General features: G+C 71.7%; 56 protein-coding genes (2 of these 56 only partly in view). 21 read left to right on the plus strand and 35 right to left on the minus strand.

What is annotated here, in order from left to right; all coding sequences use genetic code 11:
• A protein-coding gene (locus BKI49_RS17315; protein WP_095935182.1) for an ArsR/SmtB family transcription factor crosses the window boundary here: on the minus strand, positions 1-283 show its start. It extends 722 nt beyond the left edge of the window; only the first 283 of its 1,005 coding nucleotides appear in the window; the start codon lies at positions 281-283; its stop codon lies off the left edge, out of view.
• A 67-nt stretch (positions 284-350) separates the two neighbouring features.
• Between BKI49_RS17315 and BKI49_RS17320 the strand changes: the two genes are divergently transcribed.
• The 5 genes from BKI49_RS17320 to BKI49_RS17340 all read left to right on the plus strand — a co-directional run bounded on the left by BKI49_RS17320 (position 351) and on the right by BKI49_RS17340 (position 5,300).
• Positions 351-1,571, plus strand: coding sequence for an MFS transporter (locus BKI49_RS17320; RefSeq protein WP_179332480.1), 1,221 nt, complete (start codon positions 351-353; stop codon positions 1,569-1,571).
• A 365-nt stretch (positions 1,572-1,936) separates the two neighbouring features.
• On the plus strand, positions 1,937-2,455 hold the full coding sequence (locus tag BKI49_RS17325; protein WP_095935183.1) for a toxin-antitoxin system HicB family antitoxin: 519 nt from the start codon (positions 1,937-1,939) through the stop codon (positions 2,453-2,455).
• A gap of 82 nt (positions 2,456-2,537) precedes the next feature.
• A complete protein-coding gene (locus BKI49_RS17330) occupies positions 2,538-3,380 on the plus strand; it encodes a DUF4097 family beta strand repeat-containing protein (protein WP_095935184.1) in 843 nt (280 codons plus the stop codon).
• Between the two features lie 130 nt (positions 3,381-3,510).
• Positions 3,511-4,512, plus strand: coding sequence for an ATP-binding cassette domain-containing protein (locus tag BKI49_RS17335; RefSeq protein ID WP_179332481.1), 1,002 nt, complete (start codon positions 3,511-3,513; stop codon positions 4,510-4,512).
• Positions 4,509-5,300, plus strand: coding sequence for an ABC transporter permease (locus tag BKI49_RS17340; protein WP_095935186.1), 792 nt, complete (start codon positions 4,509-4,511; stop codon positions 5,298-5,300). Before BKI49_RS17335 ends, BKI49_RS17340 begins: the two co-directional genes overlap by 4 nt.
• A gap of 130 nt (positions 5,301-5,430) precedes the next feature.
• On the opposite strand, the gene rox is transcribed toward BKI49_RS17340, so the two are convergent.
• From rox to BKI49_RS17355, 3 genes are all read right to left on the minus strand, one after another.
• Positions 5,431-6,858, minus strand: a complete 1,428-nt coding sequence (rox, locus tag BKI49_RS17345) for a rifampin monooxygenase (protein WP_095935285.1) — start codon at positions 6,856-6,858, stop codon at positions 5,431-5,433.
• Between the two features lie 256 nt (positions 6,859-7,114).
• A complete protein-coding gene (locus BKI49_RS17350; RefSeq protein ID WP_095935187.1) occupies positions 7,115-7,657 on the minus strand; it encodes a GNAT family N-acetyltransferase in 543 nt (180 codons plus the stop codon).
• A gap of 7 nt (positions 7,658-7,664) precedes the next feature.
• Entirely contained in the window at positions 7,665-8,510 is an 846-nt protein-coding gene (locus BKI49_RS17355) for an SDR family oxidoreductase (protein ID WP_095935188.1), read from the minus strand.
• Positions 8,511-8,616: 106 nt separating this feature from the next.
• Here BKI49_RS17355 and BKI49_RS17360 point away from each other — a divergent pair, with 106 nt between their 5' ends.
• From BKI49_RS17360 to BKI49_RS17370, 3 genes are all read left to right on the plus strand, one after another.
• Entirely contained in the window at positions 8,617-9,546 is a 930-nt protein-coding gene (locus BKI49_RS17360; protein ID WP_095935189.1) for a sigma-70 family RNA polymerase sigma factor, read from the plus strand.
• 460 nt (positions 9,547-10,006) lie between these two features.
• On the plus strand, positions 10,007-10,867 hold the full coding sequence (locus BKI49_RS17365) for a nitroreductase/quinone reductase family protein (protein WP_095935190.1): 861 nt from the start codon (positions 10,007-10,009) through the stop codon (positions 10,865-10,867).
• Entirely contained in the window at positions 10,864-11,541 is a 678-nt protein-coding gene (locus BKI49_RS17370) for an SDR family NAD(P)-dependent oxidoreductase (protein ID WP_095935191.1), read from the plus strand. Before BKI49_RS17365 ends, BKI49_RS17370 begins: the two co-directional genes overlap by 4 nt.
• Before the next feature lie 49 nt (positions 11,542-11,590).
• Here the strand turns inward: BKI49_RS17370 and BKI49_RS17375 are convergent, their stop codons facing one another.
• Together BKI49_RS17375 and BKI49_RS17380 are read right to left on the minus strand one after the other, a co-directional pair.
• Positions 11,591-13,651: a HelD family protein gene (locus BKI49_RS17375; protein WP_095935192.1), complete on the minus strand. Its 2,061-nt coding sequence runs from the start codon at positions 13,649-13,651 to the stop codon at positions 11,591-11,593.
• A gap of 36 nt (positions 13,652-13,687) precedes the next feature.
• The gene (locus BKI49_RS17380) at positions 13,688-14,323 is read right to left on the minus strand and encodes a TetR/AcrR family transcriptional regulator (RefSeq protein ID WP_095935286.1); all 636 of its coding nucleotides are present in this window, start codon (positions 14,321-14,323) and stop codon (positions 13,688-13,690) included.
• Positions 14,324-14,461: 138 nt separating this feature from the next.
• Between BKI49_RS17380 and BKI49_RS17385 the strand changes: the two genes are divergently transcribed.
• Entirely contained in the window at positions 14,462-15,433 is a 972-nt protein-coding gene (locus tag BKI49_RS17385) for a zinc-binding dehydrogenase (RefSeq protein ID WP_095935193.1), read from the plus strand.
• Between the two features lie 30 nt (positions 15,434-15,463).
• Here BKI49_RS17385 and BKI49_RS17390 read toward each other — a convergent pair whose 3' ends face one another.
• The 3 genes from BKI49_RS17390 to BKI49_RS17400 all read right to left on the minus strand — a co-directional run bounded on the left by BKI49_RS17390 (position 15,464) and on the right by BKI49_RS17400 (position 19,791).
• On the minus strand, positions 15,464-16,351 hold the full coding sequence (locus BKI49_RS17390; RefSeq protein WP_095935194.1) for a hypothetical protein: 888 nt from the start codon (positions 16,349-16,351) through the stop codon (positions 15,464-15,466).
• A gap of 62 nt (positions 16,352-16,413) precedes the next feature.
• A complete protein-coding gene (locus BKI49_RS17395; protein ID WP_373557558.1) occupies positions 16,414-18,648 on the minus strand; it encodes a phosphotransferase family protein in 2,235 nt (744 codons plus the stop codon).
• 240 nt (positions 18,649-18,888) lie between these two features.
• Positions 18,889-19,791, minus strand: a complete 903-nt coding sequence (locus BKI49_RS17400) for a winged helix-turn-helix domain-containing protein (RefSeq protein WP_095935195.1) — start codon at positions 19,789-19,791, stop codon at positions 18,889-18,891.
• Positions 19,792-19,984: 193 nt separating this feature from the next.
• Between BKI49_RS17400 and BKI49_RS17405 the strand changes: the two genes are divergently transcribed.
• Positions 19,985-20,209, plus strand: a complete 225-nt coding sequence (locus BKI49_RS17405; RefSeq protein ID WP_143658465.1) for a hypothetical protein — start codon at positions 19,985-19,987, stop codon at positions 20,207-20,209.
• A 67-nt stretch (positions 20,210-20,276) separates the two neighbouring features.
• Here the strand turns inward: BKI49_RS17405 and BKI49_RS17410 are convergent, their stop codons facing one another.
• Both BKI49_RS17410 and BKI49_RS17415 read right to left on the minus strand, forming a co-directional pair.
• Positions 20,277-21,065: an HAD family hydrolase gene (locus BKI49_RS17410; protein WP_095935197.1), complete on the minus strand. Its 789-nt coding sequence runs from the start codon at positions 21,063-21,065 to the stop codon at positions 20,277-20,279.
• Positions 21,014-21,892, minus strand: a complete 879-nt coding sequence (locus BKI49_RS17415) for a GntR family transcriptional regulator (protein ID WP_095935198.1) — start codon at positions 21,890-21,892, stop codon at positions 21,014-21,016. Before BKI49_RS17415 ends, BKI49_RS17410 begins: the two co-directional genes overlap by 52 nt.
• Positions 21,893-22,097: 205 nt before the next feature.
• Here BKI49_RS17415 and BKI49_RS17420 point away from each other — a divergent pair, with 205 nt between their 5' ends.
• Positions 22,098-22,286, plus strand: a complete 189-nt coding sequence (locus BKI49_RS17420) for a hypothetical protein (RefSeq protein ID WP_095935199.1) — start codon at positions 22,098-22,100, stop codon at positions 22,284-22,286.
• A 57-nt stretch (positions 22,287-22,343) separates the two neighbouring features.
• On the opposite strand, the gene BKI49_RS17425 is transcribed toward BKI49_RS17420, so the two are convergent.
• Positions 22,344-23,252 (minus strand): winged helix-turn-helix domain-containing protein, encoded by a 909-nt coding sequence (locus tag BKI49_RS17425; RefSeq protein ID WP_095935200.1) that lies wholly within the window; start codon positions 23,250-23,252, stop codon positions 22,344-22,346.
• Between the two features lie 216 nt (positions 23,253-23,468).
• Between BKI49_RS17425 and BKI49_RS17430 the strand changes: the two genes are divergently transcribed.
• Complete coding sequence (locus BKI49_RS17430; protein WP_028804356.1) at positions 23,469-23,654, plus strand: hypothetical protein; 186 nt, start codon at positions 23,469-23,471, stop codon at positions 23,652-23,654.
• Positions 23,655-23,859: 205 nt separating this feature from the next.
• On the opposite strand, the gene BKI49_RS17435 is transcribed toward BKI49_RS17430, so the two are convergent.
• The 3 genes from BKI49_RS17435 to BKI49_RS17445 form a co-directional block, all read right to left on the minus strand.
• Positions 23,860-25,116 carry a GNAT family N-acetyltransferase gene (locus tag BKI49_RS17435; protein WP_095935201.1) on the minus strand — a complete coding sequence of 419 codons (1,257 nt, stop codon included), beginning with the start codon at positions 25,114-25,116 and terminating at the stop codon, positions 23,860-23,862.
• A gap of 99 nt (positions 25,117-25,215) precedes the next feature.
• On the minus strand, positions 25,216-26,220 hold the full coding sequence (locus tag BKI49_RS17440; RefSeq protein ID WP_095935202.1) for an asparaginase: 1,005 nt from the start codon (positions 26,218-26,220) through the stop codon (positions 25,216-25,218).
• A 415-nt stretch (positions 26,221-26,635) separates the two neighbouring features.
• Complete coding sequence (locus BKI49_RS17445) at positions 26,636-27,289, minus strand: RsiG family protein (protein WP_095935203.1); 654 nt, start codon at positions 27,287-27,289, stop codon at positions 26,636-26,638.
• Between the two features lie 388 nt (positions 27,290-27,677).
• Between BKI49_RS17445 and dtd the strand changes: the two genes are divergently transcribed.
• Positions 27,678-28,103 carry a D-aminoacyl-tRNA deacylase gene (gene dtd, locus BKI49_RS17450; protein ID WP_095935288.1) on the plus strand — a complete coding sequence of 142 codons (426 nt, stop codon included), beginning with the start codon at positions 27,678-27,680 and terminating at the stop codon, positions 28,101-28,103.
• Between the two features lie 42 nt (positions 28,104-28,145).
• Here dtd and ygfZ read toward each other — a convergent pair whose 3' ends face one another.
• The 6 genes from ygfZ to BKI49_RS17485 form a co-directional block, all read right to left on the minus strand.
• Complete coding sequence (gene ygfZ / locus BKI49_RS17455; RefSeq protein ID WP_028804351.1) at positions 28,146-29,120, minus strand: CAF17-like 4Fe-4S cluster assembly/insertion protein YgfZ; 975 nt, start codon at positions 29,118-29,120, stop codon at positions 28,146-28,148.
• Positions 29,121-29,129: 9 nt separating this feature from the next.
• Positions 29,130-29,567 (minus strand): Fur family transcriptional regulator, encoded by a 438-nt coding sequence (locus BKI49_RS17460; RefSeq protein WP_028804350.1) that lies wholly within the window; start codon positions 29,565-29,567, stop codon positions 29,130-29,132.
• 35 nt (positions 29,568-29,602) lie between these two features.
• Positions 29,603-30,178 (minus strand): heme-binding beta-barrel domain-containing protein, encoded by a 576-nt coding sequence (locus BKI49_RS17465; protein ID WP_095935204.1) that lies wholly within the window; start codon positions 30,176-30,178, stop codon positions 29,603-29,605.
• Between the two features lie 249 nt (positions 30,179-30,427).
• Positions 30,428-31,462 (minus strand): hypothetical protein, encoded by a 1,035-nt coding sequence (locus tag BKI49_RS17475; protein WP_257004835.1) that lies wholly within the window; start codon positions 31,460-31,462, stop codon positions 30,428-30,430.
• Positions 31,459-32,400 (minus strand): hypothetical protein, encoded by a 942-nt coding sequence (locus BKI49_RS17480; protein ID WP_257004836.1) that lies wholly within the window; start codon positions 32,398-32,400, stop codon positions 31,459-31,461. Before BKI49_RS17480 ends, BKI49_RS17475 begins: the two co-directional genes overlap by 4 nt.
• Positions 32,397-33,122: a hypothetical protein gene (locus BKI49_RS17485; protein WP_257004837.1), complete on the minus strand. Its 726-nt coding sequence runs from the start codon at positions 33,120-33,122 to the stop codon at positions 32,397-32,399. The genes BKI49_RS17480 and BKI49_RS17485 overlap by 4 nt, the downstream gene beginning before the upstream one ends.
• 273 nt (positions 33,123-33,395) lie before the next feature.
• On the opposite strand from BKI49_RS17485, the gene BKI49_RS17490 reads away from it, so the two are divergent.
• Positions 33,396-33,758, plus strand: a complete 363-nt coding sequence (locus BKI49_RS17490) for a DsrE family protein (protein WP_095935207.1) — start codon at positions 33,396-33,398, stop codon at positions 33,756-33,758.
• 28 nt (positions 33,759-33,786) lie between these two features.
• Here the strand turns inward: BKI49_RS17490 and BKI49_RS17495 are convergent, their stop codons facing one another.
• The 8 genes from BKI49_RS17495 to BKI49_RS17530 form a co-directional block, all read right to left on the minus strand.
• Positions 33,787-34,047, minus strand: a complete 261-nt coding sequence (locus tag BKI49_RS17495; protein WP_028804344.1) for a DUF3099 domain-containing protein — start codon at positions 34,045-34,047, stop codon at positions 33,787-33,789.
• 134 nt (positions 34,048-34,181) lie between these two features.
• The gene (locus BKI49_RS17500; protein WP_028804343.1) at positions 34,182-34,469 is read right to left on the minus strand and encodes a DUF1416 domain-containing protein; all 288 of its coding nucleotides are present in this window, start codon (positions 34,467-34,469) and stop codon (positions 34,182-34,184) included.
• A 30-nt stretch (positions 34,470-34,499) separates the two neighbouring features.
• The gene (locus BKI49_RS17505) at positions 34,500-35,345 is read right to left on the minus strand and encodes a sulfurtransferase (protein WP_095935208.1); all 846 of its coding nucleotides are present in this window, start codon (positions 35,343-35,345) and stop codon (positions 34,500-34,502) included.
• Positions 35,346-35,487: 142 nt separating this feature from the next.
• Positions 35,488-35,568, minus strand: a complete 81-nt coding sequence (locus BKI49_RS36335) for a putative leader peptide (protein WP_350310325.1) — start codon at positions 35,566-35,568, stop codon at positions 35,488-35,490.
• A 277-nt stretch (positions 35,569-35,845) separates the two neighbouring features.
• Positions 35,846-36,589 (minus strand): LmeA family phospholipid-binding protein, encoded by a 744-nt coding sequence (locus tag BKI49_RS17515; protein ID WP_095935209.1) that lies wholly within the window; start codon positions 36,587-36,589, stop codon positions 35,846-35,848.
• A 150-nt stretch (positions 36,590-36,739) separates the two neighbouring features.
• Positions 36,740-38,158: a hypothetical protein gene (locus tag BKI49_RS17520; protein WP_095935290.1), complete on the minus strand. Its 1,419-nt coding sequence runs from the start codon at positions 38,156-38,158 to the stop codon at positions 36,740-36,742.
• An 8-nt stretch (positions 38,159-38,166) separates the two neighbouring features.
• The gene (locus tag BKI49_RS17525) at positions 38,167-38,421 is read right to left on the minus strand and encodes a MoaD/ThiS family protein (RefSeq protein WP_028804339.1); all 255 of its coding nucleotides are present in this window, start codon (positions 38,419-38,421) and stop codon (positions 38,167-38,169) included.
• Between the two features lie 57 nt (positions 38,422-38,478).
• The gene (locus BKI49_RS17530; RefSeq protein WP_095935210.1) at positions 38,479-39,381 is read right to left on the minus strand and encodes an alpha/beta hydrolase; all 903 of its coding nucleotides are present in this window, start codon (positions 39,379-39,381) and stop codon (positions 38,479-38,481) included.
• A gap of 250 nt (positions 39,382-39,631) precedes the next feature.
• Here BKI49_RS17530 and BKI49_RS17535 point away from each other — a divergent pair, with 250 nt between their 5' ends.
• Together BKI49_RS17535 and BKI49_RS17540 are read left to right on the plus strand one after the other, a co-directional pair.
• Positions 39,632-40,420, plus strand: coding sequence for a winged helix-turn-helix transcriptional regulator (locus BKI49_RS17535; protein ID WP_095935211.1), 789 nt, complete (start codon positions 39,632-39,634; stop codon positions 40,418-40,420).
• A 52-nt stretch (positions 40,421-40,472) separates the two neighbouring features.
• Positions 40,473-41,495, plus strand: a complete 1,023-nt coding sequence (locus BKI49_RS17540; protein ID WP_095935212.1) for a LacI family DNA-binding transcriptional regulator — start codon at positions 40,473-40,475, stop codon at positions 41,493-41,495.
• 85 nt (positions 41,496-41,580) lie between these two features.
• Here BKI49_RS17540 and BKI49_RS17545 read toward each other — a convergent pair whose 3' ends face one another.
• Positions 41,581-43,335, minus strand: coding sequence for a trypsin-like serine protease (locus BKI49_RS17545; protein WP_095935213.1), 1,755 nt, complete (start codon positions 43,333-43,335; stop codon positions 41,581-41,583).
• A gap of 345 nt (positions 43,336-43,680) precedes the next feature.
• Here BKI49_RS17545 and BKI49_RS17550 point away from each other — a divergent pair, with 345 nt between their 5' ends.
• From BKI49_RS17550 to BKI49_RS17565, 4 genes are all read left to right on the plus strand, one after another.
• The gene (locus BKI49_RS17550; RefSeq protein ID WP_095935214.1) at positions 43,681-44,880 is read left to right on the plus strand and encodes a S1C family serine protease; all 1,200 of its coding nucleotides are present in this window, start codon (positions 43,681-43,683) and stop codon (positions 44,878-44,880) included.
• A gap of 61 nt (positions 44,881-44,941) precedes the next feature.
• On the plus strand, positions 44,942-45,148 hold the full coding sequence (locus BKI49_RS17555) for a hypothetical protein (RefSeq protein WP_095935215.1): 207 nt from the start codon (positions 44,942-44,944) through the stop codon (positions 45,146-45,148).
• Between the two features lie 174 nt (positions 45,149-45,322).
• A complete protein-coding gene (locus BKI49_RS17560) occupies positions 45,323-46,054 on the plus strand; it encodes a response regulator transcription factor (protein ID WP_095935216.1) in 732 nt (243 codons plus the stop codon).
• A complete protein-coding gene (locus BKI49_RS17565) occupies positions 46,051-47,550 on the plus strand; it encodes a sensor histidine kinase (protein WP_095935217.1) in 1,500 nt (499 codons plus the stop codon). The genes BKI49_RS17560 and BKI49_RS17565 overlap by 4 nt, the downstream gene beginning before the upstream one ends.
• A 1,111-nt stretch (positions 47,551-48,661) precedes the next feature.
• Here the strand turns inward: BKI49_RS17565 and BKI49_RS17570 are convergent.
• From BKI49_RS17570 to BKI49_RS17575, 3 genes are all read right to left on the minus strand, one after another.
• Positions 48,662-50,401, minus strand: coding sequence for an ABC transporter ATP-binding protein (locus BKI49_RS17570; RefSeq protein ID WP_095935218.1), 1,740 nt, complete (start codon positions 50,399-50,401; stop codon positions 48,662-48,664).
• Between the two features lie 175 nt (positions 50,402-50,576).
• Positions 50,577-50,705 carry a hypothetical protein gene (locus BKI49_RS35865; protein ID WP_257004838.1) on the minus strand — a complete coding sequence of 43 codons (129 nt, stop codon included), beginning with the start codon at positions 50,703-50,705 and terminating at the stop codon, positions 50,577-50,579.
• Between the two features lie 256 nt (positions 50,706-50,961).
• A complete protein-coding gene (locus BKI49_RS17575) occupies positions 50,962-52,761 on the minus strand; it encodes a bifunctional metallophosphatase/5'-nucleotidase (protein ID WP_095935219.1) in 1,800 nt (599 codons plus the stop codon).
• 279 nt (positions 52,762-53,040) lie between these two features.
• Here BKI49_RS17575 and mshD point away from each other — a divergent pair, with 279 nt between their 5' ends.
• A complete protein-coding gene (mshD, locus tag BKI49_RS17580) occupies positions 53,041-53,967 on the plus strand; it encodes a mycothiol synthase (RefSeq protein ID WP_095935220.1) in 927 nt (308 codons plus the stop codon).
• Here mshD and BKI49_RS17585 read toward each other — a convergent pair.
• Together BKI49_RS17585 and BKI49_RS17590 are read right to left on the minus strand one after the other, a co-directional pair.
• Positions 53,945-54,589, minus strand: a complete 645-nt coding sequence (locus tag BKI49_RS17585; RefSeq protein ID WP_257004839.1) for an ABC transporter — start codon at positions 54,587-54,589, stop codon at positions 53,945-53,947. The two genes, mshD and BKI49_RS17585, sit on opposite strands and share 23 nt — an antisense overlap.
• A gap of 89 nt (positions 54,590-54,678) precedes the next feature.
• Positions 54,679-55,349 carry the 3' end of an ABC transporter permease gene (locus BKI49_RS17590; RefSeq protein ID WP_095935221.1) on the minus strand. 895 nt of this gene lie beyond the right edge of the window, so 671 of the gene's 1,566 nt are visible here — the last part of the coding sequence; its start codon lies beyond the right edge, outside the window — the gene reads right to left on this strand; the stop codon is at positions 54,679-54,681.

Below are 55,349 nucleotides of genomic sequence, written 5' to 3' on the forward strand. Positions count from 1 at the left end.
GGGTGACGGTCTCCTCGAAGCTCTCCCCCTCGCACGAGGTGGGGCAGAAGAAGTCGGCGATCCAGGAGGTGCCGAGTGCCGCCCGTACGAGCGGCGCGGCCACCGGGTCGGCCGCGAGGCGCGCGCGGTAGCCGGGCAGGTGCGCGCGCAGCCAGGCCTCCTCGCCCGGATGGCCACCCGTCTCCGCGTGCAGCAGCTTCAGGCTCGCGAAGGTCTCGGCGAACGGCGAGAGCACGAACCGGCTGCCGGCGAGGGTGTCGGTGTCGATCTGCCACAGGCCCATGCCCACGACCTTTCGCATCTCGGCGAAACAGTAAACAAGGCCCCGGGCCGCTCCGAGACTCTGTCGCATGCGCAGCTACCGAACCCTGTTCCGCGTACCGGAGTTCAGACCGTTCCTGCTCTCCTTCGCGGCTTTCGCCGCGGCCCAGACGGTCGGCGCGCTGGCCCTCGGCACGCTGGTCTTCCGGGCCACCGGCTCCCCGCTCCTGTCGGCGGTGAGCATGTTCGGCCCGCAGCTGGCGCAGCTCGTGGGGGGCACGTTCCTGCTCTCGGGTGCCGACCGCCTGCCCCCGCGCGCGATCCTGTCCGGCCTCGCCCTCGCCTTCGCGGCCGGCACGGCGGTGCTGGCGCTGCCCGGTCTCTCGGTCGGGGCGGTCTTCGCCGTCGTACTCCTGCAGGGCCTGGTCGCGTCGCTGGGCGGCGGTGTCCGCGGGGGGCTGCTGAACGAGATCCTGCCCAAGGACGGCTACGTCCTGGGCCGTTCGGTCTTCAACATGCTCTGGGGCCTGACGCAGGTGGCCGGTTTCGCGACGGGCGGCGCGCTGCTGGCGCTCCTGTCCCCGCGGACCTGTCTGCTCCTCGCGGCGGCGCTGTATCTGGCGTCGGCCGTCGTCACCCGCCTGGGCCTCACCGCCCGCCCGCCGCGCGCCTCCGGCCGCCCGTCCCTGTCGGCGACCTGGCGCACCAACGCCCTGCTGTGGTCCTCGCGCCCCCGCCGCCTCACGTACCTGGGCCTGTGGGTCCCCAACGGCCTGGTGGTCGGCAGCGATTCGCTCTACGTCTCCTACGCGCCCGCGGCCGCCGGCACACTGTACGCGTGCGGGGCCCTGGGCATGTTCGTGGGCGACATGGCGGTGGGCCGTCTGTTTCCACCCGCGGTGCGCCCCCGGCTCGCGACCCCGCTGCGCCTGCTGCTCGCGGCCCCCTACCTCTTCTTCGTCCTGCGGCCGGGAGTGGCGCTGTCGGCCGTGGCCTGCACCATCGCCTCCGTCGGCTTCGCCGCGAGCCTGGTCCTGCAGGAACGCCTGATGTCCCTCATCCCCGACGACCTCGCGGGCCAGGCCCTCGGCCTGCACGCCACCGGCATGGCCGCTCTCCAGGGCGCCGGCGCCGTCCTCGCGGGCACGCTGGCCCAACTGACCTCTCCGGCCGCGGCGATGACGCTGATGGCGGCCGGATCGGTCACCGTGACCCTGACCCTCGCGGCACTCGGCCGGCACGAGGAACGACAGCCGGCCGTCCCCGGTACGCGTCCGGGCGTCCCGTCGGAGCAGGCCGCCACGGACTAGCCGGGGCCGTGGGCGGACCGGGGCGACCACGGGTCATGGCGCGACCGCTCCGCACGAGCGAGCATGGTGGCACCACATGGCACCGCGTGGCACTGAGTGGCGCCATGCGACGTCGCGCGGCACCGCATGACATCGGGTGGCACCATGTGGCGTCGCTCGACACCACCCGGCGCCATTCGGTGCCACTCGGCGCCATCTGGCGCCATTCGATGCCCCCACGCGACACACGAGCCCGCCTGTCACCACAATGAATCAGGTCACCTGCTCCACGTTTTCGCAGGTCAAAGGCGCCCCCTCACCACCCGCCCCGGGGAGATGACGCTATGGGCTTGCGCATGGCACCACTATGGCGCCATGATGGCGTCATGGACCTCACCCCGTATGTCGACACCCTCCGCCGCGAACTCGCGGTGGCCGCCGAAGCCGGCGGGGACGAAGCCCGCGAGCTGGCCGAGCGGCTCACCGCTCCCCTGGAGTCGGCGACCCGGCTGACCCTGCTCAATGTGCTCTCCGCCGCGATGGACGAGATCACCCGCGAGCTCGCCCCCGGCTCGGTCGACGTACGGCTGCGCGGGCTGGACCCCGACTTCGTGGTGACACCGCCGCCCACCGACGGTCCCGCACCCGCGGAGCCCGTCGCACCCTTCGAACCGCTCAGGACCCCGGCCCCCGCCGAGGGCGACGAGGGCGCCACCGCCCGCGTCAATCTGCGTCTGCCGGCCCACCTCAAGGCACGCGCCGAGGAGGCCGCGAGCCGGGAGGGCCTGTCGGTCAACGCCTGGCTGGTGCGGGCCGTGTCGGCCGCGGTCGACAGCGGCGCCCGGCCGCGTACGACGGAGAAGACCCAGACCGTCGGCCAGAGCTTCACGGGCTGGGTGCGCTAGCCGCGCCGCCGCCCGCACCACCTCACCCACACCACGTCCCACCAGCGGGGACGACCTGAAGACCCAAGAGGACGGGACAGCCATGCCTTCTTTCGACACCCCCGAAGCGATTTCCGCCACGGCGCACGTGGAGGCCGGTTCCATCCAGTTCACCGCGGGCGACCGCCTCGACACGGTCGTCGAGGTGCGGCCCCGCGACCCGAAGAAGGACCTGGACGTACGGGCGGCCGACCAGACCGAGGTCACGTACGTGAGCGGCGCTCTGACCGTCAGGACGCCCAAGTCCAACCTGTTCGGCCGTACCGGCACCGTCGACGTCACGGTCGAACTGCCCACGGGCTCGCGCATCGACATGACCGGCGCCTGGGCCCAGGTGTTCGGCGAGGGCCGGCTCGGCGAGGTCCGTGTGAAGACCTCGTCCGGCGACGTCCGACTCGACACCACCGGCCCGCTGCACCTGAAGGCGTCGCACGGATCGATCACCGTGGACCGCGTCGAGGGCATGGCCGAGATCACCACCAGCTCCGGCAGCCTGCGCGTCGGCCTCGTCGACGGACCCGCCGTCCTGAAGAACTCGCACGGCACCACGACCGTCGGCGCCGCGACCGGCGAGCTGCGGGTGAGCGGCGCCAACGGCGACATCGAGATCCGGCGCGCCGAGAACTCGGTCACCGCCACCACCGCGCACGGCACCCTGCGCGTGGGCGAAGTGGCGCGTGGCACAGTCCAGTTGGAGACCAACTACGGGGCCATCGAGGTCGGTGTCCGCGAGGGCACGGCCGCCTGGCTCGACGTCAGCTCGGGCTCCGGCCAGGTCCGCAACACGCTCACCGCGTCCGAGACCCCGGAGCGGACCGAGGACACCGTCGAGGTCCGCGCCCGCACCCGGCACGGCAACATCGACGTCCGCCGCGCCAAGGCCTGAGCACCGCCTCGTCGACCGGCCCCGTCCTCCCCTGAACGCCACACCGTCGACCGGCCCCGTCCTCCCCTGAGCGCCACACCGTCGACCGACCCCACTCTCCGCCCACTTCAGCCTTCGAACGGAGGGCCCCATGCCTTCATCTGTCATGCCCACGCCCAGGCAGGGCGACGGTCCGCAGTCGCCCGCCGCCCTCTCCGCCATCGGTCTGCGCAAGTCGTACGGCGACAAGACCGTCCTCGACGGCATCGATCTGCGCGTCCCCGCCGGGTCCGTGTTCGCGCTGCTCGGGCCGAACGGTGCCGGCAAGACCACCACCGTGCAGATCCTGTCCACGCTCATCACCGCCGACAGCGGCCAGGCCCAGGTCGCCGGACACGACGTCGCCACGTCACCCGACGGAGTACGCGCCGCGATCGGTGTCACCGGCCAGTTCTCCGCCGTCGACGGGCTGATCACCGGCGAGGAGAACATGCTCCTCATGGCCGACCTGCACCACCTGTCCAAGCGGGAGGGACGACGGGTCACCGCCGAACTGCTGGAGCTCTTCGACCTCACCGACGCGGCGAAGAAGCCCGCCTCCACCTACTCCGGCGGCATGAAGCGCCGCCTCGACATCGCCATGACCCTGGTCGGCAGCCCGCGGATCATCTTCCTCGACGAGCCCACCACCGGCCTCGACCCCCGCTCACGCCACAACATGTGGCAGATCATCCGCGAACTGGTCACCGACGGCGTCACCGTCTTCCTCACCACCCAGTACCTGGACGAGGCCGACGAACTCGCCGACGGCATCGCCGTGCTCAACGACGGAAAGATCGTCGCCCACGGAACCGCCGAGGAACTGAAACGCCTGATCCCCGGCGGTCATGTCCGCCTCCGCTTCACCGATCCGGCCGCGTACCGGAGCGCCGCGACCGCGCTGCGCGAGATCACCGGGGACGACGAGGCACTGACGCTCCAGATCCCCAGCGACGGCACCCAGCGGGCGCTGCGCGCCCTGCTCGACCGGCTGGACGCGGCGGGTGTCGAGGCCGACGAGCTGACCGTGCACACCCCCGACCTCGACGACGTCTTCTTCGCCCTGACCGGCGGCACCGGCCGGACCGACAAGAAAGGCATGGCTGTCCGATGAGCTCCCTGTCCCTCGCCGTGCGCGACTCGACCACGATGCTGCGCCGCAATCTGCTGCACGTACGGCGCTACCCGTCCCTGACCCTGAACCTGCTGCTCACGCCGGTCATGCTGCTGTTGCTCTTCGTCTATGTCTTCGGCGACGTGATGAGCGCGGGCATCGGCAGCGGCGGTGCCGACCGCTCCGAGTACATCGCCTACCTCGTACCCGGCGTCCTGCTGATGACCGTCGGCGGCACCACGGTCGGCAGCGCGGTGTCCGTCTCCATGGACATGTCCGAGGGCATCATCGCCCGCTTCCGCACGATGGCGATCCACCGCGGCTCCGTGCTCGTCGGGCATGTCGTCGGCAGTGTGCTGCAGTGCGTGATGAGCGTGCTCCTCGTCGGGGCCGTCGCGGTGGCCATGGGGTTCCGGGCCACGGACGCCACGGCTCTGGAGTGGATCGCGGCGTTCGGGCTGCTCGTACTGTTCTCCCTGGCGCTCACCTGGATCGCGGTCGGGATGGGCATGGTCAGCCCGAACGCCGAGGCGGCCAGCAACAACGCGCTGCCGCTGATCTTCCTCCCGCTCATCTCCAGCGCCTTCGTCCCGGTCGACGCGATGCCGGGCTGGTTCCAGCCGATCGCCGAGTACCAGCCCTTCACCCCCGCCATCGAGACCCTGCGCGGGCTGCTGCTCGGCACCGGGATCGGGCACAACGGATGGCTCGCGGCCGGCTGGTGCGTGGCTCTGTGCGCACTCGGCTACTTCTGGTCGAAGGCGGTCTTCGACCGCGATCCGAAGTAGCCGCGGCGACCGCGCGGGCCACCTGTCGCGGCCCGCACCGCCCCAGGGCGGCGTACCCCGACTCCGCGTCGGCGTGCGCCGCCCCGTCCGTGTGCCCCGACTCCGCGTCGGCGCCGCCCTCTCGGCCTTCTCAGCCGGCGGCGGCGCCGAACCACTTCGGCAGGCGGCCGAGCAGATCCTGCTGGTCCTCACCGACCCACGCCACGTGGCCGTCCGGCCGGAGCAGCACCGCGGGCACGTCCAACTCCTCGCCGGCGTCGACGACATGGTCGACCCGATCCGCCCAGCCCGCGACCGAGAGCTGTCCGGTCCGGTCGAGCAGCAGTCCCCGGCCGCCGTGCATCAGCTCGTAGAGACGCCCCTGCTTCAGCTCCACGTCCCGCAGCCGCCGGCCGAGCAGTTCGTGACCCTCGCCGAAGTCGTAGCGGACCCCGACCGCGGTGATCAGGCCGGTCACGTACGCGTTCACCTCCTCGAAGTCCATCAGCTTCGAGAACAGCTCCCGCAGGGCGGTCGCACCCGGATCGGTCCCCAGCAGCGTGATCTGCGCGCGGGTGTTGTCCAGCACGGCGGCGCCCACCGGATGGCGTTCGGCGTGATAGCTGTCCAGCAGCCCCTCCGGCGCCCAGCCGTCCACCTCGGCGGCCAGCTTCCAGCCGAGGTTGAACGCGTCCTGCACGCCGAGGTTGAGCCCCTGCCCGCCGGTCGGCGGGTGGATGTGCGCCGCGTCGCCGGCCAGCAGCACCCGGCCGGCCCGGTAGCGCTCGGCCTGCCGGGTGGCATCCCCGAACCGGGACAGCCAGCGCGGCGAGTGCACACCGAAGTCGGTGCCCGCGACGGCCCGCATCCGCTGCTTGAACTCGTCGAAGGTCGGCGCGGTCGCCCGCTCCTCGGACACGTCGGCGGCGGGGACGACGACGCGGTACGTGCCGTCGTCGTTGGCGATGGTGCCGAACCGCAGCTGGGTCTTGCGGACCTCCGCCACGACGGCCTCGACCGTCGCCGGGTCCTCGGCCAACTCCATGTCGCCCAGCAGCGTCTCGACCGTGGCGGGCACGCCGGGGAAACCGACGCCGATCAGCTTGCGGACCACGCTGCGGCCGCCGTCGCAGCCGACGAGGTAGCGCGAACGCAGCCGCGTGCCGTCCGCCAGCTCGACGCTCACCCCGTCCTCGTCCTGGCTCAGCCCGACCACTTCGCAGCCGCGCCGGATCTCGGCACCGAGTTCGAGGGCCCGCTCGCGGAGCAGGCGCTCGGTGGTCGGCTGGAGGGTGGAGAGTCCGTACGGGTGCGCCGTGTCCAGCCGGTCCGGCCACGGCTTGACGATGCCGCCGAAGAGTCCGCCGACCTGGAACGTGTCGCTGACCGCGAGGAACCGGTCCAGCAGACCGCGCTGATCCATCACCTCGACGCTGCGCGCGTGCAGTCCGCGCCCGCGGGTCTCCTTGGTCGGCTCGGTCAGCCTCTCCAGCACCACCACGTTCACGTCGTGCAGCCGCAACTCGCCGGCCAGCATCAGGCCGGTCGGTCCGCCGCCGACCACGATCACGTCCATCATCAGCACGCCCATTCAACGAGATTGCGTAGGTGCAGGTCCTGGCCTCGGCGGACGATTGTGCGGCACTGACCGGGCCTTGCCGCAAGGCCCCCTGTGCGCTATACGTTGAGAGTGGCAAGGAGCAGGTACTCCTTGCCCTTCGTCGTCTCCGGACCCCTTCTCGTCCCAGGCACGTTCTCGTCCCGGGAACCGTTCCCGCCGCCGGGGCCGCCCCCGTCTTCCGGGCCGTGCCCGGCGGGTGTCCGCCGCCGGGCGGCTACGCCGTCCACTCCTCCTTCAGGAGTCCGAACAGCACCTCGTCGTGCCAGGTGTCGCCCACGCGTACGGCGGCCCTGCGACGGCCCTCCTCGACGAAACCGGCCGCGCGGAAGGCGCGGATGGCGCGCTCGTTGCCGCTCCAGGTCTCCAGGTCGACGCGGCGCAGGCGGCAGGCGCCGAAGAGGTGGCCCAGCAGCAGACGCAGCGCCTCGGAGCCGTAGCCGCCGCCCCAGCGGTCCCGTTCACCGATGGTGATGCCGACCGTCGCCCGGCCGGTGAACGGGTTGAGGTCGCGGTAGTCGGCCATGCCGATCGCACGGCCGTCGGCCAGGTCCTCCACGGTGAACGTGCACTCGGAACGCGGGTCGTCGCGGAGCCGGACCTCGTGGAAGGACGCCAGGGCCTCCCGTGTGACGGGGCCGAACTGCGGATTGCCGCCGGTGGCCCAGTGCACGACCTCGGGGTCGTTCCGCCAGCGCACGTGTGCGTCCAGGTCCTCGGCGCTCAGCGCTCGCAGTCGTACCGACTTGCCTTCGATCATGGGGTGATCATATGGACCGGCGGCCTGAGCCCGGGGCCGTCGGCGAGGCCGGAGAGCCGTCCCGGCCGACGTGCTCCGCCAGGAAGTCCTCCCACGTCCGCTTCCCGGTGTCCGCCCCGTCGAGCGTGAGGTTGTCGCCCGCCCGGTAGGCGCGGCCCGCCTTGCCGGGTATGCGGACCGGCATCGTCGGACGGCGCTTCCCGGACGCCTTCAGGTATCCGCGGGCCAGGTCGCCGAGGCCGTACACCTCGGGTCCCGCGAGGTCGGGCACCAGCCCGGAGGGTCCGCCGAGGGCGAGTTCCGCGATGCGGGCCGCCACGTCACGCGCGTCGACCGGCTGGAGGCGCAGCCCGCCCGGCACCGGGAAGACGGGCGACTTCGCCATCGCCCGCACCGTCTTCAGGGTCAGTTCGTGGAACTGGGCCGCCCGCAGCGTCGTCCACGGCAGCCCCGACTCGGCCACCGCCCGCTCGGCGGCCAGCTTCGACCTGAGCCAGGCCAGCGGCACCCGGTCCGCGCCGATGACCGAGATGAAGACGAAGTGCCCTACGTCCGCGGACCGCGCGGCCCGGACCAGGTTGCGGGTCGCGATGTCGTCGCCCTTGGGACCGCCCGCGAGGTGCACCACGGTGCCGACCCCTTCCAGCGCCGGCCCGATCCCCTCGCCGTCGAGCAGGTCCACGGCCACGTGGTCGACGCCCTCGGCGTCCGCACCTCCCGCTCCGCCGGTGGGCCGGCCGTGCCGGCTGAGCACCCGCACCTCGCGCCCCGCCTCGCGCAGCAGCGGGACGACGAGCCGTCCGAGCGTGCCCGTACCGCCCGTGACCAGGATGATCGACGTGTCGAAAGCCATTGCCACTCCTTGTTCCATGAGGGCCGGGACGATCGGATTCCGGTGCCCTCAACGGGTTTTCGGTGTTCTACTTCGCTGACACGCCGCGCGAAGGGAATGTGACACGGTGGGCGAGAGCGCATGGCCGGCCGAGTGGTTCGAGGGGCACCGGACGCATCTGCGGGCCGTCGCGTACCGGATGCTCGGGTCGGTGAGCGAGGCGGAGGACGCCGTCCAGGAGACCTGGTTGCGGGCCGACCGCGCCGGCACCGACGGCGTGGGGAACCCGGCAGGCTGGCTGACCACGATCGTGACGCGGGTGTGCCTCAACATGCTCCGCACCCGTAAGGCGCGGCGCGAGGAACCCCTCGGCCTCCGGGCGGTCGACGCACCCCTCCCGCCCGAGGACGGCGGCGACCCCGAGGAGGAGGCCGCGCTCGCCGACTCGGTCGGCGTCGCGATGCTCGTGGTCCTGGACACGCTCTCCCCGGCCGAGCGGCTCGCCTTCGTACTGCACGACATGTTCGCCGTGCCCTTCGACGAGATCGGCCCGATGCTGGAGAAGTCCCCCGCCGCGGTACGGCAGCTCGCCAGCCGCGCCCGGCGCCGGGTGAAAGGGGTCTCTCCCCTGCCGGACGCCGATCTGACGCGCCGTCGGCGGGTCGTCGAGGCCTTCCTGGCCGCCACCCGCGGCGGGAACTTCGACGCCCTGGTCGCCCTGCTCCACCCGGACGTGGTCCTGCACGCCGACGCGTCCGTCATCCCCACGCCCGCACCGGTCGTCGTCAGCGGTGCCGTCCCCGTCGCCGAGGGCGCGATGGCCGCCACCGGCCGCGCCCGCTTCACCGGCGTCGCCCTCCTCGACGGCACGGTCGGCCTGACCATGGCTCCCTTCGGCCGCCTCGCCCTGGTCCTCGCCTTCGACTTCGCGGACGACGGCCGCGTCACCGCGATCCGCGTCATCGCCGACCCGGACCGGCTGCGCGAGGTCGAGGTCGCGGTTCCGCAGGACCGCGCGCAGCCGGAGGACCCCACGGCTCGGGAGGAGACCTCGTGACCCGGGGAGGTGACGCAAGGAAATACCCCTCCAGGGAAAAGCAGGCCGGCCGGGCCGGAATGCCCTGGTGCTGAAATACGGCATTGCGTCGGCGCGGCACATTCCTTTAATGTGCTCCCATGACTGCCGGGTCGGCCTTGTGCCGTGAGCGAGTTGGTTGCCCGGCCTCCGAGTGAGGCCGGGGCGGGGTAGAGCCCCGCCCTCCCCTTCTTTTCCGTACGCCGTCCGCGTAGGCCCTCCGCCTGCGGCGGCATCCCCGTGCGACACCGTCCGACCGCGTCCTCGCAGGGCGTCCCCGGACCGTCGTGTCTCCGTACGGCCCTTCCGTACGTCTTCCACGCGCGCCCCTGCGCAGGGCTCCGTCCCCTTCGGCGCGCACCTTCACACGCATTTCCACAACCGCGTGCCCGAATGCGCCACGCGGCAATTCGACCTACCCGAAAAAGGGAGTGGGAAAAGAATGCCCAACGAGTTCAACCAGCGGATCGTCGAGGAATTCCGGGCCAACGGCGGACGGGTCGGCGGCCCTTTCGAGAAGGCCCGGCTGCTCCTGCTGACGACCACCGGTGCCCGGACGGGCGCCCCGCACACGACCCCCCTCGGCTACTACCCCGACGGGGGCGAGCAGGTCCTCGTCATCGCCTCGGCCGGCGGCGCGCCCCGCCACCCGGACTGGTACCGCAATCTCCTCGCGCACCCCCGCGTCACCGTCGAGGACGGCGTCTTCGTCTACGAGGCGGAGGCCCACGTGCTCGAACGCCCGGAACGCGACCGTGTCTTCGCGCGCGCGGTGGAGGCGGACCCGGGGTGGGCGGAGTACCAGGCGAAGACCGACCGGGTGATTCCCGTCGTCGCGCTCCGCGCGATTCCGAAGGACGGCCCGCCGCAGATGAACGCGGGTTCCATGGCCGAGGGGCTGAAGGTGGTCCACGACGCCTTCCGGCGCGAACTCGCCCTGATCCGGGAGGAGGTGACACGGCAGGGGGCGGCGCTGGGCGCCCAGCTGCGCGTCAACTGCCTCACCCTCTGCCAGGGTCTGCACAACCACCACACCGGTGAGGGCCTCGGCATCTTCCCGATGCTCGCCCACCGCCACCCCCGGCTCGCCCCCGTCCTGGACCGGCTGCGCCGGGAACACGAGCGGATCGCGGAGCTCCTCGAAGAGCTGCGCCGGGTCGTCGCGGCACCCGATACCGGGCCCGGCCGCGTACGCTCCGACGTGGAACGCCTCACGACCGCACTGGAAGCCCATCTGACCTACGAGGAGGAGCACTTGATTCCCCTCCTGGCCGCACCGGCCGCTCCGGGGGCGCCGCGGTGATCGCACTCGTCACCGGCGCCAACCGCGGGATCGGGCGCGAGGTCGCCCGGCAGCTCGCCGCCGCCGGGCACACCGTCCTCGTGACCGCCCGTTCGGCCGAATCAGCCGCCGAGGCGGCACGGGCCGTCGGCCCGGACGCCCGCCCCCTGCGCCTCGACGTCACCTCCGAGGCCGACATCACCGCCCTCGCCCGGGACCTCGACGCCCTCGGTGTCCTCGATGTCCTCGTCAACAACGCGGCGATCACGTACGACACCTGGCAGCGAGCGGCCACCGCCGACCTCGACGTCGTCCGGGAGGCCGCAGAGACGAACCTCTACGGTCCCTGGCGGCTGACCCAGGCGCTGCTCCCCCTGCTCCGCGCGAGCGCGCACCCGCGGATCGTGAACGTGTCCAGCGAGGCCGCGTCCCTCGCGGGCATGGGCGGGGGGACGCCCGCCTACTCCGCGTCCAAGGTGGCCCTCAACGCCCTCACCCGCATGCTCGCCGCCGAACTGCGCGGCGACGGCGTGCTGGTGAACGCCGTCTGCCCGGGCTGGGTGGCCACCGACATGGGCGGCCCGGGCGGGCGTCCCGTCGAGGAGGGCGCCGCGAGCGTCGTCTGGGCGGCCACCCTCCCCGACGACGGCCCGACCGGCGGCTTCTTCCGCGACGGCCGCCCCCTGCCCTGGTGAGCTGAACCGGCCACGCCTCCCCGGTGGCCGCCGCTCGCCGGCGGCGGGCTCACCAGGGCAGCGGCCGCGCGTGGACGACGTCCAGCCGTGACACGGCCCGGGTCAGCACCACGTACAGCCGGTGCAGCCCGCGGGCCTCGGCCTCCGCGACGGCGGCCGGTTCGACGGCCACGACGTGGTCGTACTCGAGTCCCTTGGCGAGGCCGGCCGGCACCACCGCGACGCGTGCGCCCAGCTCGTCGGGACCCGACGCCCCGATGCCCGCGGCGGTCAGCGCCTCCCGCACCCGTCCGGCGTCCTCGTCCGCGGCGATGACCCCGACGGAGCCCTCCAGCGCGAGCGCGGCGCGGACCGCGTCGACGGTCGCGGGCAGCACATCGGGCACGGGCCGGATCGTCACCGCGCCGTCGCGGCGCAGGGCCCGGGCGGGCGGCACCGCCACGTCGAGCCGGTCCAGCAGCCGGTTGGCGATCTCGACGACGGCGCCCGGCACCCGGAAGCCGGTCGTCAGCGGCACGACGGCGGCGCCCGACTTCCCCAGATGGGCGAGGAGTTCGCCCCAGTCGCGCGCCGCCCAGGGCGTGGTGCCCTGCGCGAGGTCCCCGAGCACGGTCAGCGATCCGAAGGCGGCCCGCCGCGCGATGGCCCGGCACTCCATGGGCGACAGGTCCTGCGCCTCGTCGATGACGACATGGCCGTACCCCTCGGGGTGTTCCACGAGTCCGGCGATCTCGTCGAGCAGGACGAGGTCGGCGGCGGACCAGCGTGCGGACTTGTGGGAGCGCGGCGGCTTCGCCCACAGGACCGCCTTCTGCTCGTCGGCGTCGAGGATCCCGTCGGCCGCCTCCGCCAGCGCGTCCGCGTCGGTGAGGATCCGGGTGAGCACCTCCTCCGGGCGCTGCCGGGGCCACACCGCGTCGACGTAGGCGGTGACCGGCCGGGCCCGCGCGATCTTCTGTGCCCACGCGTTGGTCTGCGGTCCGGAGCGCCGCTCGGCCTGTTCCCGCACATGACGCACGACCCGCGTCCGCACGCGCTCACGGCCGACGGCGTACGGCGGTTCCTCGGCCCGCACGTCGTCCACGATGCGCCGGAGCGCGCCGTCCGGGACGCGCCAGCGGTACGAGCCGTCGGGCACCGCCAGCGACTCGACGGGCCCGCCGACCGCGCCGTACAGGGCCCGGTGCAGCACCCGGGCCATCCGTGCGTCGTGCTTGACGACCGCGGCACGCTCGTCGTCCCGACCGGTCACCGGGTGCCGGGCGATCTCGTCCCCGACGGTCGACTGGCGCACCCCCGTCTCGCCGAGCGCGGGCAGCACCTCCGAGATGTACGAGAGGAAGGTGCGGTTGGGGCCGAGGATGAGCAGTCCGCCGCGGCGGATGCGCTGCGGATGCGTGTAGAGCAGGTACGCGGCCCGGTGCAGGCCGACGGCCGTCTTGCCGGTGCCGGGGGCGCCCTGCACACAGACCGAGTCGGTGAGGTCACCGCGTACGAGATCGTCCTGGTCGGGCTGGATGGTCGCGGCGATGTCGCGCATGGGGCCGATGCGGGGGCGCTCGATCTCGCCCGTGAGGATCCGGCTGTCGTGCGTCTGCCCCGCTCCGACGTGCTCGTCCTCCAGCCCCGTGAGGTCGGTGGAGTCGCCCCGGCTGCCGGGGGCCCAGCCGAAGCGGCGCCGGACCGCGACGCCCTGCGGGTCGTGGGCGCCCGCCTGGTAGAAGGCGCGGGAGACGGGCGCGCGCCAGTCGACGACGAGGGGCGGGGCGGCGGGGTGCTCGGTGATCCGCAGCCGTCCGATGTGGTAGCTCTGCCCGGCGTGTTCGCCGGCCTGCGCGCCGGTGCGCTCGAAGTCCAGCTTGCCGAAGAACAGCGGCCCGTGGGGCAGTTCGCGCATCTCCTTCGCCCGGCTGCGGAGCCGGTATCCGAGCACTTCGGCGTCGGCGCCGGAGGCGGAGACGTCCTCGCCGGTGAAGACCTGCTCCTGCGCGCCCTCGACCATGGCGGCGAGGGCGGCGCGGCAGGTGTCGTGGTAGGCGCGCTCGCGGTCGAGGGAGCCGCGGAGGGACGGGGCGCCGGGCTGTGCGGAGGCAGGGTCGGGTGGCGTCATTCCACCCAGGATAGCGGAATGCGTTACCGAGTTAAATTATTTACTTGGTTGTACAGGCTGGGCCAGCTCGGGCAGCCCTGCCGCCAGCCGCGCGAACGCCCGCTCGGCGGCGGCGACGGCATCCCCCCGCACCTGCGCCACCGTCTCCCCGTCCGCGATCCGCCGCCAGTTCTCCAGCGCGAGGATGCGCCGCACCGCGGTGATCTGCCCGGCCGCCAGCCGCGCGTCGAGGCCGCCGCCCAGGGCCTCGGCGAGCGCCCCCTCGGACCGCTCCAGGTACTCGTACAGCCGCGCCACCAGCGACGGCGTGCCGTAGAGCAGCCGGAGGTAGGCGAGAACGGCGGGGTGGTCGTTGAGCCCGGTGACGGGGTCGAGCCGCCCGAGCCCGTCCAGGAAGTGCGCACGCAGCGCGCCGATCACGGACTGCCCCTCCGGACGGCCGGCGACCACCTGCGCCGCCTCCGTCTCGTGGTCGGCGAACCGGTACAGCACGAGGTCCTCCTTGGACGGGAAGTACCGGAAGAGGGTCGGCTTGGAGATCTCGGCGGCGGCCGCCACCTCGGCCACCGAGACGGCGTCGAACCCCTTCTCCAGGAACATTCCGATCGCGATCTCGGAGACGTCCTCGTACATCCGCTGCCTTTTGCGCTCGCGCAGTCCGGTCTCACCCATGGTCATGAGCGTACGCACCACCGGGGCCGCCCAGGGACGACGCTTGACCTCAACCGGACTTGAGGTCGAAGACTGCGGGCAGTGATCGACGGCTCGTCCCGAGTCGACCCGACGGAAGATCCTGCTGAGGAGTGACCCATGCGAGCAGCTCAGGTGAAGGCGTTCGGCGGACCCGAGGTACTCGCCCCCGTGGATCTGCCCGACCCGGCGCCCGCGCCCGGCGAGGTCGTGATCGACGTCGCCTACGCGGACACGATCCATGTGGAGGCCCAGATACGGGCGGGCTGGGGCCGCGAGTTCTTCCCGGTGACACCCCCGTACGTTCCCGGGGGCGGTGTCTCCGGGGTCGTCGCCGCCCTCGGAGCGGACGTGCCGGACGAGTGGCTGGGCCGCCGCGTGGTGTCCTTCGTGCAGGGCAGCTACGCGGAGCGGGCCGTCGCCCCGGTGTCCGCCCTGACGGTCGTACCGGACTCCGTGGACCTGCTCCGGGCCGCGGCCCTGGTCCACGACGGCGTCACCGCCTCCGGCCTCCTCGAACGGACCGCCGTCAGGGCCGTCGACCGGGTCCTCGTCCTCGGCGCGTCCGGAGGCATGGGCACGCTCCTGATCCAGCTGGCCCGGGCCCGCGAGGCCCGCGTGGTCGCGGTGGCCCGGGGCGCCGCGAAGCTGGCCCTGGTACGGGAGTTGGGGGCGGACGCGGTGGTCGACGTGACCCGTCCGGACTGGGTGGCCGCCGCACGTGAGGCCCTCGGCGGCCCGGAGCCCGCCGCGGACGTCGTCCTCGACGGCGTCGGCGGACCACTCGGCGCCGCCGCCTTCCCGCTGACCGCCGACGGCGGCCGCTTCTCCGCCCACGGAGCGCCGACGGGCGCCTTCTCCCCCGTCGACCCGGCCGAGGCCGCCCGCCGCGGCATCACACTCTTCGGCATCGCGGACGTCCAGTTCTCCCCCGCCGACCTGCGCCGCTTCACCGCCGCCGCCCTGGAGGAAGCCGCGGCGGGACGCCTCCACCCGGTCGTCGGCGAGGTGTTCCCGCTGGACCGCGCGGCCGAGGCGCACGCGGCCATCGAGGACCGGCGGCTGGTGGGGAAGGCGCTGCTGAAGGTGTGACGACGGGCGCGGACCGGGCGGTGGCGGGGTTCAGCTTCCCGGCCCCCGCCGCCAGCCCGGCGCGAGCGACAGGTTCCACAGGTCGTCGAGATGCTTGTTCCACGTGGCGACCACCGCTTTGGCGTCGTCGCCGGCTCCCCGGGACCAGACGCTCAGGTCGGTGCGGTAGCCCTTGGGGTCGTAGAACTCGGGCCCCGCACTCCGCAGCATGGTGCGCGCCGCCACGTTGTAGAGGCCGTGCAGTACCACTTCCCGGTTGAAGATGCAGATCTTGTCCCGCGGTATGCCGGGATAGACGCGGTACTCGCACTCGGCGCTGACCCGGCCCAGGCCGTTCAGACGCTCCTCGATACCCGACAGCGTCTCGTCGTACTCCTTGCACTTCACCTCGATGCGTTTGCGGAAGTCGGGGTCGTCCACCGGCGCGCCGTCCTCGCCCACCCGCGCCGGAACGGTCATCCGCTGCCCGAAGTCCGGGATCAGCACCCTGACGGAGACGTGCCTGGTGGGCCCGGGGTCCTCCAGCAGCTTCTCCAGCCGGTGGAACATCTCGTTGCAGAGCGTCTCACCCGTGTAGCCGAGGAAGGTGATCTCCACCTCGCGCGCCCTGAAGGCATCGTTGACGAAGGTGCCCAGTTCGCGCGACTCGACCTGAACGCGCGGCGGCCTGCGGAGCGTCGCCGAGAGGTCCTTGACCGTGTCGTACAGGACGTAGCCGACCAGGCTGAGCAGGGCGCCACCGAGGAACGCCTTGTCCTCCAGGGCGTCTCCCACCGGTTTCACGAACTGTGCCGTCAGGCCGGTGACGAAGATCGTCAACAGCAGCATCCGCGTGAAGACCGGCTCGTAGCGTTCCTGGAACCGCCTCAGGTGCGCGCCCACGCCGCCGTCGGCCGCCCTGCTCCCCCCTCCGGACATGCGCCGGGCCTCCTCCCGTTCCGAAGGGTCCTGCGGCGCCTTCCGGCCCGACGGGCGGCCCGTCAGACGTCCGCGGAGACCTCAGCCGTCCGTAGGTCTCCATCGTTGCGGGACATCAACGCCCGGGCAAGGTAGGGGTTCGCCGGCGCCTTCCACTTCTTCGGGAGGCCCAGCGCGGCGGTGGCCGCGGCCAGGGTCATCGCGTAGGCGTCCACCGCGCGGCGGACGTTGGGGGCCTCCAGGCTGTCGCCGGTCACCAGACGGTCCAGGTCCACGTACGCCGACCGGACGACCTCCATCCACCGGTACACGCGCCAGTCCTGGTGCCAGCCCTTCGTGCAGTCCTCGGGCAGCGACCGGTACCAGCGGGAGAACAGTCGCTCCCGGATCTCGGCGCGGGTGGGGGTCAGATGCATGTGGCGCACCAGGTCGTACAGCGGGTCGCCGATCATCGCCATCTCCCAGTCGATGAGGGTCAGCCCCCCGTCGTCCCGGCGGACCAGGTTCCACGGGTTGAGGTCGCCGTGCAGCAGCACCGGCCGGCGGGGAACCACGGTATGGCGTTCGAGAATCTCCATCAGCCGGTAGCTGCTGGGCAGTCCCAGCTCGCGCGCCACCTCCGCGGTGGCCTTGGGCAGCGCGTTCACCATGCGGACCAGTTCGTACTGGAGCTCCCAGTAGAACTCCGACCCCCGCATGAAGGGGTCCAGCTCGGTGCAGTCGACGCGGGTCAGTGCGGCGAGCTGGTCCACCAGATCGTCCGCCTCGTGCGGCAGGAGCCCGCTCTCGGGATGGACCGGCGGCCCGAAGCCCTCGGCCGATCCTTCGTACGAGTGAATGGTGAATGGTTCTTTCAGACCGCTGGTGCCGAGAGCGAGCACGCGCGGGGCACGCACCGGCGTTCCGGACCGCTCGATGGCCCTGAGCACGGCGTGCTCGTCGAGAAACCGGCGCTCTCTGGGGTTGGCCGAGCCCACTTTCCGCCGGACCATGACCGGGAACGCGACTCCGGGGACGCGGACCGCCGTGTTCAGATGGGCCGTCCCCTTGAACACCCGGTCCGCGGAGGCCGCGCCCTCCTCGAACAGCGCGTTGTTCACCGCCGTCGCGGAGAACTCCGGATGCTCCGGTACCCGCGGGTCGGGATCCCAGACGATCTGGAAGACGGACCTCTCACGGCTGGCCTTGACCCCGTTGGACTCGTTCCACCGGAAGAGAATGCGTTCGATCTCCCCCTCGTCCGGCACCTTCTTGAGGCGCAACGGTTCCTCGGCGGCAAGCAGCGCCCGGTGCACCGCACCCGTCGCGGCGTCCAGGTCGCGCTGGTCGAAGGTGTCGCCGAGCAGGGTGGCGGCCCGCATCACATCCGGGTAGACCGACTGCGCCCGCTCGAACGCCAGATAGTGCTTCAGGTCCCGGTCGAGGCCGTCGACGGCGTTGCTGCGCCGGCTGCCCATGGCCTCACGCCATGCCTCGATCACCTCGGACCACTGGTGGTCGGGGTACTGCATCCGCACCAGATGGGTGGCGAGGTCGTGCAGCGGGTCCCCGAAGGACGCCAACTCCCAGTCGACGCAGATCAGGGGCGGGTCTCCGAGATACGAGACGATCACGTTGTCCCGGTGGAGGTCGGTGTGGAGCAGGCTGAAGGGCCGTCTGATCAGCGCGGGCACCCGCTCCGCGAACCGCACCAGCGCGTCGTCCGGGATGCCCAGCATCGCGAACAGGCCGCCGAATTCCCCCCAGTTCCGCTGCCGGATCTGCTCCTCCGCCGCATGTGCCAGAGCCAGTAGGAAGGCCCTGCTGTTCCGGCTGGAGCGGGGCCAGGACAGCGGCAATTCCGGCAGGTGCTGTCTGCGCACCTGCGTCATGTCGGCGAACAGCCCCGCCAGCGCCGCGATGAGATCGGCATCGACCGGTTTGCCGTTCGGGCAGATGCTGGAGAGCGGCACACCCTCCACATAGCTGAGGATGGTCATGTCCCCGCGCTTGACCAGGCAGCGCGGCACGTGCGGCAGGAAACGGCGGATCCTGTCGAGAACCTCCGCCTCGTCCTGCCAGGTCCTGATGACGACGGGCAGCGCGGAGGGGATCGGCTCCCGCACGGTGACGGCCGCGCCGTCCTCGCACTCCTTGAGAGCGGACTGGCCCCCGGACAGCGGGCGCACCATGTAGTTCAGATTGTGGTGCCCCCGGCCGAACGACCCCAGGGCCCGGGCATAGCGCACGAAGGCGTCGTACTCGGCGTCCGCCGCCCTTGCCGGAGCGGGCCTGAGAGGCAACGGCGGAACGCCCACGGGTCACTCCTGAATAACTGTGCGTCGCCATTGATGTTCATGCGCCGCGAGAGAGGTGAGCACACCTTAGTGCTCGACAGGGTTTACGGACGGTCGGACGACTGCATTCGATACCGACCTGAGAGAGATACCACCCGAGAGCCTCACGCCGTTCGAAGTCGGTCTGGTTCCGGATGCGTTTCAGGGTGTGCCGGCCCGCACTCGCGCGGGTCGGATCGCCCCATGGTGTGTCAGGTCGGTTCAGGGTGTCTCGGCGAGGAGGTTCCAGCAGGAGTTGAACCAGCCCTGCATGCTCTCCATGAAGACGGACCCCGGTGAGTCGGGATCGCCCTCGTCATTGACGTGGCGGGTCAGCGTCGAGCCCAGACCGAGGACGTCGAGCGCGTCGACCTCCGTGCCGTCGTCCAGCAGGATGGGGCGCTCCACCACCTCGTAGGGCCCGAACAGCGCCTCGACGCCGGGCCGCAGATACAGCTTGTACGTCGGGACCAGCGGCACGTAGCGGATCACGGCATCGGCGGACGGGACCAGCCCCTCCGCCTGGAGGTCGAGCAGCGCGACGCGCAGCGAGGTCGTGTGCCGGCGCGTGATGCCGCGCAGCCGCTCCTGCAACCGGTGCGGCCGGCCCTGCTCCTGGAGCTCTTCCTCCACGCCCGTCACCCGCGCCCGGGGGTAGGGGAGGTCGATCGACTCCGCGGGCAGCAGCATGCGCAGCTCGATGCGCTCGGGCCGGATCTCCCCGAGGCGGATGCGTTCGGCCTGGAGGCGGATGTGCGCGTCCAGCGACTCCGAGGTGAGGGTGAACACGTCCAATTGGACTACCGGTTGAGCGAAAGCCCGGGCGATGAAGGTGCCGAGCGCCGCGCGTACCCGCGGCGGCTCCTGGCTCGACGTACCCGCGTGCGTCGGCTTCTTCACGACCCGCGTGCCGCTGCCCTGGCGGGACCTGATCCATCCTTCGCTGTTGAGCTCCCGTATCACCCGTTGCACGGTGTCCCTCGACACATCGAACATCTCGGCGAGTTCGCGCTGCGGAGGGAGCTGGGAGTCGAGCGGGTAGGTGCCGTCGGCTATCCGGGTGCGCAGCGTTCCGAGGACACGGTCGAACTCCGTGCCGCCTCCGTCGCCGCGCTCTTCGCCCACATCGCGACCGTACCGCTCTCCACGCTCGGGCAAACCGCTTTCAGTCACATTGGTGGCCGGATGCGCCGGTCGGCATATCCGGCAGACGCCTGCCCGTTAAGCGATCAGTCAGGCAGGGCACACCAACTTCAGGGCAATCAGTCCAATTGGACAGGTAGTTGATCGATTCTCTGAAGCGGACGGGGTGGGGGACGTGGTCTTCTTTCAACTGGTGGGGACGATCATTCAATTCGAGATGGGGCAGGTGGTGCAGACACGGCTCGGAGCGGTCGGTGGCCTGGGACTGCTCCTGCTGGCCCTCGCGCCCCTGCTCGTACGACTCTCGCTCTCGGTGATCAGGCGGACGGTTCGCGAGCACCCGGGCTGGTGGGCGCTCGGGCTCCTCGTCTGTCTGCTGGCGATGAGCCTTCAGGCCTGATCCCGGCGACGGTCCGTCAGGTCCGATCCCGGCGGCGGTCCGTCAGGTCCGATCCCGCGCCGAGAGCTCAGCCCTGGTCGCGGACCAGCCGCAGCACCGGCTCCAGCGAATCCACCACATGCTCCGCACCCGCGTCCCGCAGCAGCTTCCCCTTGTCCTCGTTACGCGCGTAGCCGAGAAACGGAACGCCCGCCTGCCGGGCGGCGACGAGGTCCGAGGGGGCGTCGCCGATCATGAGGGCAGCCGACGGGGCGGCGCCCAAGGCGTTCAGGGCACGGTTGAGGCAGTGCGGATCGGGCTTGAGGCGGTGCAGATCGCGCGTACGCCCGTAGATGTTGGGCGCGAAACACTCGGTGAGCCCGCGGCTCGCGAGGTACCCGGCCGCCGTGCGGGGGGAGTTGTTGGTCGCGATCGCCAGCCGGACACCGACCGCGCTCCAGGTGCGTATGAGCGGGTCCGCGAAGGCGGTGGGCCAGGCGGAGGGCACCGCCTGGAGCTCCTGGTAGGTGAGCCGCTCCTCCAGCTCCGCCACCAGGTCGCTGCGCGGGTCCCGCCGGTTGACCGCGTACAGGACAGCCATCGGGTCGGGGTGGACACGCTCGTCCTCGGTCAGCAGCCCGAGCAGGCCGTGCTGCTCCAGCCACTCCACGAGGTCCTTCGCCACATCCTCCGCGGAGTGCCCCGCGAACAGCCGGCAGATGGGACCGTCGAAGTCGAAGAGGACATAGCGGGCGTGGGTGATCACTTCCCGTAGGTTCTCTGTCTCTGTTGCCACCGATTCAGTCTGCGCCGTATCAGAAGTCACTAGGAGAGTGTCAGGTCCGTGGTGATGGTTTCCCAGAGGGCGTCGAACCACTTCTGGGATTGCTCCACGAAGGCGGCGTCCCGCTGGCCGGCCCGCTTCTCGAAGGAGAAGAGGAGGGACGCGGAGCCGAGGGCGTCGTACATCTCCAGGATGCCGCTGTCCACGGCCTCCTCCCGCTTGGTGACCATGTAGTACGCGATCAGCGCCTCGGTCTCGTTGAGCAGGTAGAGCTTCACCGGCGGGGTGAAGGGCAGGGCGCGGAAGGTCACCCTGACATCGATGCCGTGCGAGGAGCGCAGGGACTGGAGGTTGTGGCGCAGGACGACGACCTGGGCGTTGCGCTGGTCCAGCCAGCGCTTGTGGACGGGGTCGTCCTCGCCCTGGGCCTCGACGGGGACCGGGAAGGCCAGGTTGATGTCCCGTGACGGCAGCAGGATCCGTACGTCGATCGAGGCCGGGCGGATCCTGCCCTCGTGGATCTGCCGGACCGGATCACCGAGGGCCAGCATCAGGGTCTCCGCGGTGAGACAGGCGGCGTCGACGCGTACGTGAGGCACGGAGAACGCCTCGGTGAGACGCGGCGCGAGGCCCACCATCGTCGGCTGCGGTTCGTCCCGCACCGGGGGGACCTCTGCGATCCGCGGCGGGCTGCCCTTGCTGACGTTGCTGAGGAGACCGTCCTCCTGGAGCGCGCGGAGGGCCTGGCGGACGGTGCCGCGCTCGACACCGAACTCCTCTGCCAACTCCGCCTGGGTGGGCAGGCGGTCGCCCGCCCTGAGGTCTCCGGCGCGGATGCGCTCGCGCAGCACGTCGGCGATCTCCTGGGGCGAGATCTTTCTGCTGCCGTTCACTGCCACGTTCTCCTGGGTCACGACCAGACGTTACAACTTGCGTCCATCTAACGGGAGTTGTTCGGAAGTTGTTTATGGACATCGACCAACTGGGGACAACCTATACATAGTTGGTAGCCAACTCGGCCAAGTTGGCGGAAGTTTTGCCTCCCCTCCCGGCCGTGCTCCCGTCGCCCCACCGGCCCCGCACCGGTCTTCCGTGAAAGAAGGACCTGAAGAAGGAGGAACCACCATGCCCGCCATCGCCCTCCTCTCCGCCGTCTTCGTCGTCGGCTTCGAACAGCTCGTCCAGTGGCAGTACGGTCCCATGGGCATCGTGGGACTGCTGCTGCTCACCATCGGGCTCAAGGCGAAGAGCCCCGCGTGCAGTTCCATCGGGGCCGTCGTGCTCGCCCTGATGGTCGCCGCCCCCGCCCTGTGAGCTGCGAGGACCGCCGACCCGACGTCCTCCGCCCGCAACACCTCCGCCCGGGAGACCTCAGCTCGTGAGCACCAGCTCCGAGCTGATGGTCTCCCACAGTGCGTTGAACCACAGGTGGGACTGCTCGACGAACGTGGTGTCCCGCAGCCCGGCACCCTGGGTGAACGGGAAGAGCATGGACTGGGTGCCCTGGACGTCGTACATCTCCAGATGTACATGGTCGATCTCCTCTTCACGCTTGACGAGGGTGTAGTACGCGAAGAGGGCCTCGGCGCCGTTGAGCAGATACAGCTTCACGGGCGGCGTGAAAGGGAGCGCGCGGAAGGTGACGTTGACGTCGATGCCGTGCGTGGAGCGAAGGGCGAGCAGGTTGTGCCGCAGCACCTGGCCCTGGGCGTTGCGGTTGGCCAGCCAGTTGCGCTGGAGCCGGCCGTCGGACGAGGCGTCGACGGGGGCCGGGAAGGCCAGGTCGATGTCGCTGCTCGGGAGCAGTACCCGGACATCCACCTTGGCCGGTTTGATACGCCCGGCATGGATCTGACGCAACGGCTCGCCCATGGCGAGGGTCAGCGAGATCGACGTCAGGCACAGCGCGTCTATCTCCACGTGAGGGGCGGCGAAGGCCGCCGTGATCCGCGCGCCGAGCGCCACCGTGGTGGGCTGCGGCCTGACCTCGGGGCCGGTCAGGGCCTTCTCCGGCTGGTCGGCGACGGTCGCCGGGCTCCCCTTGGACATGTTCACGAGCAGCCGCTCGGACTGCAGGATGCGCAGCGCCTGGCGCACGGCCGCGCGCTCCACGCCGAACTCGTCGGCCAGCTTGGCCTGTGTGGGCATGCGCTGACCTGCTCGCAGCTGACCGGACCTGATCCGCCTGCGCAGCTCGTCGGCCACCTCACGGTGTGACGCGTGGGGCCGTGGTGACCTGTTCCGCCCATTGACGGGGGCATGTTCCGGGTCCACGACCAAACACTACAACTTCCCGCCATCTTTGGGCAGTTACTGGATAGGTGGTTATGAGTCGACCCAACGCGGAGATAAGTAAGAGTGAGTTGGTCGCCAACTTCAGCAACATGGTCAAACTTCCGGGGGGTTGGCCGTCGGAGTCGCACCTGTCAGCCAGGTGGGCCGGACGGACGGTCCTCAGCGGGGTCCCGCCCGCTCCGTCCCGAAGGAGGGATCGTCATGCCGTTCATCGCCCTCGCCGTCGCCGCCCTCGCCATCGGATTCGAGCAGCTCGTCCAGTGGAAGTACGGGCCGATGGGCATCATCGCGTTCGTCGCACTGTCCATCGGGCTCAAGGCCAAGAACACCGCGATCAGCGGCATCGGGGCCGTGATCCTCGTGATGCTGCTCGCCCAGTCCGGCTGACGGGCGCCCACCGTCCGACAGTCCGGCTGACCGGGCTCCCTTCCGGAGGGGAGCCGGGAGCTCGGTCAGTCCGCACCACCGGGCACCGCCCGGCACGACAGGGCACCGCCCGGCACAACCACAACTGAATCGCTACGGATCGACGTCGTCGCACATCGGCCCCATGGCCCCGGCCACGAAGGAGGTACGAAGGTACGGAATCAGTTCAGAACAGGTCCGGGCACCACGGTCGCCTGGACGTGCGGAGCAGGGCGTCGGCAACGGAGGCGGCGCCCTCTCGTTCTTCCCGCACCCGCCCCAGCGCGGCGAGCCGCACCGCCGACTCGTCGCCCAGCCACAGGGCCGCCAGTTCGCCCACGTCCAGCGTGAGGTCGGCGGCCCGCGTGGTCGGCGCGCAGGACGCGCCGTCCGGCCCCGCATCGAGCGCGTACCGGCCGGCCGACAGCCCGTCCCGGTCCGTGACCTCCAGGACCAGCGTCCCCGAACCCGCGTAGGTGCGCGCCTCCAGGGCCCGTACGACGTCCAGGACGCGCACCCACAGCCAGTCCGACTGCGTGGTGATGCGCGCGGCGCGCGGATCGGGCAGGAAGTGCGGCAGCAGGTCGTCGGGAGCCCGCCAGCCCGACTTGACCCGGGCGATCCAGTCGATCGAGCAGAGGTACCGCCACAGAGCGCGCTCGGCCCGCGGGGTGACCGCGATCAGCCAGTTCACGTCGGCCGTGTTCAACGGCTGCTTGGCGTCACCCCAGTTGTCGTCCGCCTCGTACGAGACCAGGCCCTCGACCTCGCCCTCGGCCGAGCGGTACGTCGCGTAGAACGGCTCGGTCCACGGCGAGCGGTCCAGCACGAGCGCGCCGGTGTTGGCCTGCCACCAGCGGTCGTCACGGCTGACCGCGCCGGGCTGGGCACGGCGGAGCCGCTCGTGCAGTTCGGGGCCGGTCTTGCGGACGTCCTCGCCGTCCACCAGGTCGATGCGGCCGCCGTCGTCCGGGCCCGCCCAGCGGGGATCGAGGCCCGTGCGCGGTACGTCGATGGTCCACTGGGCGGTGCTGGTGGCGGGACCGAAGCCGTACCGGCCGTAGATCGGGTACTCCGCCGCGATCAGGGTCGCGACGACGTCTCCCCGCTCCTTCGCCGCCGCCAGGTCGGCCGCCATCATGCGGCTGAGCAGGCCGCGTCGGCGGTGCGTGGCGGTGACCGTGACGTTCGAGATGGCGTCGGCGGGTACGGCGGCACCGCCGACGACGGTGAGCTCCTGCGGGAAGGACCGGAACGTCGCCACGCACCGGGCGCCGTCGAAGGCGCCCAGGGTGCGCTCGGGCACGATGTAGGAGCTGCGGTCCGCGAGCTCCCGCTCCGACACGGCCGGCGACCGCAGGAACCCTGTGTTCAGCGCGCGGATCCAGTCCGCGGTCTCGGCCTCGGTGATCGCTCGCACGTCTGTGGTGTCGCGGGGGCTCATGGCGCCACGCTAGGTGTACGGCGCGGCGGATGTCGCGGCGTTTTCCGCCGCCCCACCCGGCCGCCCGCGCCCCGCCCCGTGCGGACCGGGTGGGTTCCGTCAGAACGCCACCCGGATCTCCCCCACCTCGCGGCCCCCGCCCAGCAGCGGCGAGCGGCCGATGCGTGAGACGACCGGGGCGTCCACGCCGAGCAGGCCGAGCGCGCGGGCCAGCACCGGTCCCAGGGCGCGGCCTCCGCCGTCGTCGATCTTGAAGGCGAGGGCGCGGCCGTCCGGCAGAGCCACCGCCTGGACGGCCTCCGCGCCCATCTTGGACAGGGCGCCCGGGATCTCCCGCATCAGCCAGGTGTCGGGGCGGCGCGTACCGGCGACGTACTCGGGGTGGGCGCGCATCGCGTCGGCGACACGGCGCTCGGCGGAGCCGGGGGCCGCGAGGACGAAGGAGCGGAAGGCGCGGGCGAGGCCGGTGAGGCTGATGGCCATCAGCGGTGCCCCGCAGCCGTCCGTGCCGACCGCGGCGACGGGCTCGCCCGCCGCCTCCTCGACCACGGAGTGGATCAGCTGCTGGAGGGGATGCCCGGGGTCGAGGTACGACTCGGTGGGCCAGCCGCGCTGTGCGCACACCGCGAGCATCGCCGTGTGCTTGCCGGAGCAGTTCATGGTGACGCGGTCGCGGACCTCGCCGGTGGCCAGGTAGGTCTCGGCCTCGGCCGGGTCGAGCGGCAGGTCCGGCGGGCACTGGAGCTGGGTGGCGGCGAGCCCGTGCTCGTCCAGCATCTTGTGGACGAGATCACGGTGGAAGGTCTCGCCGGAGTGGCTGGCGGCGGCGAGGGCGAGCCGCTCTCCGGCCAGTTCGAGGCCGGCGCGCAGCACGCCCGCCGCCTGCATGGGCTTGTTCGACGAGCGGGGGAAGACCGGCGCGGTCACGTCGCCGAGCGCCAGCTCGACCGTCCCGTCCGCGGCGAGCAGCACCAGGCTGCCGCGGTGCCGCCCCTCGACGAATCCGGAGCGCACGATCTCGGCGAGGACGGGGTGCGCGGGCGTCGGGGCGGGCGCGCGGGATATGGCGGGGTCTGCGGTGGTACGGGCGGGGACGGCGGACATCGGCGGTGGCCTTCCGGGACGGGGACCCGTTCAGGCGGCCGGACCCGGAACGTCGCCGGATCCGGGGCCCGGCTCCCGCGCACCGGGCCTTCCGGGCCGGGACACGGTCACCGCCGCCACGGAACCGGGCACCGGGCCCGGTCACGGCCGTCGCGGACGCGGACCGGTCCCGCCGGGCCGGGCACGGCGCCGCCACCACGTCCCGGATCTCCCGGGCGGGGGCTCGGCCACCGCCACCACGGCCCCGGTCACCGGGCCGCGTGCGACCACCGCCACCGCGGCCCCGGGTCTTCCCGGGCGGCGGCGCGGGAGCCCCGGATCCGGTCCGGCCGGCCGGGAGGTCCCCGGGCCTCGGCCGGCCCCGGGGGAGCCGCCGCGACCGCCGCACGGCCCCGGGATCACCGGGGCCGCCGCGTCACATGAGCAGGTCGTCTACTTGTGCTTCTCCTTCACGGTACCTGCGGGCGATCTCGGCGCTGCAGTCGTCGGCCGTGCGCTGGAGCTGCTGGCGCCGCCGGGAGACCTGCTGCTCGTAGCGGACGAGCCGTCCCAGGCCCGCGCCGAGCTCCTCGTCGGTGCGGGCGTCGAGGTCGGAGAGCTCGACCTCGGCGAGCATGTCGGCGGCCAGCCGCCGGTACTCCTCGCCATGGGGTGTGCCCACGGTCACGTGCCGGGCCGACGAGCGGTGCCGGGCGGGCGCGTCCGTCAGGATCTCCGCGAGCCGTGCGACGACCGACACCTCGAAGGAGTCGGGGGCCTCGGGCCCGCCCGGCTCCGGGGAGGGGATCCGCAGGCCGCCGCGGCGGGCCAGTTCCGCGCGCAGGATGTCGATGCGTCCCTGGAGGAGCCGCCGCACATAGCTGAGGTCGGCCTCGTCGCGCTGGGCGTCCCGGCGCAGCGTCCGCAGTTCGGGCAGCCGGAGCACGGCCAGGTCGTGCGGGGGCGGGTCGACGGACAGGGGGCTGTCGGTGCGCTGCGCCGGGGGCCGCGCGGCCACCCGACCGGCCCGTGGGCTCGTCCGGGTCAATGACACGGCTGCGGGCGGCTGCCCGGTACCAGGTGTGCTCATCTGCCTCTACCGTCCCCTCGACCGGCGCGGTCCACCCCACGTATGCACCGCAACAACTGCATCGTGCCACCCCAAGTGGTCGCTATGTGACCGAGTGCCCCCGATCGGCCCCAGATGGGGGGTTAGCGCCCCCGGAAATCACGCGAAGGGAGCCGGGCGCGCGCGTAGGTCCGCGCGGCGCCCGCGCCGGGCTCGCACGGCGCCCGCGACAGAACTGCGCGGCGTGCGGGACGACCCGCGCGACACCTCTCGGGCGCGGCCCGAGGCGCGTGACGGGGCCCGTACGGCACGCCTGGAGGCGCCTGATGAAGATGGTCCCCGCGATGCGCGTGTGGCGCGTGAGGGCCCGCGCGACGTCGCGGCGCGGCGGCACGGCATCATGGGCGACATGCGTGCGGTGGTGCAGAGGGTGGACGGCGCGAGCGTCGTCGTGGAGGGCGAGACGGTCGGCGAGATCACCGGTGAGGGACTGTGCGTCCTCGTCGGGGTCACGCACGAGGACACCAAGGAGAAGGCGGCCCAACTCGCCCGCAAACTCTGGTCCATCCGGATGCTGACGGAGGAGAGGTCCTGCTCCGACTCCGACGCGCCGCTGCTCGTCATCAGTCAGTTCACGCTGTACGGCGACGCCCGCAAGGGCCGCCGCCCCACCTGGAACGCGGCCGCGCCGGGCGATGTGGCGGAACCCCTCGTCGACGAGGTCGTCGCCCAGCTCCGCGCACTGGGCGCGACGGTGGCGACGGGCCGCTTCGGCGCGCAGATGCGGGTCTCGCTGACGAACGACGGCCCGTTCACCGTGCTGCTGGAGATGTGACCGCGGGGCACCGCCCCGCGGCCGGGAGCCGGGAGACAGACCCTAGGGCTCGACCACGACCTCTTGGGCCGCCGCCGTCGAGTCCGCCATGAGCGGCGCGTCCACCGGCACGTTCCGCTTCACCAGGGCCAGGGCGACGGGGCCCAGTTCGTGGTGGCGTACGGACGTGGTGATGAAGCCGATCTTGCGGCCGTCGGGGCCGTCGGCCGCGAGCCGCAGTTCGGTGCCGTGCGGCGGCAGGTGCACCTCGCTGCCGTCGAGGTGCAGGAAGACGAGGCGGCGCGGGGGCTTGCCCAGGTTCTGCACCCGGGCGACGGTCTCCTGGCCGCGGTAGCAGCCCTTCTGGAGGTGCACGGCGGTACCGATCCAGCCCAGTTCGTGCGGGATGGTGCGGTGGTCGGTCTCGAAGCCCAGCCGGGGACGGTGGTGCTCCACCCGCAGCGCCTCGTAGGCGAGCAGCCCGGCGGGCGGCCCGTGCTTCGCGGTGTCCTCGGCGTACGGCTCCAGGTCGGCGCGCGGGAGGAAGAGGTCACGGCCGTACGGCGTCTCACGCACGACGACGCCCTCGGGGACCTCCGCGATGGAGCCGGCGGGAAGATGCACCACCGCGAACTCGGCCGTCGAGTCGGCGACTTCGACGCGGTAGAAGAACTTCATCGACTCCAGGTACGCGATCAGCGCCTCCTGGGTGCCCGGCTCCGTGTGCATCCACACCGTCTCGCCGTCGTCGACGAGGTAGAGCGCGTGCTCGATGTGACCGTGCGCGGAGAGGATCAGCGCCTCGGTGGCGCGGCCCACCGGGAGGTCCGTGACGTGCTGGGTGAGCAGCAGGTGCAGCCAGCTGAGCCGGTCCTCCCCGGTGACGGTGACGACACCGCGGTGCGAGAGGTCGACGAAGCCCGCGCCGTCGGCGAGGGCGCGCTGCTCGCGGAACAGATCGCCGTAGTGGGCGGCGACGCCTTCGTCCACGCCCTCGGCAGGGACAGCGCCGGGCAGGGACAGCAGGGGGCTCTTCATGCGCCTAGCCTACGACTTGGTAGTTGAACTCTTGAGGGTGCAGTCACGGCAGCGCCCGAAGATCGCGAAGTGCTTCATGTCCGTCTCGAAGCCGAAGGTCTCACGCAGCTTCGCGGTGAACTCGGCGGCGACCGACACATCGGCCTCGATGACGTTCGTGCAGTCGCGGCACACCAGGTGGATGTGATGGTGCCGGTCCGCGAGGTGGTACGTCGGCGCGCCGTGTCCGAGGTGCGCGTGACTGACCAGCCCCAGCTCCTCGAGGAGTTCGAGGGTCCGGTACACCGTGGAAATGTTGACCCCCGACGCCGTCTTCCTCACTTCCACGAGGATGTCGTCGGGGGTCGCGTGTTCCAGGGTGTCCACGGCTTCGAGCACGAGTTGCCGCTGCGGGGTCAGCCGGTAGCCGCGCTGCCGCAGATCGCTCTTCCAGTCGGTGCTCACCACACCAGAGAGTCTAGGACCACTCCGGGAGACGATGACTACTTGAAGAACGCGATGCCGTCGTCCGGCATGTCGTCGGGCAGGGCCTTCGCCCAGCGCTCGACGTCCTCCGGGGTGACGACCTTCTTCAGGTGCGCGGACATGTAGGGGCGCAGCTCGACCTCGGGGGTCTGCTTCTCGCCGACCCACATGAGGTCGCTGTGCACGTAGCCGTACAGACGCTTGCCGCCGCTGTACGGGCCGGACGCGGCGGTGCGCGCCACGGCGTCCGTGACCAGGTCGATCTGCGGCTTCTTGTCGGCCAGCTCGCCGTACCAGATCTCGACGACGCCGTCGTCACGGGTCATCACGGCCTCGACCTTGCGGTCGGCGTCGACGCGCCAGAAGCCGGACTCGCTCTCCAGCGGCCTGACCTTGTTCCCGTCGGCGTCGAGCACCCAGGTGTGCGAGTGGTACTCCAGGAAGTCGCGCCCGTCGTGCGTGAACGTGACCTCCTGCCCGAAGTTGCACTTCTCGGAGCCGGGGAAGTCGTGAACGCCCGCGCCGGCCCAGTTGCCGAGCAGGAAGGCGAGGGGGACCAGGTCCTTGTGGAGGTCCGACGGGATCTCGATCATGAGCAGCTCAGAAGTCTCGTAGCGTCAGTTCGGTGACTGCGGTCAGCGCTGGCCCTGGTACAGCTTCTTCACGGTCAGACCGGCGAAGGCGAGCACGCCGACGCAGACCAGGACCAGCAGGGTTTCGAAGAAGATCTCCACAGGGTGCTCCTCGGATGAGCGGATCGGCGGTACACAAGGCCGGGCCCCAGCTTACGCGGCTGGGGCCCGGCTCTCTCTGTCAGGTACGCCCTCGCGGGGCCGCCCGGCTCAGCCGAGCAGCTGACTCTGCAGGATCACCGTCTGCTGGAACGGGACCGCCTTCGCAAGGCCCTTGTGGGACTGCACGACGAGCGCGACGGTGTCCCCCGCCGACAGGTACGCCTCCCGGACCTGCTCGGCGCCGTACGGCTTGCTCTCCGTGTACGCGAACCGGGTGATCTCGTCGACCGCGGCGCGCTCCGGGAACTTCTCGTCCCGCTCGGTGCCGGTGACACCGCGTACCGCGAACTGCGCCGAGTCGTAGTTCGCGAGCTGGGTGGAGGCCAGGTCCTCCGCGACGGCCGCGGTGTCGAACTGGAGCAGGTAGATCCGCGTCCGCGTGCCGTCGGCCGCGGTCCAGCCGCGCGCGGCGATGTGCCGCAGGCCGTAGTCGGTCAGCAGCTGGCCGACGGTGTCCCGGTCCGTCTTCTCGGCGTACTCGGCCAGGAACGCCTTCCGCGTCAGCCAGCCGTCCTCGCCGCGCAGCGCCGCGTCGGCCTTCGCGCCCTTCGGCGCGGGCAGCACGAGCTTGCGCAGGTCGGCGTAGTGGCTGCCGCTCGTGTTCGCCTCGGCGAACGGGCCCGGGCTGCCGGACGGCAGCGGCGGCTTGCTGATCGTCGGGTAGTCCCAGCGTCCGTCGGTCTGCGTCGCCAGACCCGGTACGTCGGTGCGCTCCATCCGCGTGATGCCGTACGCGGCGGCCGTACCGACCGCCGCGAAGACCACGGTGGCGGCCGTCCAGCGCAGCACGGCCCGCAGGACCCTGCGGTCCTTCTTCACCTTCACCGCGCCCGCCTCGGACACCTGGCCCTCGACGGTCACGGGCACCTGGCCCTCGACCGCCTCGGACACCTGGTCCTGGACGGCGGCGGGCGGCGCCTGCGGCAGGTCCGGCACGGGCGGAGCCACCGGGGCCGGCGGCGCCTGGACCGCGGCCGGCGGTGCGGCCGGGGCCTGCGGCTCCGCGGGGGCGGGCGACTCGCTCTGGTGCGAAGCCGCCTCCGGCTCCGCGGGCGTCCCGGTCGGTGTCGTCTGCTCGGTCATACCGCCTCCCCCGGCTCCTCGATGCGGTCGAGCTGCTCGCGCAGGAGCTTCGCGACCCCCTTGGTGTTCAGTGGCTTCGCCGCGTACGCGGTGGCGCTGACCAGCACGTCTCCCTGGTACGCGGAGCAGACCATCATGTCGAGCTTCTCCTCCTTGTCCTTGGGCGGCAGGAAGCACTTGGCGTTCTTGTGGCCCTCGATCTTCGGCCCGTGCCGGAAGACGGAGAGGGCCTCCAGGAACTCGTTCTGGAACGTCGACATGTTCCGCACGGCCCGCTTGTCCTCGATCTGCGCCAGCTCGATGCTGACGGTGTAGGTGCCGTCGTCGTCGAGCGTGGAGCCGCCGTAGAGGTAGCTGCGCATCGCCATGCCCTTGGTGTGCTGCTTGTCGATCTCCTTCTCGATCCGCCGCCGCTGGGTGCGGGGCAGATCGCGGACCGACTCCTTGCGCAGGGCGGCCGCCTCGCCGCCGCTGAGCGCGGCGTCCGAGCCGAACCCGGCGATGTCGGGGCCCCGGGTCCAGCCGTCGTCGTACGGCACGAGCATGGAGGCGAGGGACGAGGAGCTCTTCGCCGCCTTGGCCTCCTCCTTCTGTCCCTTGGGGAACTTCCAGGTGGGCGCGCCCGCGTCGCGGTCGGCGTCCTGGACCGTGACGACGGTGTAGCCGACACCGCCGACGAGCGCGCCGACGAGGACGAGGGAGCCGACGACGGCGGCGACCCGGCCACGGCGTACGGGCTTCTTCGCGGGCGCGGGCTCCTGGGCGAGGTCAAGGGCCGGTGCCTGGACACCGTCCGACACGGGTGTCGGAGCGGGAGCCGGGGCGGCATCCTGCGCGGGTGCCGGAGCGGCATCCTGCGCGGGAGCGGGAGCCGGGGAGCCGGCCGTGGGGGTCGCGGGCTGCTGCGCGGGTTCCGGGGTCGTCGGTTGCTCGGTCACAGCCGCTCCATCTGCCGCTTGGCCAGGTCCATGATCTTGGACTTCGGGATCGGCTTGGTGTCGTAGATCCAGATCTCCATGGCGATGTCGCCGCGCGAGGCGGACGCCTGCGCCTTGTAGAGGGGCAGGTAGCCGGCCTTCCTCTCGACCTTGAAGAGGTAGACCATGCCGTCGCCCGCGCCCGGGATGGGCCAGCTGCTGGTGTCGTCCGTGTTCCACCAGGCGACGCGGTCGGAGGCACCGAGGCTCTCCTCCTGGCGGTACTGCACCAGCCGGATCTCGACGCTCTGGTTGCTGCCGACCAGCCAGCTGGTGCCGGCGGCCCGGCGGTACTCCGATTTCACGAGGTCGCCGAACTCGCGGTCCGAGTCCTCCAGCTGGTCGGCGTAGTCGGCCATGTTCAGCCAGCCGTCCTCGCCGGGCTCCCAATCGGGCACCTTCGTGCCCTTGGGCCGCTTGATCAGCAGCTTGCGCAGGTCGCCGTCGGTCTTCACCCGGCGGTCCTGGGCGGCGGACAGCGGCTCGGGGCCTTTGCCCTTGGCCTGCGCCATCACCGGCTGCGACAGCGGCGGCAGCTTGGTGGGCTCGCGGTCGGCCTGCACCAGATAGCCGGCGCAGGTCCCGGCGACGAGGCCGAGCACGGCCGCCGTGGCGACGAGCAGGGTCGTACGGCCGCGTCGGCGCGCGGGCCGCGCCGTGGTGCCGTCCGGCTCGGCCGGCACGGCGGACGACTCCGCCGGCACGTCGGCCGGTACGTCGGCCGGCCGGGCAGGCTCGGACGGGCCGGCCCCGCCCGGAGCGGCCGTGCCGGAGTCGGCAACCGGCACAACTCCAGGTACGACCGGTCTTTCAGGTGTTTCGGGTCCTTCAGGTACTTCCATGACGTCCCCCCACAGAACGTGAAGCGCAGATTCCGTATCCGCGCGCACAGGAGACCCATGGCTCATGCATGGAGTTGTACGGGACTTGATTACGATTCGGACTACCATTCGGCCATGGCGAAAAAGCTCGTGATCAAGGTGACGGCGGGGGCCGACGCCCCGGAGCGCTGCTCACAGGCGTTCACCGTCGCGGCGGTGGCCGTGGCCAGTGGCGTCGAGGTCTCCCTGTGGCTGACCGGCGAGTCCTCGTGGTTCGCCCTGCCGGGCCGCGCGGCCGAGTTCGAGCTTCCGCACGCCGCACCGCTGCCGGACCTGATCGACTCGATCCTGGCGGGTGGCCGCATCACCCTGTGCACCCAGTGCGCCGCACGGCGGGAGATCACGGAGGACGACGTCCTCAAGGGCGTGCGCATCGCGGGCGCGCAGGTCTTCGTCCAGGAGGCGATGGCGGACGAGACGCAGGCCCTCGTCTACTGACACCGCCGGGGGCGGCGGGAGCGCGGGTTCACTGGCGGGGTTTCTTGCCGTCCAGCTCGTCCCACCACTTGTCGGACTCGGGATCGCCGGAGGGATCGTCCCACCAGCGGTCCTCGGGGCCGCGCCGGTTGGCCACCATCGCGGCCACCGGAGGAATCACCATCGCCACCACGCACATGCCCACGGCCACGGGAATCGACCAGAGGCGCACCACTCCCCAGGCCAGGACGAAGAGCCCGATGCACGTCCCCATCATGGCGAAGTACACGTGACGCCTGCGTGCGTACATACCACCAGCGTAGGCCCGTGGAAGCCGGGTGGCGCAGGGATGCGCGGGCCCCGGGCAAGCCGAAGGGCCGCACCCCGATCCGGTAAGCGTCCAACCCCCGGGGGTGCGGCCCTTCGGCCGTTCTGGCGGTGCCGTCAGACGGCGATCGCGACCTCGGCGAGGCCGCCCGTCTGGGCGACGACCGTGCGGTCGGCGCTGCCGCCCGGGACCAGGGCGCGCACGGTCCAGGTGCCCTCGGCCGCGTAGAAGCGGAACTGCCCGGTCGCCGAGGTCGGGACCTCGGCGGTGAACTCGCCGGTCGAGTCCAGCAGGCGGACGTAACCCGTCACCGGCTGGCCGTCGCGGGTCACCTGACCCTGGATCGTGGTCTCACCGGGCTTGATCGTCGAGGCGTCGGGGCCGCCGGCCTTCGCTCCACACATATTTCGATTCCGTCCTTCAGGCCTTGGGGGTTACTTGTTGGCGCCGAGCTCGATCGGCACGCCGACCAGGGAGCCGTACTCGGTCCAGGAGCCGTCGTAGTTCTTGACGTTCTCCACACCGAGCAGCTCGTGCAGCACGAACCAGGTGAGCGCCGAGCGCTCACCGATGCGGCAGTAGGCGATCGTGTCCTTGGCCAGGTCGACCTGCTCGTCGGCGTACAGCTCCTTGAGCTCGTCGTCCGACTTGAAGGTGCCGTCGTCGTTGGCGTTCTTCGACCACGGGATGTTGCGGGCGGTCGGGACGTGGCCCGGACGCTGGGACTGCTCCTGCGGCAGGTGGGCCGGGGCGAGCAGCTTGCCGCTGAACTCGTCGGGCGAACGGACGTCGACCAGGTTCTGCGAGCCGATCGCGGCGACGACGTCGTCACGGAAGGCGCGGATCGCGGTGTTCTGGGCCTTCGCCTTGTAGTCGGTGGCGGCGCGCTCGGGCACCTGCGAGCCGTCGACGAGGTCGCGGGAGTCGAGCTCCCACTTCTTGCGGCCGCCGTCGAGGAGCTTCACGTTCTCGTGGCCGTAGAGCTTGAAGTACCAGTAGGCGTACGACGCGAACCAGTTGTTGTTGCCGCCGTAGAGGACGACGAGCGTGTCGTTGCCGATGCCCTTCGACGACAGGAGCTTCTCGAAGCCCTCCTGGTCGATGAAGTCACGGCGCACCGGGTCCTGGAGGTCCTTGGTCCAGTCGATCCGGATGGCGTTCTTGATGTGGTTCTTCTCGTACGCCGACGTGTCCTCGTCGACCTCGACGACGGCCACGTTCGGGTCGTCCAGGTGGTCCTGGACCCAGTCGGCGTCTACCAGGACGTCGCTGCGGCTCATGCTCTTTCTCCTCCGGGGCAGTTGCGGCGGGGCGGGGCGTTAGAGAGAAATGCGCGGTCATGCCGGTGAGGGCTGCGCGGCGCAGGGGTGGCCCGACGAGAGAGGTCGAGGGCCCGGCTCGCGGAAGTCGGAACGCTTCCGCTCAGAAGGTGCGACAGAGCATGGCGGCGACGCGGCACAGGTCGACTGCCCGCCGCTTCGTGAGATCCGCCTGTCGCTTCATGCGTCCGATCGTAGGGACGGACAGGCGGGCATGTCACCGGTGTGTCGCATGCTGAGATGCGATCATCCATACTGTGGGACGGATCAGCTGCCGAGGCCACGCCCGCACGGTTTCCGGGTTCCCGGATCCGTCATCACATCTGCTGTACGGACCAGGCCGTCTCGCCCCTCGGACATCCGGCCGCCCGGAGGCTCGCACAAGGCCCTCGGGCCGCGGCGCGCCTGCCCGGCCCAAGCCGCCGCGCCCCGACCGGCTGCTCGACCGACTCCCCGACCAGCTACCCGACCAGCTTGACGTCCGAACCCTTCACCGAGATGTCCACGCCGTCCTCGGCCGCCTCGACCTTGTCGAGCTCGATGCCGCCCGGCAGCTCGTCGATCTTCTGCTGGAAGTCGGTGATGGACCGGATACGGCCCTCGGCGAGCTCGACGCCCAGCTTGGGCAGCGAGTCGGCGTGCACCCTCACCGTGTCGCCGTGGACGCTGACGGAGCTGAGCACGGAGACCGGCTGGGGCAGCTTGGTGCCGAGGACCGTCGCCGAGACCGTGACCTTGACCTTGCCGTCGCCGCCGTCGGAGAGGCCGATGACCTGGGCGGTGACACCGGGGGCCACCTGCGCGGGCTCGGACTTGGCGGCCTTGAGCAGCTCGTCGTAGGAGATGGTGGCGGTCCCCGTGGCGCTGTCGGCGGTGGCGGAGCTGTAGTCGCCGCTGAACGCGACACCGTGCATCTCGGCGTTCAGGTCGTCGATCCGGATCTTGGCGGTGGCGGCGTTCGTGCCGCCCGTCGACGCCTCGTAGTCCTTGATGCCGATCTTCACGTCGTCGAGCTCACCGCTGACCACCTGGGTGAGGAAGGGGAAGCCCTCGATGGACACGTCGGGCGTGCTGGACAGTCCCTCGGTGCTCTTGATCCGGTCGGCCGCCTCGTCCTCCGCGAATCCGACCGCCACCCGGTCCGCGATCACGAACAGGCCGCCCAGGACCACGACGACGATCAGGATTATTCGCAGCGCGCGCATGCTCGGTGTTCCCCCACCTCGGCCGGCTCGGTCGGTCTCGACGACCCGGATGGCCGTCCAGCGCGAGCCTAACCCCGGCCGGGGACCGGCCGGGGTTGCACAGAAAGTTGTCGATCACCTGTGACAAGCCGCCGGACGGGCCGGCGGGCCTCAGCCCAGCGCCCTGCCCAGCAGGTAGACCGCCGGGGCCGCCGCGGCCAGCGGAAGGGCGACACCCGCCGTGAAGTGGACGAACCGGGACGGGTAGTCGTAGCTGGCCACCCGGTGCCCGATCAGCGCGCAGACACCCGCGCCGAGGCCGAGGAGGGCCCCCTTCGCGCCCAGGTCCGTCGCACCGCCCAGCGCGACGCCGGCTCCCGCGGCGGCGAGCAGCGCCACCGCGACGGAGGCCGCCGTCGGCAGCGGCAGCGCACGGGCCAGGATCGCCACGGCGACCGCGGCCGCGCCCACCGTGACGGCGTCCGGTTCGGCCGCGAGGTGTCCGGCCGCGACGATCGACAGCGCCGCCGAGGCGACGGTCGCCATCAGGCCGGACATCCGGGTGTCCGGGTCGGCGTGGCTGCGCAGCTGCAGGACGAGGGTGAGGAGCACCCACACGCCGAGCGTGCCGAGGATCGCGGCGGGCGCGTTCTCCCGGCCGGCCCCGAGCAGGGCGACGTCGGCGGTCACCGCGCCCAGGAAGGCGAGGGCGATGCCCTGCCGGGCCGGCCACATGCCGTTCAGCCGGAACCATCCGGCCGCGGTGACGGCCTGGAGGAGGACGAGGGGGACGAGCAGGGCGTACTCCCCGACCGCCGCGGCGCCGGACATCAGGAGCCCGAGGGCCGCCGTCAGCCCGGCAGGCTGGATCCCGGGCTCGATGATCGGCGAGCGGCCCTCGGCGCGGGCCCGCTGGGCGTCGGTGACGCGCGTGTTGCCGGTGAGGGTCGGCGGACCGTACCCGGACGCCCCGTCCTCGGCGGGCGCCCCGGGCTGCTGAGGCTGCGCCTGGACGTGCGTCGACTGGGCCTGCGCCTGCTGGTGCTGCGGATGGACCGGCTGCTGCGCCTGCTGGACCGGCTGCTGCTGGTACTGGGCCTGCGGCTGCTGCGCCTGCTGGTGGTGCTGGGCCTGCGGCTGCTGGTGCTGGACGGGCTGCTGCTGCGCCTGGTGGCCCTGCTGCTGGTACTGGGCCTGGGTGTGGTCCCAGCCCTGAGCCGCACCGTGCGCGTTCTCCTGCGGAAGCGGCTGCGCCGTGACGCCCGGCCCGTACCCGTGCCCGTATCCGTGCGGCTCCTGGTACCCCTGACCCTGATCGTGCCCCTGGCCGCCCTGCACGTGCCCCTGGCCCTGATACGCCTGCTGATACCCGTGCGGCGGCAGGTGGGCCGTGTCCGCGGCCGGCACCGGGGGCTGCATCTGGGTCTCCCAGGTCTGCCCCTCCCACTGCTGGGTGTGCTGCTGCCAGTCGGGCTCGGGCGCGTTCTGCTGCTGCGGGTGGTGCGAGGACGGCTGCGACTGCTGCTGCCGATACGGGTCGTATCCCTCGTGGGGATGCTCGTACCTGCCCTCGTGCGGCTGGTTGCTCATCGTCTCGCTCACCCTCCTGCGAACGGCGGGAGCACCTCGACCGTGCCGCCCTCGGCCAGCCGTACCGTCTCATGCTCGCGGGTACCCACGGGGTCACCGTCGATGAGGAACGAGCATCGCCGCAGGACGCGGACGAGTTCGCCGGGGTGTCGCTCGCGGGCCGCGTCGAGCGCCTCGGCGAGCGTGCCCGCGTCGTACGGCTCCTCGGCGACGCCTGCCGCGGACTTGGCGGCGGCCCAGTAACGCACCGTGCCCTTTGCCATCTCGTTCCTCAATCAGTGGCTTCGTGAGAATCAGTGGATCCTGTGAACACCGTCAGGCTAGCTGGCGTGCCTGACGGCCCAGTCGCCGATACGGGCCAGCAGCCCGTCGTCACTGGCGTTCTCGGCATGGCCCATGCCGTGCTCCAGCCACAGCTCGGCGTGACCGCCGGAGGCGTCGGCGAGCATCCGCGGGTGGTCCAGCGGGAAGTAGCCGTCCCGGTCGCCGTGGACGATCAGCAGCGGAATGGGCGCGATGAGGGGGACGGACTCGACGGGGGACTCGGGCACCGGGTCCCACTCGCGGTGGTGGATGCGAGTGCGCAGACCGTAGCGGCCGACGACGCGGCCGACCGGGCGGGTTACCAGCCAGTGCAGGCGCCGCATAGGGGCGGTGCCCCGGTAGTACCAGCGGGCCGGTGCGCTCACCGAAACCACCGCGTCCGTCCGCGCATCCGTGCGCCCCTCGTGCTCCTGCTCCCCTGCTCCCGGTTCTCCCGGTTCTCCCGGCCGCGCGGTCCGCTCCGCCGCGCCCGGTCCGTACAGCGCCGCGTGCCGCAGCACCACGGAGCCGCCCATGGAGAAGCCGACGGTCACGATCCGTGTGTGTCCGAGCTCCCGTGCCCAGGCGACCGCGGCCGCCAGGTCGAGGACCTCCCGGTCGCCGACCGTGGAACGGCCGCCGGAACGGCCGTGACCACGGAAGGAGAAGGTGACGACCGCCGCGCTCCGCCCGAGGGCGTCCGCCGCACGGCGCACGTGGGGGCGGTCCAGGTCACCCGTGAAACCGTGCGCGACGACGATCGCGAGGTCACCCGAAGGCGTCGTCCCGGGGTCGTACGCGGCTTCGACGGACACTCCGTCCGTGGTGCGCAGAAACGTGCGCAGCGGGCCGCGCGGCGCCGTCTCAAGGGGTGGACGACGGGAAGATCGCGTCACTTGACCTGCCGGACCTGAGCTCATGTGGGCTATTCTGCTGGGCAGAGGACTCGGGCAGCGTAGCCCCCGGGTCCTTTTGTGCTTTCGGGAGCGTTGTATACGAAGCGGGAAACCGCAGGTGTACGGGCGTCGGACGCGCAGCGGATCCCAGGGCGCGGGAACCGCACGTACGAAGCAGTGCCGCAAACGTCCTCGCAGGGACCGAGGAGGAACCAGACGTTATGGGCGAGCGAACCGTGCACGAACGTATGACGACCCGGGCAGGAGGGGCGCGATGAGTTCTCTGCTGCTCCTCACCAATGCCCTCCAGCCGTCGACGGAGGTGCTTCCCGCTCTCGGCCTGCTCCTGCACAACGTGCGAGTGGCCCCGGCGGAAGGCCCCGCTCTCGTCGACACACCCGGCGCCGACGTGATCCTCATCGACGGCCGCCGTGATCTGCCCCAGGTCCGCAGCCTGTGCCAGCTGCTGCGTTCCACGGGACCGGGCTGTCCGCTGATCCTCGTCGTCACGGAGGGCGGCCTCGCCGCCGTCACCGCCGACTGGGGCATCGACGACGTGCTGCTCGACACCGCGGGGCCGGCCGAGGTGGAGGCGCGGCTGCGCCTGGCCATGGGCCGCCAGCAGATCGTCAACGACGACTCCCCCATGGAGATCCGCAACGGCGACCTCTCCGTGGACGAGGCGACCTACAGCGCCAAGCTCAAGGGCCGGGTCCTCGACCTGACGTTCAAGGAGTTCGAGCTCCTGAAGTACCTCGCGCAGCACCCGGGCCGCGTCTTCACCCGCGCCCAGCTGCTCCAGGAGGTCTGGGGCTACGACTACTTCGGCGGCACGAGGACGGTCGACGTCCACGTACGAAGGCTCCGCGCGAAGCTCGGACCCGAGCACGAGTCGCTGATCGGCACCGTCCGGAACGTCGGTTATCGATTCGTTACGCCCGAAAAGCTGGACCGCTCGGCGGACGAGGCGAAGGCCAAGGCGGCCCGGCCAAAGGCGGATGATGCGGACGAGACGGCTCGCCTGGACGCCGTGGACGCCGCCGAGGTGACCGCGGAGGCCTAGAAGCCTCCCGTACGCCCTGCCCAGAGGCGGTCCATCCGCGTAGACTCCGCGCGTGGCCAAGGTGACTCGGGATGATGTGGCGCGACTGGCGGGGACTTCCACCGCGGTCGTCAGCTATGTCATCAACAACGGACCCCGGCCGGTCGCCCCGGCCACGCGCGAGCGCGTCCTCGCCGCGATCAAGGAGCTGGGATACCGGCCCGACCGGGTCGCCCAGGCCATGGCGTCGCGCCGCACCGAACTCATAGGTCTGATCATCCCGGACGCACGTCAGCCGTTCTTCGGCGAGATGGCGCACGCGGTCGAACAGGCCGCCGCCGAGCGCGGGAAGATGGTGCTCGTCGGCAACACCGACTACATCGCCGAGCGCGAGGTCCACTATCTGCGGGCCTTCCTCGGCATGCGGGTCTCCGGACTGATCCTCGTCAGCCACGCGCTGAACGACCACGCGGCCGCCGAGATCGACGCCTGGGACGCCCGCGTGGTGCTGCTGCACGAGCGCCCGGAGGCGATCGACGACGTCGCGGTCGTCACGGACGACCTGGGCGGCGCGCAGCTCGCGGTCCGCCACCTGCTGGAGCACGGGTACGAGTACGTCGCCTGTCTCGGCGGCACCGCCGAGACGCCCGCGGTCGGCGACCCCGTCTCCGACCACGTCGAGGGCTGGCGGCGCGCCTTGCAGGAGGCCGGGATCCCCACCGAGGGCCGGCTCTTCGAGGCGCCGTACAACCGCTACGACGCGTACCAGGTCGCCCTGGAACTGCTCGCGGGGCCCGACCGGCCGCCCGCCATCTTCTGCTCCACCGACGACCAGGCGATCGGTCTGCTGCGCGCGGCCCGCGAGCTGCGCATCGACGTGCCGGGCGAGCTGGCCGTGGCGGGCTTCGACGACGTCAAGGAAGCCGCCCTGACGGACCCGCCGCTGACAACGATCGCATCGGACCGCTCGGCCATGGCCCGCGCCGCCGTGGACCTCGTCCTCGACGACGGCCTGCGGGTGGCCGGCTCCCGCCGTGAGCGGCTGAAGCAGTTCCCGTCGCGCCTGGTGGTCCGCCGCTCCTGCGGCTGCGAATAGCTCTCGCGGCCGCGAACTGTCCGGGGCGGCCCGCACGGCTGCGCCGGCCCCGCGGGGATCGCGGGACCGGCGCGTCCGGGACGGTTCAGAACAGCAGGTTGTACTGGTTGAAGCCGCTGCCCAGGCCGATCCGTGAGCCGAAGAGGCTGCTGGAGGCCTTGTTGGTGCCCGGGTAGAGCCACAGCTTGCCGCCGGAGTCGCGGGTGACGACATCGGCGATGCCGTCACCGGTCACGTCACCATTGGCGACGTACGAGGTGAAGTTCCAGCCCGTACGCGCCTGGATCCGCGTCGACCAGGGGGTGTGCTCCTGCTGGGTGCCCCGGTAGAGGTACAGGACGCCCGAGCTGTTGCGGACCAGCAGGTCGGCGCGGCCGTCACCGGACAGGTCGCCGTGGCCGAAGATCTTGACGTTCTTCCAGGACTTGTCGACGACCTTGACGCGCCCGTAGAACTGGCCGTTGCCCTTGCCCGGGTAGAGGTAGACCGAGCCGTCGGCGTCCACGGCGACCAGGTCGGGGCGGGCGTCACCGGTCATGTCGCCGGGGATGGCGTACGACTTGTAGCCGCCCCACACCGAGCTGATCTGCATCCACGTGAACTCGCCGGTGGAGTGGTCCAGGTAGTCGCGGTACAGCTTGCCGTCGCCCTTGTCGCGGACGATCAGGTCCTGGTAGAAGTCCCGGTCCAGGTCGGCCTGGAGACCCCAGCTGATGCCCTGCCATCCGCTGCCCTGGAAGGCGCGCTGGGCGAGCGAGGTGCCCTTGCTGTCCTGCTCGAACAGCCCGCCGGAAGGGGTGCGCTCCAGGATGTCGGCCTTGCCGTCGAAGGACAGGTCGGTGTCGTCGATCCGCGGCTGGGCCGCCCAGGTGTACGAGGACACCTTGGTGAACACCGGGAAGGCGCCCTTGGCCGTGCAGCCCGAGACACCCCACGAGACGATGCCGATGACCTTGCCCCCGAGGACGACCGGGCCGCCGGAGTCACCGTTGCAGGGGCTCTTGGTGCCCTCGTCGGTACCGCTGGCCGGGGTGCCGGCGCAGAACATCGAGCCCTCGATGAAGTCGTCCTCGCCGAGGACCGCCCTCATGGCGGAGTCGCAGGTGGCGTCGTCCCGCACGGTCAGGTCGACCTTGCGGAGCTTGGCCGACAGATCGGCACCGTCGGCGCCCGAGGTCAGGCCCCAGCCGTAGACGGTGGCGGTGCCGCCCGGGGCGTACCAGGGGGTGTCGTTGGCGGCGGCCAGACGCATCCACTGCTGGTCCAGCGGGCGGTCCAGGGTGAGGACAGCGATGTCGTGCTGGATGGTGTCCTCGTTGTAGCGCGGGTGGTTCCACTGGCGCCAGACGCCCGCGACCGTGCCGCTGGTGCCGTCGTACAGGTCGGCGGTGCCGGCCACGACCGCGCCGTTCTTCTTCCAGTCGAGGCCCGCGACGCAGTGGGCCGCGGTCAGGACCTTGTTCGGGGCGACGAGCGTGCCGCCACAGAAGTAGCCCGCGCCCGTCGTGTCGTCGTAGTAGGCGAGCTGGACCATCCACGGGGCGCTCGAGATCGTCGTCTCGCTGCCGCCGATGATGAACGGCGTCTTCTTGGGGTCCGTCTCCGGGGTGGCCTGGTCCTTCGCCGCCTCGACCACCCGGCGGTGCAGTTCCTTGTCGGAGGCGGTCGGGGCGGGGTTCACGGACTGGGCGACGTTCGCGTCGGGCAGTCCGGCCGGGTTGTCGGCGGCGGTCGCGGGCTGCGCCGCGACCGCGCCGGCGCAGGCCAGCGCCAGTGCGAGGACGGCCGTGGGCAACGCCGTGACGGGGCGTCTGAAGCGACCGCGCAGGGCACGTATCACTCGGGGCTCCTGAGGTGGGTGCGTGTGGTGGTGTTCCGTGTCGTGAGAGGCCCGAAAAGGGCGTACGACGCACCGGCCCGAATGACGCGACCGCAGTCGCTGCATCGATTCAGGCCTACCGCGGAGCCCCCCTCCGGCGCGGAGAGCGTAGGCCTCAGGAGTCCCTGTGCACACGGCCTTCACAGCGGTCGGACAAGTATTCGTCCGTCGCCCTCCGTGTCATCACCCTCACGCAACCCGCTGTTTCCCGGGCTCACGGGCCTTTATATCGGGCATACGAGGTTCTGTCGGGCTTCTCAGGGCACACTCAGGGAGCTCTCATGATCCCGGGACACTCTCAATTGCATGACCGAGAGCTTCCGCCGCAGCGGCGACCACCCCCAGGGCGACGACCACCAGCCGGCACACCCCCTGCACCCGGGGGCGGCTCATCAGCAGCAGCACGCCTCTTCACCGGTGAACCCCGAGTGGCCTCCCCCGCCGGCGTACGAGCCGGCCGCGCCGTACGCCGTCGAGCCGGGCACCACCGTATGGCCGGGCACCGGTCAGGGCGGTGACGGAGGCGACGGCCACGGCGGCGGCTGGACCGCGTACCCGGAGCCGGACTCCGCTCCCACCGCGGCGTTCGCCACCGTCCAGGCCGAGCCGGTCGCACCCACGAAGAAGCGCGCCAAGGGCCCCCTGGCCCTGCTCGCGGCGGTCGCCATAGTCGCCGCGGCCATCGGCGGCGGCACCGCGTACGGCATCCAGGAGCTCACCGGCAACGACACCGTGGCCTCCAGCAGCACCAGCACCAACGTGGTGCCCACCAGCCAGAAGGGCACGGTCGCCGGGGTCGCCAAGGCGGTCGGCCCGAGCATCGTCGAGATCGGCGCGACCTCGAACGCGGGCTCGTCCACCGGATCGGGCGTGATCATCACGACCGACGGCGAGATCATCACCAACAACCACGTCGTCTCCGGCGCCTCGTCGATCAAGGTGCAGCTGAGCGACGGCAAGTCCTACACCGCGCAGGTCGTCGGCACCGACAGCAAGAAGGACCTCGCGCTGATCAAGCTGGAGGACGCGCCGTCCGGTCTGAAGACCGCGACGCTCGGCAACTCCGACGGCGTCCAGGTCGGCGACCAGGTCGTCGCGATCGGCTCCCCCGAGGGCCTGACCGGCACCGTCACCAGCGGCATCGTCTCCGCACTCGACCGTGACGTGACCGTCTCGACCGACGAGAGCCAGGGCCAGCAGCAGGGCGACGGCGGCGGCCGGTGGCCGTTCGAGTTCGGCGGCCGCGAGTTCAACGGCGACACCGGGTCGTCGACGACGACGTACAAGGCGCTCCAGACCGACGCCTCGCTCAACCCGGGCAACTCCGGCGGAGCCCTGATCGACATGAACGGCAACATCATCGGCATCAACTCGGCGATGTACTCGGCCGCTTCGGACTCGTCCTCCTCGTCGAGCGCGGGCAGCGTCGGCCTCGGCTTCGCCATCCCGATCAACACCGTCAGGGCAGACCTGGCCGATCTGCGGGCAGGTGGCTCGGACAGCTGACCGCACGCCCGGACGAGCGTGCACCACCGCCCCCGAGGGGCACCGATCCAGGAGGTTCGTCATGATCAAGCAGATATCGCACGCGACGGTCGCCGGCATCGATCCGGCCAAGCTGGACCTGGCCCTGGCGGTCGTCGGGGAGCTGCACGCCCCCACCGCGACCCGGGCGCCCGAGATCGCGCCGCAGCTGATGGGCCTCCGCACCCCCGCCACCCGGGCCCACCGCCGCCGGGTGCGCCTGCACCGGCTGGACGCACTGCGGGGCTGACCGCCGTGCCCGCCCGACAGCCGGCGCCGGACCGGTCCGCCGTACGCACCGGGGGGCGCACGCCCCGGCCGGCGGGCCCCCGGTGGCCCGCCGGTCCTCTCCGCGCCCGCCCGGAAACGTGCGAGGCTGAATGAGTCGAGCCCCGTCCCACCGCACCCCTAGGAACCGACGCCCATGAGCCCCGCCGATGGCGACCGTGACCCCCAGCGCATCCTGATCGTCGACGACGAGCCGGCCGTCCGCGAAGCACTCCAGCGCAGCCTCGCCTTCGAGGGGTACGAGACCGAGGTCGCGGTCGACGGCGCGGACGCCCTGGAGAAGGCGACGGCCTGCCGGCCCGACCTGGTGGTCCTGGACATCCAGATGCCGCGCATGGACGGGCTGACCGCGGCACGCCGGATGCGCGGCGCGGGCACGACCACGCCGATCCTGATGCTCACCGCGCGCGACACGGTCGGCGACCGCGTCACCGGCCTGGACGCCGGCGCCGACGACTACCTCGTGAAGCCCTTCGAGCTCGACGAGCTCTTCGCACGCGTGAGGGCGCTGCTGCGGCGCAGCTCGTACGCCGCGGCGGCGGTCGGCACCCAGGAGGACGACGCACTCGTCTTCGGCGACCTCCGGATGGACCTGGCGACCCGTGAGGTCACCCGGGCGGGCCGTCCCGTCGAACTGACCCGCACGGAGTTCACCCTGCTGGAGATGTTCATGGCCCACCCGCGCCAGGTCCTCACCCGCGAGCAGATCCTGAAGGCGGTCTGGGGCTTCGACTTCGAACCCTCGTCCAACTCCCTCGACGTGTACGTCATGTACCTGCGCCGCAAGACCGAGGCGGGCGGCGAGCCGCGCCTGGTGCACACGGTGCGGGGCGTGGGCTACGTCCTCAGGTCGGGCGGCGCGGAGTGATCCGCAGGTTCCGGGCTCTGCCGCTGCGGTCGCGACTGGCGTTGCTGGTGGCGGCGGCGGTGGCGTTCGCGGTGGCCGCCGTGTCCGTGACGTGCTGGTTCATCGTGCGCGGCAAGCTGTACGACCAGGTCGACAGCGAGCTGAAGTCGCAGGCCAGCCACCCCATGCGGCCCGCCATCGTCGACAGCATCGCCAACTGCGGCCAGACCGACCAGAGCGACCAGGCACCGGATCCGGGCGAGCTCCGCGCGAACACCGAGTACTACCTCCAGGTGGTCAAGGTCGACGGCGAGTCCTGCGTCTCCTCGAACTCCTTCGGCACCGTCAAGGTCACCGACAGCGACACCGGCCTGGCCAAGAACCCGGTCCGCGACGAAGGCATCCTGCGCAACGGCGTCGACACCAAGGGCAACCCCGTACGCGTGCTGACGGCCCCCCTGACGATCGACGGGCCCAACGGCCACCCGACCGTGGTGGCGGACGCCGCCGTCCTGAACGCCCTGCCGCTCAGCGGCACCAACTCCACCCTCAGCGAGCTGGCCGTGTTCCTCCTCGTCGTCGGCGGCGTCGGAGTGGTCGGCGCCGGGGCGGCCGGGCTGGCCGTCGCCCGCGCCGGGCTGCGCCCCGTGGACCGGCTCACCGAGGCCGTCGAGCACGTGGCCCGCACCGAGGACCTCACCATCCGCATCCCCGTGGAGGAGGACAGCGAGGACGAAGTCGCCCGGCTGTCCCGCTCCTTCAACTCGATGACGTCCGCGCTCGCCAGCTCCCGCGACCTCCAGCAGCAGCTCATCGCCGACGCGGGCCATGAACTGCGGACGCCGCTCACCTCGCTGCGGACGAACATAGAGCTCCTCTCGCGCAGCGAGGAGACCGGCCGGCCGCTCCCCCCGGCGGACCGCAAGGCGCTCCTCGCCTCGGTCACCGCGCAGATGACCGAGCTGGCGGCACTGATCGGCGACCTCCAGACGCTGTCGCGGTCGGACTCCGGCCAGCCCGCCGACCGCTTCGAGTTCGTCGCTCTGGAGGACACCGTCGAGGCGGCACTGCGCCGGGCCCGGCTGCGCGGGCCCGAGCTGACGATCACGGCGGACCTCCAGCCCTGGTTCGTGAAGGCCGAGCCCGCCGCGCTGGAGCGGGCCATCGTGAACATCCTCGACAACGCGGTGAAGTTCAGCCCCGAGGGCGGCACGATCGAGGTCGTGCTGAAGGAGGGCGAGCTGACGGTCCGCGACCATGGGCCGGGGATCCCCGCGGAGGAGCTCCCGCACGTCTTCGACCGCTTCTGGCGCTCGCAGTCCGCCCGTGCGCTGCCCGGGTCGGGGCTCGGTCTTTCGATCGTGGCCCGTACGGTGCAGCAGTGCGGGGGCGAGGTGTCGCTCGGGCCCGCGCAGGGGGGCGGTACGGTCGCGACGGTTCGGCTGCCCGGGGCGCCGACGCCGCCGCCGGAACTCTTCGGCACGTACGAGAAGTTCGAGCCCTACGAAACGGAATGACCCCCGGGGCCACCTGGACTCCGGCCCACCTGGACTCCGGTCCACCTGGGTACCCCCGGCTCGTCCGGGGCTCCGGCCCACCTGGGGCTCCGGCCCACCTGGGGCTCCGGCCCACCTGGGGCTCCGGCCCACCTGGGTACCCCCGGCCCACCTGGGACTCCGGTCCACCGGAACACTCCCGTCGCCCCCCTGGACTCAGGGCCCACCCCGGCTCACCTGGGCATTCCTGCCCACCGGGCCCAGGTCTGCTGCGGGCTCGCGAACGCTTCTTCGCCCCCGCCGCCCCTACCCGACCCATCCCCTGGGGGCTCCGCCCCCAGACCCCCATCGGCCTGAACGGCCTCGTCCTCAAGCGCCGGACGGGCTGAAATGCTGCCCCCTTCTCACCAGCCACAGGGGCCACCCGGGGGTGGGGGGAAATCGGCCTGGACGGCCTCGTCCTCAAACGCCGGACAGGCTGAAAGGTGCTCTCTGCCCTCAAGGCGGGACGGGGGAGGAGCCAGCGCCAGACGAGGCTGGGAGCTACCGCTGGACGGGAACTGCCGAAGGGCGCGAACTGCCGAGGGGCGGGAACTGCCGAGGGGCGGGAACTGCCGAGGGGCGGGAGTTACCGCCGGACAAGAACTGCCGCCGGGCGGGACGGCATAGGAGCCAGCGCCGGACGGGCTGGAAGCTGTCGCCGGACGGCGCGGGAGCTCCCGCCGGACACGGCGCAGGAGCTGTCGCCGGACAGGCCGTGGCTACCAGGCCCCCTGGCCCCACTCGCACCCGTATCCGCACCCGCACCCCACTCGCACCTGCATCCGAATCCGCACCCCACTCACACCCGCACCCGCCCTCTCACGGAAGGGGCCGTGCCGGTGCATCACATGCCCGTTGCGGACGGCGCCACCAACCCACCGCACTGAATCGCCGGACCACACAAGGGCTGCAACGGGCGGATCACCGGCACGGACCCGACCCACCCACCGGACCGAAGGCGACCCACCGGACCACGCGACGGCTGCAACGGCCGGATCACCGGCACGGACCCGACCCACCCACCGGCGGAACGCGCACGGACCCGACCCACCCACCGGCGGAACGCGCACGGACCCGACCCACCCACCGTTCAGACGGCGGCGAGGTCCGGTGCAGCGAGGCGCGCGTACGTGCCGCCGTGGGCGATCAGTTCCTCGTGGGTGCCCGACTCCACCAGGCGTCCGCCATCGACGACGAGGATGCGGTCCGCGTCGGGCGCCAGCGACAGGTCGTGCGTGATCATGACGGTCGTCCGGCCCGCCATCAGACGGCGCAGCGGCCCGACCACCCGGCGCGCGGCGACCGAGTCGAGCCCGGCCGTCGGCTCGTCGAGGACGAGGACCGGCGCGGCGCGCAGCATGGCGCGGGCGATGGCGATCCGCTGCAGCTGACCGCCGGAGAGCGTCGCCGTGCCGGGCGCGATCTCGGTGTCGTACCCGTCGGGCAGCGCGCTGATGAAGTCGTGCGCGAAGGCATCCACCGCGGCCTGCTCGATCGCCGCCACGGACGCCCCCGGCCGACCGCACGCGATGTTCTCGCGGATCGTGCCGTGCAGGACGAGCGTCTCCTGGGGCAGCAGCGTCACGTTCTCGCGCAGGAACTCCAGGGACATGTCGCCCAGCGGGACGCCGTCGAGACGGATCACCCCGGCCGTCGGGTCGTAGAAGCGGGTCAGCAGCTTGGAGAGCGTGGACTTCCCGGCGCCGCTGGGGCCGGTGACGATGACGAGTTCACCGGGTCCGGCCGTGAAGGTCACGTCGCGCAGGCAGTCACGCTCGTCCCCCGGGTAACGGAACGAGACGCCGTGCAGCCCGACCCAGCCGCCCACGGGCCACGCCCGCACCGGTTCGGCGGGGTCGCGGACGGCGGGCTCGGCGTCCAGGATCTCCTGGAGCCGCTCGGCCCCGGCGGTGGCGGCGGTGACGGTGAGCCCCAGTTGACCGAGGGTCCGCACCGGCGGGTACAGGTAGCCGAGGAACGCGGCGAAGGCGAGCAACTGGCCGAGGGACATCCGCCCCTGGGAGATCTCCCAGGCCCCGAGGCCGATCACGGCGAGCACGCACAGCGTCTCGAGAACCTCGACGAGCTGCTCGTACTTCTCGCTCGCCCGCGCCCCCCGCACGGACGCCCGCATCCAGGCGCGCGCCTCACGGTCGAGCCGCCTCTCCTCGGCCCGCCGCCGGTTGTACGCCTGGGTGAGCACCACGTTGCCGAGCGCCTCCTCGACGACCGAGGTGATCGCGCCGTCGGCGGCCCGCTCCTCCTGGGAGGCGGCCTTGATGCGCCCGGAGAAGCGGCGCGCCGCGACGAGGAAGAGCGGCGCGAGGACGAAGGTGACGAGCGCCAGGTCCCAGCGGAGCCAGAGCGCCGCGGCCGCGTAGAAGAGTGCCGAGAACGCGGCCGAGACCGTCCCGACGACGCCCGACACGACCATCCGCTCGATGGCCTCGACATCGCCGGTGAGACGTTCGACCAGGTCGCCCCGCCGGTGGCGCCGGAAGAAGTGCGGGGGCAGCTCCTGGACGTGCCGGAACACCGCCGCACGCAGCCGCAGCACGAATCTCTCGGCGGTCCACACCGCGAGCGAGTTGCCGAGGTAGCCGACGAGCGCGCCGAGCACCGCGACACCGAGCCAGGCGCCGGCGGGCCCCCAGAACGCGGACACCGACCCCGCCCCGAGCGCGTGGTCGGTGAGATCCGCGAAGAGCAGGATGGACGCCGTCTCGGCGAGCGCGGCCAGCACCACGCAGCCGGTGATCAGTACCAGCCAGGTGCGGTCCCCGCGCGTGAGCGGCCAGAACCGCGCGAACGCCTCCCGAACTTCCCGCATGACTCCTCAACTCCCTTTCCCCGTAGGGCAAACACCCGGCAGACCGACCTGGATTCGGTGCCGTACGGGGCCGTGCCAGACCCGCACAAAGCCCATATCAATCCCGGAATGAACCCCGGAAACGGCCGAGGCGGGGCCACCGGAACAATTCCGGGACCCCGCCTCGCGGCTGCTGCTAGCGACCCTGACGACCCACCGGACGCGGCTTCGGCGCGGCGGCGGCCTTCTTCTCGACGGGCTTCGGCGCCGGCTTGGGAGCGGCCTTGCGGTGCTTCTTGACCGGGGCGATCTTGTGGAAGCTCATGGGTTCTCCTTCTTCCCTGTGGGTGAATTCCCTTTGTCGTTCGCGCTGTTCGCTTTCGACATGGAAAACATTACGGGAGCCCGGACCCTGAAATCGCCAATTCCGCTGAGACCTCGATGAATTACGACTGAAAGTAATTCTCAGAGTGGCGGCGGAACCGAGCCGCCACTCACACAGAACTTATTACCGGCCTCACTTGGAACTTACCTGGGAGACGGACAGGCCATTTCCCAGGCGTATTCCATGATCGGTGCGGTCACTTCAGAACCGTGATCCGGTTCGCCGCGGGCACCGGGTAGGGGTTGGTGGCCGAGGAGTTGGCCGTCAGGAAGGCCTCGAAGGCCGCCAGGTCGTCGCTTCCGACGAGGACATCGGTGCCCTTGCCGAGCTCGGCGAAGCCGTCGCCGCCGCCCGCGAGGAAGGAGTTCATCGCGACGCGGTAGGTGGCGGCCGGGTCGATGGCGGCGCCATTGAGCTTGATCGAGTCGGTGACGACACGGGCGGCGCCCGTCTTCGTCAGGTCCAGCGTGTAGGTGAGGCCGGAGGAGACCTGGAGGATCTTCGGCGCGGCCTCGTTGGCGCCGCTGACCTGCTGCTGGAGCCCGGTGATCAGCTGGGCGCCGGTCAGGTTCACGAGGTTCACGGTGTTGGAGAAGGGCTGCACCGTGTACGCCTCGCCGTACGTCACCACGCCGTCGCCCTCGCCACCGCTCGCGGCGTAGGTGAGACCGGCGCGGATGCCGCCCGGGTTCATCAGCGCGAGATCGGCCTCGGGGTCGAGCGACTTGGCGTGGGCGAGCTGCGCGTCGGCGATCACGTCACCGAGCGGGGACTCGGTTCCGGCGTTGCCGATCTCTCCGGCGATGTAGCCGATGGGACGCGAGGCGATCGGGGCGGAGAGGGTCTTCCACTTGCCGATGAGCGCCGTCATGTCGGCGGCCTTCGCCACGTCACGGGTGACGACGTGGTTCGCGGACTTCACCGCCGTACGGGCGATGTCCCCGGTCCAGCGGTCGTAGGTCAGCGTGGTGTCCGTGTAGAGGCGGCCGAAGGAGGACGCCGAGGTGACCATGCGGGGGTTGCCCGCCGGGTCGTCGATCGTGCACGCGTACGCCTGGTGGGTGTGGCCGGTGACGAGCGCGTCCACGGCCGGCGTGACGTTCTTGGCGATGTCGACGATCGGGCCGGAGATGCCGTCGCCGGGGCCGGGGCTGTCGCAGTCGTAGTTGTAGGACTGCGAGACGGGCGCGCCGCCCTCGTGGATGAGCGCGACGATCGACTTCACGCCCTGGCGCTGGAGCACCTTGGCGTACTTGTTGATGGTCTCGACCTCGTCGCCGAACTTCAGGCCCTTGACGCCCTCGGCGGAGACGATGTTCGGGGTGCCCTCCAGGGTCACGCCGATGAAGCCGACCTTGACGCCGTTCTTCCGCCACACCCAGTACGGCGCGAGGATCGGCTTGCCGGTCTTCTCGTCGGTGACGTTCGCCGCGAGGTAGGGGAAGTCGGCGCCGCGGAACTTCTCGTGGTCGTCGTAGCAGCCGTCCTTCGGGTGGCAACCGCCGTTCTGGAGCCGTGCGAGCTCCTTGGCACCCTCGTCGAACTCGTGGTTGCCGACGCTCGTCACATCCAGGTCGAGCTTGTTCAGCGCGTCGACCGTCGGTTCGTCGTGGAAGAGCCCGGAGATCAGCGGGGAGGCGCCGACCATGTCACCGGCCCCGGCCGTGATCGAGTACGTGTGGTTCTTGCGGGCCTCGCGCAGATGAGTGGCGAGGTACTCCACGCCGCCCGCGTCGATCGTCTTCGTCGTGCCGTCGGCCTGCCGCTCGGTGACGCGGCCGGAGGAGCCGGACGGCGGCTCCAGGTTGCCGTGCAGGTCGTTGAAGGACAGCAACTGCACGTCCTGGTAGCGGCCGCTGCCCTGGTGGTGCGACGGAGTGGCCGTGTCCTGGCCGGCGCTCGCGGGCATCGCGGAGGCCAGCGCACCGACGGTGGCCAGTCCTGCCGCTGCCGCGAGCATGCGATGAGTACGTCTGTGCCGGGACGTCGGCTGCATGGGATCCCCCCTGGAGACCGGTGAGAGCTGCGGGAGCGAGGACCGCCGCGGGGGCGGTCCGCCGGAACCACGAGAACTGTGGGACGGCTGTGGCTTGTGCACGCACCTTAGATTCAACGCGCGTAGCGCAACAGGGGGTTAGCGGTTACGGACTGGTTGCCATCGCTTCACCGGGAGGCGGCCTCCGCCCGACCACGGCCGCCCGGACGGCCCGCCACGATCGACATCCGCCGCGCTCAACTCCTTGTCCGGAAATCACCGGGCCGTACCCTCGTATGCATGACCAGCGACGACACCGCACCGTTTGCGCACTCGCGTTCCATCCAGACCTTCTCCGAGCTCACCCCCGCCCAGGCGGAGGACGTGCTCGGGCTGCTCGCGGAGGCCGCCCGGTCCGACGGCCAGCAGGCGGTGTCCGAGCAGGGACGGCTCCAGCTGAAGGGCGGGCCCCGGGAGGGCGTGCGGCATCTGCTGCTGGCCGTCGGTCCCGAACTGGTCGGGTACGCGCAACTGGAGGACACCGATCCGGTGGAGGCCCCCGCCGCCGAGCTGGTCGTGCACCCGGCGTACCGCGGACACGGGCACGGCCGGGCGCTCGGCTCCGCGCTGCTGGCCGAGTCGGGGAAGCGGCTGCGCGTGTGGGCGCACGGCGGGCACTCCGCGGCCCGGCACCTGGCGCAGGTCCTCGGACTCACGCTGTTCCGCGAACTGCGCCAGATGCGGCGGCCGTTGGAGGGGATGGACCTCGGGGAGCCGAAGCTCCCGGACGGTACGAACGTCCGGGCCTTCGTGCCCGGCCGGGACGACGCCGCCTGGCTGGCCGTCAATTCCGAGGCCTTCGCCCACCACCCCGAACAGGGCTCCCTCACCCAGCGGGACCTGGACGACCGGATGGCCGAGCCGTGGTTCGACCCCTCCGGGTTCTTCCTGGCCTTCCAGAGCGGCGAACTGGTCGGCTTCCACTGGACCAAGGTGCACGCCGAGGAGCAGATCGGCGAGGTGTACGTCCTCGGCGTGCGCCCCGGCTCCCAGGGCGGCGGCCTGGGCAAGGCGCTGACCACCATCGGTCTGCGTCACCTGGCCGCCCAGGGCCTGCCCACCGCGATGCTCTACGTCGACGCCGACAACAAGGCGGCGGTGACGGTGTACGAGCGGCTCGGCTTCGTGACGCACGAGACGGACCTCATGTACCGGACCGAGTCCTGAGGACGCGCCGCCGGCGGACGGGTTCCGCGCCGGCGTACGCGACCGTCACGGCCGCGCCGGCCAGCAGCCACGCCCACCGCTGGTGCGCGTCGCCCCAGGCCGGGTCGTCGGCCGACGGGAACAGCGTCCAGCGGTAGGGCAGCAGCAGGGCCGCGGCGCAGACCGTGCCCAGCAGGCCGGCCGACACCACGACGCCCGGTTCGGCGGCGTCCGTGCACCGCACGGCCAGGGAGGCGGCGGCCAGTGCGAGGAGGGCCAGGGCGCCCGCCTCCAGGGTGACCGCGCCGACCGGGGGCCGCACCCGCGCCGGCGTCAGGAGCAGCGCGGCCGTCCAGCACAGCGCCACGAGCGGGGCGACGAGCGCGACCCGCAGCCCGGCGCGTACCGGCCGCCGGGTCGGCACCGGCGCGGTGGTGTGCCGCGCCGGGTCGTCCAGCAGGAAGGCCAGGCCCAGACCGAGGGTGAGGGCGGCGGCCCGCAGCAGGTTGAGGCTCATCCACGGGTCGGGCTCGGTGGACAGCAGCCGGGGCAGGGCGGTCAGGAGCAGCGCCAGGACGGCACCGGTGATGAGGGCCGCCCGGGGCAGGGCGCGCCACAGCGGCGGCAGCAGCGCGCCGGCCACGGCGTACGGGCCCGCGCCGGGCGCCGTGCCCGCGGGGGGCGGTGCGCCTCCTCCGGGAGAAGGCGCGGGCCGCGCCGCGGCGGCCGTCCCTAGCCCCCGCACGAGTCACCGTCCGAGGTCTTGGTGCCGCCGTCGCCGGCGGGGACCCCGAGGAGCTCGGCCGCCCGCGCCGTGGACGTCTTGGGGGACGTGAGCTCCGCCCAGTGCGCCTTCACCTTGGGGACGACGCTGTAGCGGGGACGCTGGAGCAACTCCTGGACGATCCGGGTCTGTTCGGAGGTCAGGGAGATCGGGTTGGTGGGGGCCAGGATGACCTCGGCGCCGTCGACGTGGTCGTCGAGGGTGACGTTCGTGAACGCGGTCTTCGGGTGGGGCAGCGCGCCCAGCGCCAGCCACATGGCCGTCACGCCGCGGGCGTCGCACATCGTGCCGGCGGACTCCTCGTCGCCGGCGACGAGGACCGAGGCGACGCCGACCGCGAACTCGGGGGTGCGGTTGCCGCCCCACCGGGTGCCGACGGTGACGGTGCCACGGGTGGTGGACGGGGCGAGCGCCGCGTCGCCGTCCAGGCCGTAGCGGGCGTCGACCCGCTGGCGGACGGTCAGCCGCTCGCCGCCGGCCGCTCCGCCCGCGAGGGACTGGACGCCGTCGACGACGCGTGCCCAGTCGGCGGTGCGGCCCGTCCACTCCGGGTAGGCGCAGTACGTCGACCTGCCGTGGGTGACGCAGGACTGCACCTTCTGCGGGGTGACGGTCGCCT

The sequence above is a fragment of the Streptomyces sp. Tue6028 genome (genome assembly GCF_002300165.1).
Taxonomy (GTDB): Bacteria; Actinomycetota; Actinomycetes; order Streptomycetales; family Streptomycetaceae; genus Streptomyces; species Streptomyces siamensis.

Bases quoted from the DNA above. Each gene is read 5' to 3' on its own strand.
- BKI49_RS17320 (WP_179332480.1), top strand. From the start codon at position 351: ATGCGCAGCTACCGAACCCTGTTCCGCGTACCGGAGTTCAGACCGTTC.
- BKI49_RS17325 (WP_095935183.1), top strand. From the start codon at position 1,937: ATGGACCTCACCCCGTATGTCGACACCCTCCGCCGCGAACTCGCGGTG.
- BKI49_RS17330 (WP_095935184.1), top strand. From the start codon at position 2,538: ATGCCTTCTTTCGACACCCCCGAAGCGATTTCCGCCACGGCGCACGTG.
- BKI49_RS17335 (WP_179332481.1), top strand. From the start codon at position 3,511: ATGCCTTCATCTGTCATGCCCACGCCCAGGCAGGGCGACGGTCCGCAG.
- BKI49_RS17340 (WP_095935186.1), top strand. From the start codon at position 4,509: ATGAGCTCCCTGTCCCTCGCCGTGCGCGACTCGACCACGATGCTGCGC.
- rox (WP_095935285.1), bottom strand. From the start codon at position 6,858: ATGATGGACGTGATCGTGGTCGGCGGCGGACCGACCGGCCTGATGCTG.
- BKI49_RS17350 (WP_095935187.1), bottom strand. From the start codon at position 7,657: ATGATCGAAGGCAAGTCGGTACGACTGCGAGCGCTGAGCGCCGAGGAC.
- BKI49_RS17355 (WP_095935188.1), bottom strand. From the start codon at position 8,510: ATGGCTTTCGACACGTCGATCATCCTGGTCACGGGCGGTACGGGCACG.
- BKI49_RS17365 (WP_095935190.1), top strand. From the start codon at position 10,007: ATGCCCAACGAGTTCAACCAGCGGATCGTCGAGGAATTCCGGGCCAAC.
- BKI49_RS17375 (WP_095935192.1), bottom strand. From the start codon at position 13,651: ATGACGCCACCCGACCCTGCCTCCGCACAGCCCGGCGCCCCGTCCCTC.
- BKI49_RS17380 (WP_095935286.1), bottom strand. From the start codon at position 14,323: ATGGGTGAGACCGGACTGCGCGAGCGCAAAAGGCAGCGGATGTACGAG.
- BKI49_RS17385 (WP_095935193.1), top strand. From the start codon at position 14,462: ATGCGAGCAGCTCAGGTGAAGGCGTTCGGCGGACCCGAGGTACTCGCC.
- BKI49_RS17390 (WP_095935194.1), bottom strand. From the start codon at position 16,351: ATGTCCGGAGGGGGGAGCAGGGCGGCCGACGGCGGCGTGGGCGCGCAC.
- BKI49_RS17420 (WP_095935199.1), top strand. From the start codon at position 22,098: ATGCCCGCCATCGCCCTCCTCTCCGCCGTCTTCGTCGTCGGCTTCGAA.
- BKI49_RS17430 (WP_028804356.1), top strand. From the start codon at position 23,469: ATGCCGTTCATCGCCCTCGCCGTCGCCGCCCTCGCCATCGGATTCGAG.
- BKI49_RS17435 (WP_095935201.1), bottom strand. From the start codon at position 25,116: ATGAGCCCCCGCGACACCACAGACGTGCGAGCGATCACCGAGGCCGAG.
- BKI49_RS17440 (WP_095935202.1), bottom strand. From the start codon at position 26,220: ATGTCCGCCGTCCCCGCCCGTACCACCGCAGACCCCGCCATATCCCGC.
- BKI49_RS17445 (WP_095935203.1), bottom strand. From the start codon at position 27,289: ATGAGCACACCTGGTACCGGGCAGCCGCCCGCAGCCGTGTCATTGACC.
- dtd (WP_095935288.1), top strand. From the start codon at position 27,678: ATGCGTGCGGTGGTGCAGAGGGTGGACGGCGCGAGCGTCGTCGTGGAG.
- ygfZ (WP_028804351.1), bottom strand. From the start codon at position 29,120: ATGAAGAGCCCCCTGCTGTCCCTGCCCGGCGCTGTCCCTGCCGAGGGC.
- BKI49_RS17465 (WP_095935204.1), bottom strand. From the start codon at position 30,178: ATGATCGAGATCCCGTCGGACCTCCACAAGGACCTGGTCCCCCTCGCC.
- BKI49_RS17475 (WP_257004835.1), bottom strand. From the start codon at position 31,462: ATGACCGAGCAGACGACACCGACCGGGACGCCCGCGGAGCCGGAGGCG.
- BKI49_RS17490 (WP_095935207.1), top strand. From the start codon at position 33,396: ATGGCGAAAAAGCTCGTGATCAAGGTGACGGCGGGGGCCGACGCCCCG.
- BKI49_RS17495 (WP_028804344.1), bottom strand. From the start codon at position 34,047: ATGTACGCACGCAGGCGTCACGTGTACTTCGCCATGATGGGGACGTGC.
- BKI49_RS17500 (WP_028804343.1), bottom strand. From the start codon at position 34,469: ATGTGTGGAGCGAAGGCCGGCGGCCCCGACGCCTCGACGATCAAGCCC.
- BKI49_RS17505 (WP_095935208.1), bottom strand. From the start codon at position 35,345: ATGAGCCGCAGCGACGTCCTGGTAGACGCCGACTGGGTCCAGGACCAC.
- BKI49_RS36335 (WP_350310325.1), bottom strand. From the start codon at position 35,568: ATGAAGCGACAGGCGGATCTCACGAAGCGGCGGGCAGTCGACCTGTGC.
- BKI49_RS17515 (WP_095935209.1), bottom strand. From the start codon at position 36,589: ATGCGCGCGCTGCGAATAATCCTGATCGTCGTCGTGGTCCTGGGCGGC.
- BKI49_RS17520 (WP_095935290.1), bottom strand. From the start codon at position 38,158: ATGAGCAACCAGCCGCACGAGGGCAGGTACGAGCATCCCCACGAGGGA.
- BKI49_RS17525 (WP_028804339.1), bottom strand. From the start codon at position 38,421: ATGGCAAAGGGCACGGTGCGTTACTGGGCCGCCGCCAAGTCCGCGGCA.
- BKI49_RS17530 (WP_095935210.1), bottom strand. From the start codon at position 39,381: ATGAGCTCAGGTCCGGCAGGTCAAGTGACGCGATCTTCCCGTCGTCCA.
- BKI49_RS17535 (WP_095935211.1), top strand. From the start codon at position 39,632: ATGAGTTCTCTGCTGCTCCTCACCAATGCCCTCCAGCCGTCGACGGAG.
- BKI49_RS17550 (WP_095935214.1), top strand. From the start codon at position 43,681: ATGACCGAGAGCTTCCGCCGCAGCGGCGACCACCCCCAGGGCGACGAC.
- BKI49_RS17555 (WP_095935215.1), top strand. From the start codon at position 44,942: ATGATCAAGCAGATATCGCACGCGACGGTCGCCGGCATCGATCCGGCC.
- BKI49_RS17560 (WP_095935216.1), top strand. From the start codon at position 45,323: ATGAGCCCCGCCGATGGCGACCGTGACCCCCAGCGCATCCTGATCGTC.
- BKI49_RS17570 (WP_095935218.1), bottom strand. From the start codon at position 50,401: ATGCGGGAAGTTCGGGAGGCGTTCGCGCGGTTCTGGCCGCTCACGCGC.
- BKI49_RS35865 (WP_257004838.1), bottom strand. From the start codon at position 50,705: ATGAGCTTCCACAAGATCGCCCCGGTCAAGAAGCACCGCAAGGCCGCT.
- BKI49_RS17575 (WP_095935219.1), bottom strand. From the start codon at position 52,761: ATGCAGCCGACGTCCCGGCACAGACGTACTCATCGCATGCTCGCGGCA.
- mshD (WP_095935220.1), top strand. From the start codon at position 53,041: ATGACCAGCGACGACACCGCACCGTTTGCGCACTCGCGTTCCATCCAG.